Source organism: Dietzia sp. NPDC055343, assembly GCF_053645265.1.
Genome location: NZ_JBSHMJ010000016.1, coordinates 1 through 56,375, shown reverse-complemented (window position 1 = coordinate 56,375; position 56,375 = coordinate 1). Strand labels below are relative to the sequence as shown.

At 67.8% G+C, this 56,375-nt stretch carries 54 protein-coding genes (1 of these 54 running past the window's edge); 40 read left to right on the top strand and 14 right to left on the bottom strand.

The genetic code is table 11. From position 1 onward, the window contains the following. On the bottom strand, positions 1–655 hold the 5' portion of the coding sequence (locus ACWIE7_RS09700; protein WP_454069171.1) for an IclR family transcriptional regulator. 41 nt of this gene lie to the left of the window's left edge; the window shows 655 of its 696 coding nt (coding positions 1–655); its start codon is at positions 653–655; the stop codon falls past the left edge of the window. A gap of 157 nt (positions 656–812) precedes the next feature. Here ACWIE7_RS09700 and ACWIE7_RS09695 point away from each other — a divergent pair, with 157 nt between their 5' ends. The 21 genes from ACWIE7_RS09695 (at position 813) to ACWIE7_RS09595 (ending at position 23,934) form a co-directional block, all read left to right on the top strand. After that, the gene (locus tag ACWIE7_RS09695) at positions 813–1,571 is read left to right on the top strand and encodes a class II aldolase/adducin family protein (protein ID WP_325769481.1); all 759 of its coding nucleotides are present in this window, start codon (positions 813–815) and stop codon (positions 1,569–1,571) included. A gap of 65 nt (positions 1,572–1,636) precedes the next feature. Further along, positions 1,637–2,518 carry an NAD(P)-dependent oxidoreductase gene (locus ACWIE7_RS09690; RefSeq protein ID WP_454069147.1) on the top strand — a complete coding sequence of 294 codons (882 nt, stop codon included), beginning with the start codon at positions 1,637–1,639 and terminating at the stop codon, positions 2,516–2,518. A gap of 56 nt (positions 2,519–2,574) precedes the next feature. Continuing rightward, positions 2,575–3,753, top strand: a complete 1,179-nt coding sequence (locus tag ACWIE7_RS09685; RefSeq protein WP_325769477.1) for an acyl-CoA dehydrogenase family protein — start codon at positions 2,575–2,577, stop codon at positions 3,751–3,753. Between the two features lie 39 nt (positions 3,754–3,792). Continuing rightward, the gene (locus tag ACWIE7_RS09680; RefSeq protein ID WP_454069146.1) at positions 3,793–4,944 is read left to right on the top strand and encodes an acyl-CoA dehydrogenase family protein; all 1,152 of its coding nucleotides are present in this window, start codon (positions 3,793–3,795) and stop codon (positions 4,942–4,944) included. Then, complete coding sequence (locus ACWIE7_RS09675; protein ID WP_454069145.1) at positions 4,937–6,160, top strand: CaiB/BaiF CoA transferase family protein; 1,224 nt, start codon at positions 4,937–4,939, stop codon at positions 6,158–6,160. The genes ACWIE7_RS09680 and ACWIE7_RS09675 overlap by 8 nt, the downstream gene beginning before the upstream one ends. After that, positions 6,157–7,428: a CaiB/BaiF CoA transferase family protein gene (locus ACWIE7_RS09670; protein ID WP_454069144.1), complete on the top strand. Its 1,272-nt coding sequence runs from the start codon at positions 6,157–6,159 to the stop codon at positions 7,426–7,428. The genes ACWIE7_RS09675 and ACWIE7_RS09670 overlap by 4 nt, the downstream gene beginning before the upstream one ends. Before the next feature lie 61 nt (positions 7,429–7,489). Continuing rightward, entirely contained in the window at positions 7,490–7,996 is a 507-nt protein-coding gene (locus ACWIE7_RS09665; protein ID WP_454069143.1) for an FAS1-like dehydratase domain-containing protein, read from the top strand. 29 nt (positions 7,997–8,025) lie between these two features. Further along, a complete protein-coding gene (locus ACWIE7_RS09660; RefSeq protein WP_325769470.1) occupies positions 8,026–8,469 on the top strand; it encodes a MaoC/PaaZ C-terminal domain-containing protein in 444 nt (147 codons plus the stop codon). Beyond that, a complete protein-coding gene (locus tag ACWIE7_RS09655; protein ID WP_454069142.1) occupies positions 8,466–9,668 on the top strand; it encodes a thiolase family protein in 1,203 nt (400 codons plus the stop codon). Before ACWIE7_RS09660 ends, ACWIE7_RS09655 begins: the two co-directional genes overlap by 4 nt. A gap of 2 nt (positions 9,669–9,670) precedes the next feature. Further along, on the top strand, positions 9,671–10,117 hold the full coding sequence (locus tag ACWIE7_RS09650; RefSeq protein ID WP_454069141.1) for a Zn-ribbon domain-containing OB-fold protein: 447 nt from the start codon (positions 9,671–9,673) through the stop codon (positions 10,115–10,117). Then, positions 10,114–10,905 carry a mycofactocin-coupled SDR family oxidoreductase gene (locus tag ACWIE7_RS09645; protein WP_325769467.1) on the top strand — a complete coding sequence of 264 codons (792 nt, stop codon included), beginning with the start codon at positions 10,114–10,116 and terminating at the stop codon, positions 10,903–10,905. Before ACWIE7_RS09650 ends, ACWIE7_RS09645 begins: the two co-directional genes overlap by 4 nt. Next, positions 10,902–11,642 (top strand): SDR family NAD(P)-dependent oxidoreductase, encoded by a 741-nt coding sequence (locus ACWIE7_RS09640; protein ID WP_325769466.1) that lies wholly within the window; start codon positions 10,902–10,904, stop codon positions 11,640–11,642. Before ACWIE7_RS09645 ends, ACWIE7_RS09640 begins: the two co-directional genes overlap by 4 nt. A gap of 53 nt (positions 11,643–11,695) precedes the next feature. Then, positions 11,696–13,300, top strand: coding sequence for a flavin-containing monooxygenase (locus ACWIE7_RS09635; RefSeq protein WP_325769754.1), 1,605 nt, complete (start codon positions 11,696–11,698; stop codon positions 13,298–13,300). 100 nt (positions 13,301–13,400) lie between these two features. After that, positions 13,401–15,005 (top strand): long-chain-fatty-acid--CoA ligase, encoded by a 1,605-nt coding sequence (locus tag ACWIE7_RS09630; protein WP_454069140.1) that lies wholly within the window; start codon positions 13,401–13,403, stop codon positions 15,003–15,005. 176 nt (positions 15,006–15,181) lie between these two features. Next, positions 15,182–16,786, top strand: coding sequence for an ABC transporter substrate-binding protein (locus ACWIE7_RS09625; protein ID WP_454069139.1), 1,605 nt, complete (start codon positions 15,182–15,184; stop codon positions 16,784–16,786). A 131-nt stretch (positions 16,787–16,917) separates the two neighbouring features. Beyond that, positions 16,918–18,462 carry an amidohydrolase gene (locus ACWIE7_RS09620; protein WP_454069138.1) on the top strand — a complete coding sequence of 515 codons (1,545 nt, stop codon included), beginning with the start codon at positions 16,918–16,920 and terminating at the stop codon, positions 18,460–18,462. 379 nt (positions 18,463–18,841) lie between these two features. Beyond that, entirely contained in the window at positions 18,842–19,024 is a 183-nt protein-coding gene (locus ACWIE7_RS09615) for a hypothetical protein (protein ID WP_325769462.1), read from the top strand. 189 nt (positions 19,025–19,213) lie between these two features. Continuing rightward, a complete protein-coding gene (locus ACWIE7_RS09610) occupies positions 19,214–20,356 on the top strand; it encodes an acyl-CoA dehydrogenase family protein (RefSeq protein WP_419763320.1) in 1,143 nt (380 codons plus the stop codon). 30 nt (positions 20,357–20,386) lie between these two features. Continuing rightward, positions 20,387–21,526, top strand: coding sequence for a CaiB/BaiF CoA transferase family protein (locus ACWIE7_RS09605; protein ID WP_454069137.1), 1,140 nt, complete (start codon positions 20,387–20,389; stop codon positions 21,524–21,526). Between the two features lie 45 nt (positions 21,527–21,571). After that, a complete protein-coding gene (locus tag ACWIE7_RS09600) occupies positions 21,572–22,402 on the top strand; it encodes an SDR family NAD(P)-dependent oxidoreductase (RefSeq protein WP_454069136.1) in 831 nt (276 codons plus the stop codon). 14 nt (positions 22,403–22,416) lie between these two features. Further along, positions 22,417–23,934 (top strand): class I adenylate-forming enzyme family protein, encoded by a 1,518-nt coding sequence (locus ACWIE7_RS09595; protein ID WP_454069135.1) that lies wholly within the window; start codon positions 22,417–22,419, stop codon positions 23,932–23,934. A gap of 37 nt (positions 23,935–23,971) precedes the next feature. On the opposite strand, the gene ACWIE7_RS09590 is transcribed toward ACWIE7_RS09595, so the two are convergent. Continuing rightward, positions 23,972–24,979, bottom strand: coding sequence for an AraC family transcriptional regulator (locus ACWIE7_RS09590; RefSeq protein WP_454069134.1), 1,008 nt, complete (start codon positions 24,977–24,979; stop codon positions 23,972–23,974). Between the two features lie 126 nt (positions 24,980–25,105). On the opposite strand from ACWIE7_RS09590, the gene ACWIE7_RS09585 reads away from it, so the two are divergent. The 3 genes from ACWIE7_RS09585 (at position 25,106) to ACWIE7_RS09575 (ending at position 28,347) form a co-directional block, all read left to right on the top strand. Next, complete coding sequence (locus ACWIE7_RS09585) at positions 25,106–25,960, top strand: MaoC/PaaZ C-terminal domain-containing protein (protein WP_454069133.1); 855 nt, start codon at positions 25,106–25,108, stop codon at positions 25,958–25,960. Positions 25,961–26,014: 54 nt separating this feature from the next. Beyond that, positions 26,015–27,214: a lipid-transfer protein gene (locus tag ACWIE7_RS09580; protein WP_454069132.1), complete on the top strand. Its 1,200-nt coding sequence runs from the start codon at positions 26,015–26,017 to the stop codon at positions 27,212–27,214. Between the two features lie 77 nt (positions 27,215–27,291). Next, positions 27,292–28,347, top strand: a complete 1,056-nt coding sequence (locus ACWIE7_RS09575; protein ID WP_454069131.1) for an esterase/lipase family protein — start codon at positions 27,292–27,294, stop codon at positions 28,345–28,347. A gap of 330 nt (positions 28,348–28,677) precedes the next feature. Here the strand turns inward: ACWIE7_RS09575 and ACWIE7_RS09570 are convergent, their stop codons facing one another. Then, entirely contained in the window at positions 28,678–29,967 is a 1,290-nt protein-coding gene (locus tag ACWIE7_RS09570) for an acyl-CoA dehydrogenase family protein (RefSeq protein ID WP_454069130.1), read from the bottom strand. Positions 29,968–30,085: 118 nt separating this feature from the next. Between ACWIE7_RS09570 and ACWIE7_RS09565 the strand changes: the two genes are divergently transcribed. Then, the gene (locus ACWIE7_RS09565; protein ID WP_454069129.1) at positions 30,086–31,054 is read left to right on the top strand and encodes a TIGR03620 family F420-dependent LLM class oxidoreductase; all 969 of its coding nucleotides are present in this window, start codon (positions 30,086–30,088) and stop codon (positions 31,052–31,054) included. A 43-nt stretch (positions 31,055–31,097) separates the two neighbouring features. Here the strand turns inward: ACWIE7_RS09565 and ACWIE7_RS09560 are convergent, their stop codons facing one another. Beyond that, positions 31,098–31,622 (bottom strand): hypothetical protein, encoded by a 525-nt coding sequence (locus ACWIE7_RS09560; protein ID WP_454069128.1) that lies wholly within the window; start codon positions 31,620–31,622, stop codon positions 31,098–31,100. 140 nt (positions 31,623–31,762) lie between these two features. Here ACWIE7_RS09560 and ACWIE7_RS09555 point away from each other — a divergent pair, with 140 nt between their 5' ends. After that, on the top strand, positions 31,763–33,184 hold the full coding sequence (locus tag ACWIE7_RS09555; protein ID WP_454069127.1) for an MFS transporter: 1,422 nt from the start codon (positions 31,763–31,765) through the stop codon (positions 33,182–33,184). 7 nt (positions 33,185–33,191) lie between these two features. Here the strand turns inward: ACWIE7_RS09555 and ACWIE7_RS09550 are convergent, their stop codons facing one another. From ACWIE7_RS09550 to ACWIE7_RS09535, 4 genes are all read right to left on the bottom strand, one after another. Beyond that, positions 33,192–34,190 carry an IS481 family transposase gene (locus ACWIE7_RS09550; RefSeq protein WP_454069126.1) on the bottom strand — a complete coding sequence of 333 codons (999 nt, stop codon included), beginning with the start codon at positions 34,188–34,190 and terminating at the stop codon, positions 33,192–33,194. A gap of 117 nt (positions 34,191–34,307) precedes the next feature. Then, positions 34,308–35,117 (bottom strand): alpha/beta fold hydrolase, encoded by an 810-nt coding sequence (locus ACWIE7_RS09545; protein WP_454069170.1) that lies wholly within the window; start codon positions 35,115–35,117, stop codon positions 34,308–34,310. Between the two features lie 37 nt (positions 35,118–35,154). Further along, positions 35,155–35,682 (bottom strand): SRPBCC family protein, encoded by a 528-nt coding sequence (locus ACWIE7_RS09540; RefSeq protein ID WP_454069125.1) that lies wholly within the window; start codon positions 35,680–35,682, stop codon positions 35,155–35,157. 44 nt (positions 35,683–35,726) lie between these two features. Beyond that, positions 35,727–37,979 carry a catalase gene (locus ACWIE7_RS09535; protein WP_454069124.1) on the bottom strand — a complete coding sequence of 751 codons (2,253 nt, stop codon included), beginning with the start codon at positions 37,977–37,979 and terminating at the stop codon, positions 35,727–35,729. A gap of 209 nt (positions 37,980–38,188) precedes the next feature. Here ACWIE7_RS09535 and ACWIE7_RS09530 point away from each other — a divergent pair, with 209 nt between their 5' ends. From ACWIE7_RS09530 to ACWIE7_RS09505, 6 genes are all read left to right on the top strand, one after another. After that, complete coding sequence (locus tag ACWIE7_RS09530) at positions 38,189–38,950, top strand: phosphatase PAP2 family protein (protein ID WP_454069123.1); 762 nt, start codon at positions 38,189–38,191, stop codon at positions 38,948–38,950. Beyond that, entirely contained in the window at positions 38,947–40,308 is a 1,362-nt protein-coding gene (locus ACWIE7_RS09525; protein WP_454057434.1) for an alpha/beta hydrolase, read from the top strand. The genes ACWIE7_RS09530 and ACWIE7_RS09525 overlap by 4 nt, the downstream gene beginning before the upstream one ends. 23 nt (positions 40,309–40,331) lie before the next feature. Further along, positions 40,332–41,552, top strand: a complete 1,221-nt coding sequence (locus ACWIE7_RS09520) for an AI-2E family transporter (protein ID WP_452100508.1) — start codon at positions 40,332–40,334, stop codon at positions 41,550–41,552. Between the two features lie 23 nt (positions 41,553–41,575). Next, positions 41,576–42,037, top strand: coding sequence for a hypothetical protein (locus ACWIE7_RS09515; protein WP_452100507.1), 462 nt, complete (start codon positions 41,576–41,578; stop codon positions 42,035–42,037). A gap of 227 nt (positions 42,038–42,264) precedes the next feature. Continuing rightward, the gene (locus ACWIE7_RS09510; protein ID WP_454057431.1) at positions 42,265–43,164 is read left to right on the top strand and encodes an alpha/beta fold hydrolase; all 900 of its coding nucleotides are present in this window, start codon (positions 42,265–42,267) and stop codon (positions 43,162–43,164) included. Between the two features lie 209 nt (positions 43,165–43,373). Then, complete coding sequence (locus ACWIE7_RS09505; RefSeq protein ID WP_452100505.1) at positions 43,374–44,426, top strand: hypothetical protein; 1,053 nt, start codon at positions 43,374–43,376, stop codon at positions 44,424–44,426. Positions 44,427–44,503: 77 nt separating this feature from the next. Here the strand turns inward: ACWIE7_RS09505 and ACWIE7_RS09500 are convergent, their stop codons facing one another. After that, complete coding sequence (locus tag ACWIE7_RS09500) at positions 44,504–45,001, bottom strand: hypothetical protein (protein ID WP_452100504.1); 498 nt, start codon at positions 44,999–45,001, stop codon at positions 44,504–44,506. A gap of 230 nt (positions 45,002–45,231) precedes the next feature. Between ACWIE7_RS09500 and ACWIE7_RS09495 the strand changes: the two genes are divergently transcribed. Then, positions 45,232–45,825, top strand: coding sequence for a maltokinase N-terminal cap-like domain-containing protein (locus tag ACWIE7_RS09495; RefSeq protein WP_452100503.1), 594 nt, complete (start codon positions 45,232–45,234; stop codon positions 45,823–45,825). 155 nt (positions 45,826–45,980) lie between these two features. Here the strand turns inward: ACWIE7_RS09495 and ACWIE7_RS09490 are convergent, their stop codons facing one another. The 4 genes from ACWIE7_RS09490 to ACWIE7_RS09475 form a co-directional block, all read right to left on the bottom strand. Then, on the bottom strand, positions 45,981–46,532 hold the full coding sequence (locus tag ACWIE7_RS09490; protein WP_454069122.1) for a YceI family protein: 552 nt from the start codon (positions 46,530–46,532) through the stop codon (positions 45,981–45,983). A 143-nt stretch (positions 46,533–46,675) separates the two neighbouring features. Then, positions 46,676–47,617, bottom strand: a complete 942-nt coding sequence (locus ACWIE7_RS09485) for an alpha/beta hydrolase (RefSeq protein WP_454069121.1) — start codon at positions 47,615–47,617, stop codon at positions 46,676–46,678. Further along, a complete protein-coding gene (locus tag ACWIE7_RS09480) occupies positions 47,614–48,285 on the bottom strand; it encodes a TetR/AcrR family transcriptional regulator (RefSeq protein ID WP_454069120.1) in 672 nt (223 codons plus the stop codon). Before ACWIE7_RS09480 ends, ACWIE7_RS09485 begins: the two co-directional genes overlap by 4 nt. After that, positions 48,282–49,667 (bottom strand): flavin-containing monooxygenase, encoded by a 1,386-nt coding sequence (locus ACWIE7_RS09475; protein ID WP_454069119.1) that lies wholly within the window; start codon positions 49,665–49,667, stop codon positions 48,282–48,284. The genes ACWIE7_RS09480 and ACWIE7_RS09475 overlap by 4 nt, the downstream gene beginning before the upstream one ends. Before the next feature lie 209 nt (positions 49,668–49,876). Between ACWIE7_RS09475 and ACWIE7_RS09470 the strand changes: the two genes are divergently transcribed. Genes ACWIE7_RS09470 through ACWIE7_RS09460 form a run of 3 tightly spaced genes read left to right on the top strand, consistent with a single transcriptional unit; the run spans position 49,877 to position 51,918 of the window. After that, positions 49,877–51,064, top strand: a complete 1,188-nt coding sequence (locus ACWIE7_RS09470; RefSeq protein ID WP_454069118.1) for an LLM class flavin-dependent oxidoreductase — start codon at positions 49,877–49,879, stop codon at positions 51,062–51,064. An 18-nt stretch (positions 51,065–51,082) separates the two neighbouring features. Beyond that, positions 51,083–51,448: an MTH1187 family thiamine-binding protein gene (locus ACWIE7_RS09465; protein ID WP_454057424.1), complete on the top strand. Its 366-nt coding sequence runs from the start codon at positions 51,083–51,085 to the stop codon at positions 51,446–51,448. Continuing rightward, positions 51,445–51,918: a hypothetical protein gene (locus ACWIE7_RS09460; protein WP_454069117.1), complete on the top strand. Its 474-nt coding sequence runs from the start codon at positions 51,445–51,447 to the stop codon at positions 51,916–51,918. Before ACWIE7_RS09465 ends, ACWIE7_RS09460 begins: the two co-directional genes overlap by 4 nt. Positions 51,919–51,961: 43 nt before the next feature. Here ACWIE7_RS09460 and ACWIE7_RS09455 read toward each other — a convergent pair whose 3' ends face one another. Next, positions 51,962–52,939, bottom strand: a complete 978-nt coding sequence (locus tag ACWIE7_RS09455; protein ID WP_454069116.1) for an esterase/lipase family protein — start codon at positions 52,937–52,939, stop codon at positions 51,962–51,964. 241 nt (positions 52,940–53,180) lie between these two features. Here ACWIE7_RS09455 and ACWIE7_RS09450 point away from each other — a divergent pair, with 241 nt between their 5' ends. The 4 genes from ACWIE7_RS09450 to ACWIE7_RS09435 are packed head-to-tail and all read left to right on the top strand — an operon-like array spanning position 53,181 to position 56,204. After that, positions 53,181–53,702 carry an RNA polymerase sigma factor gene (locus ACWIE7_RS09450; protein ID WP_454069115.1) on the top strand — a complete coding sequence of 174 codons (522 nt, stop codon included), beginning with the start codon at positions 53,181–53,183 and terminating at the stop codon, positions 53,700–53,702. After that, positions 53,699–54,343: a methylated-DNA--[protein]-cysteine S-methyltransferase gene (locus tag ACWIE7_RS09445; protein WP_454057420.1), complete on the top strand. Its 645-nt coding sequence runs from the start codon at positions 53,699–53,701 to the stop codon at positions 54,341–54,343. Before ACWIE7_RS09450 ends, ACWIE7_RS09445 begins: the two co-directional genes overlap by 4 nt. After that, a complete protein-coding gene (locus ACWIE7_RS09440) occupies positions 54,340–54,996 on the top strand; it encodes a LysE family translocator (protein WP_454057419.1) in 657 nt (218 codons plus the stop codon). Before ACWIE7_RS09445 ends, ACWIE7_RS09440 begins: the two co-directional genes overlap by 4 nt. 26 nt (positions 54,997–55,022) lie before the next feature. Further along, a complete protein-coding gene (locus ACWIE7_RS09435) occupies positions 55,023–56,204 on the top strand; it encodes an MFS transporter (RefSeq protein WP_454069114.1) in 1,182 nt (393 codons plus the stop codon). Positions 56,205–56,375: the final 171 nt, after the last annotated feature.

Below are 56,375 nucleotides of genomic sequence, written 5' to 3'. Positions count from 1 at the left end.
CGTCTCCGTACTCCGCGCACTTGGCCTCCGGAAGGCGGGTCGCCGGCGCGCTGATGACGATCGCCCCTACCGGGGCTCCGTCGAGATCGAGCACTGCTGCGCCGACACTGTTCGACCCCTGCAAGACCGCGCCCGTGTTTGAGGCCCACCCGAGTTGACGGATCTCCTCGAATTCGACGTCGGGGAGAAGCTTGTCTGGTGAGGCGGCTCGCTCCCGCCGTTCGGCCGGGGACAGGTGCGACATGATCACTCTGCCCGCAGCGCTGGTCTCAAGAGGGTGAATCTGGCCAATCGGCAGCGCCGTGCGCACGATCTGAGAACTCTCGGCCACATCGGCGACGACAAGGGTCGGACCATCCAGGAGTGAGAGATGAACGGTCTCCCCCGTCGCATCTCTGAGGGGGCCGAGCAGTTCACGCGCCCGGGAGGCGATCGATGCCGACTTCCGAACGCGGCCAAGCATGACGAGCGGTTTGGTTGCGAGTTCCCATTGCGGGGTGGCCGCCCCCACCCGGTGAATCCACCCGGCCTCGTTCAATGTCGCAAGTGTGCGTTGCAGCGCGCTCTTGTCTTCGCCTGTCGCAGCGCACAAAGCAGTGAGTCCGACGGGCTGATGTTCGGCGATGGCCTCGAGAACGTGCAGGCCACGAGTCAGGCTGCGGATCGTCTTGACTGTGATGCGGATCTCCCCCTAAACTCAATCTAGTGATACTCGGTATCACTAGACGATATCACTGAGTAGCTCGTTTGGCACGTTCTAGCCGTTACTCCCTCCAATCTTCCGACTCGACGCCATCAACCGAGGAGTTCCCATGGTCTTCATCCCCACGAAAGACAAGCTGATCCCGGACTTGACACCCCGTGAGGAGATCGTTCTTCTGGCCAGGGCTCTGTGGAAGGGCGGGTACAGCGACAACCTCGCAGGCCACATCACCTACAACTGCGGAGACGGCACCCTGCTGTGTAACCCGTGGTACCTGACCTGGGAAGAGTTCAACCCGGAGGACGTGCTCCGCATCGATCTGGAGGGCAACCTCCTGGAGGGCGATTGGCCGGTTCCGCTCGGAATTCCTCTTCATCTGGCCCTGCACCGAGCTCGGCCGGACGTCACCTATGCGCTGCACAATCACTCGGAGTACGGCACCGTCTGGGCGGACATCAAAGAGATTCCGCCGATGCACGATCAGAGCTCAAGCCTCGGTGGTGGAGGCGACCTCGTTCTGGTCGATGAGTACGGCGGGGGAGTTGACCAGTCGGATGCAGCTGATGCCGCGATCGCCGCATTCGGTGATGCGGAGGTCGCCATCCTCGGTGGCCACGGGGTCTTCGTCACGGGTAGTTCTGCGCCGGCGGTGTACCTGCGCGCAGCCTCGCTGGAGACGCGATGCAAGAACGCATGGATGACCCGGGTCGCGAACGGCCCCGAGAAGACTTCCCTCCCGGACTGGTGGGTTGATCAGATGACACGCAGCGACGGCACCGGTTACACCGGGTTCTGGGAGTCCGCCGTGCGAGCGGCACTTCGTGATGAGCCGCAGCTGCTCGCCAAGATCGCCTCGGTGTCGAGTTGACCCGCGCCCGGGCGTCTAGTCGGCAGACGGCCGATCACGCGGATCGCGTTCCTGTGGTGATCGTGGTGCCCGACGATCACGGCCGCGAGGCACTGGGGGATATCACCGGCACCGAGGTCGTTGTCTGGGATCTGACAGCCCCCATCCCTGACGCCGCCAGAAGCGCTCATGTGCTGGTGACACGGGTGATGGAGCCAGTGCAGGTGGTGCATCAGCTGGACCAGCTGCCTCAGTTGCGGGTGATCCAACTCTTCAGTGCCGGCCGCGATGCCTGGCTTGGTGTCGCACCGGCTGGAGTGGAGGTTTCCGGTGCTGACGACGTCCACGGAGGCACTGTTGCGGAGTGGGTGGTGGCCCAACTGCTGGCTCATTACCGAGACCTGGGGGGTTATCGGGCCCGTCAGAGCTCGCACATCTGGGAGAGGCACTCCACGGGAACACTGGCCGGAACGCGGGTCCTCGTACTGGGCGCCGGTGATATCGGCGGCAACGTGACCAGCCGACTTGAGCCGTTTGGTGCCGCGGTCACCGTGGCGGCCCGGTCGGCGCGAGATGGGGTCGTCGACCTCGCCCAGGCGCGGGCGTCACTGTCCTCGTTCGACGTGGTGGTGTTGGCTCTTCCGCTCACCGCTGAAACCGAGAACCTCGTGGACGCGTCATTCCTCGCTGACATGAAGGACCACAGTGTGCTGGTCAACGTGGGCCGCGGCCCGCTGGTCGACACCGATGCTCTCCTCGAGGAACTCACCGCAAGGCGGTTGCACGCGATTCTCGACGTGACCAACCCGGAGCCGCTGCCTTCAGACCACCCCCTCTGGGATGCCCCGGGTGCGGTGATCACCCCCCACAGTGCCGCGATCACCGACGACACACTTGACCGCTGTTGGAGAGCGATCGCCCGGAAGGTCCGCGCCTTCGTACAGGCTGACCGCCCGGCATCGGACTGAACTGTCCAGGCACCGCCATCAGCATTTCCCGTCCGATTAATCAAAGGCTGTGAGGAATGGACTTCCAACTGGACCCCGACCAGGAACGCTGGCTCGAGGAGATCCGCGCCTTTCTGCGCGAGAACGTCACCCCCGAACTCCGGGCCGAGATGGCCGAGCACGACATCGAATTCCTCGGCGGCGAGGTGACCAAATTCCGTAAGAAGATCGGTGACAAGGGGTGGTTTGGACTCAATTGGCCGGTGGAATTCGGGGGGCTCGCACTGGGCGCCGTGTACCAGCACCTTCTCGTCAGCGAGTTCGAGTACTGGGGAGTCCCCGGGCCGGACCTGACCGTTACATCGGTGGCGCCGATGATCATGCGCCACGGAACCGAGCGTAATCGCCAGGAATTCCTTCCTCCGATAGCGCGTGGAGAGATGACCTGCGCCGTCGGCTATTCCGAGCCCGACGCCGGCACGGACCTGGCCAGTCTGCGCACGAGCGCCGTGCTCGATGGCGATGAGTGGGTCATCAACGGCTCCAAGATCTGGAACAGCATGGCTCAGCGGGTCACCCATGAGTGGCTCTGTGTGCGGACGGACAAGGATGCTCCCAAGCACAAGGGAATCTCCGTCATCATCGTGCCCATCGATGCCCCCGGCGTCACGATCCGCCCCATCATGGCGTGGTCGGACTACCGAACCAACGAGACATTCTTCGACAACGTTCGCGTGCCCGCCACCAACCTGATCGGGGAGGTCAATCAGGGTTGGCGATACATCACCGGCGCCCTTGATCTCGAGCGCGGCGCCCTGACCAATGTGGGGGATCTACGCCGATCGGTTGATGACCTGCTCGCTGCGGCTGTACGCGAACGAGAAGACGGCACACGCCCGGTCGACGACCCGCTACTGCGCCGTGCGATCGCCCAACTCGACGCCGACGTCGAAGCGGCACGCCTGATGGGCTTCGAAGCGTCCTCGCTCCTCCAGGAGGGCACCATTCCATCGGTACTGGTCGCTTCCGAGAAAGTCTTCTCCAGCGAGTTGCGCCAACGCATCGCAGACCTGGGCACCCAGGTGTTCGGCATGGCCGGCGCGCTCGCCGTCGGAACCGACGGCGCCCCCTTAGACGGGAAGTTCGAGCGCCTGTACCGGGCGGCACCCTTGCTGCGATTCGGTGCCGGAACCAACGAGGTGCTGCGCGACGTCATCGCGCAGCGCGGACACGCACTACCTCGCGGGGGGCGTTGACACCGTGCTCGCCCCAATCACGATCCACAGGAGGTCGTCATGAGACTCATCCCATCACCGGAGCAGTCCGAGCTCCGATCGGTCCTCCGGTCAGTATTCGACAAGGAATGCCCCACTGGGCTGGTACGACGGTGGAAGATCCGCGACAATACCGAGAACACGCCAGCATTCCCCGATGCGCTGTGGGGGGCGCTGTCCGATCTTGGGGTCTTCGGAATGACGATCGATGAGTCCTTCGGCGGCTCCGGGGCGTCTCTCTTCGAACTGGGCATCGTGTACTCGGAAGCCGGGCGAGCCCTGTGCCCCTCGGTTGTGTACAGCACGGTGTCGCTGGGTATCGCCCTCGATCGCCTGGCCTGCGGGGATGTACGTGAGCGCTACCTTTCACGTATCGCGACCGGCGACCTCAAAGGAACCGTCGCATTGTGGAACCCATCGAACGCCCATGACCTTCGCCCGACGCTCACCGCAACCAGAACAGACGGGGGATGGTCGGTCAGCGGGGCACTGCCGTTCGTGGAGAACGCAGACCTGGCTGAGCTGTTGCTCACCACGGCCACAACGTCGGACTTCGCCGAGCCCGCGAGAACAATCGGAGTCCTCATCGAACCCGGCGGCACCGGGTGGAACAGCGCCCCGCAGCCCACCATCGCGGGCGAACACCTAAGCCGCGTGAAGCTCGACTGTGTGTTCGTCCCCGACGAGCACGTCCTTAGCGGAGCTGCGGGATCGGGACTGAGCACGACAGACCTTCGCTGGCTCAGCGATGCGGCGATCGCGCTGCAATGCATGGAGATGGCCGGGGGCGGAGCCGCCGTCCTGGAGCGCACCGTTGACTACGTGCGCGAGCGCCACCAGTTCGGACACCCGATCGGAAGCTTCCAGGCAGTGCAGCACATCATCGCCGACATCCATATCTCCCTGGACGCCGCGAGGCTCACCGCCGCCTCGGCAGTGTGGTGGCTTTCCCGAGGAGAACGAGCCGGCAGGCAGGTTGCGATCGCGAAGATGCAGGCCAACGAGGCCTACAAGTGGGCCACGCTCAACGCCCACCAGGTCCACGGCGGAATGGGCTACGTCCGCGAGACCGATCTGCACCTGTGGTCCGAGCAGGCCAAGGTATCCGAACTGCGGGGCGGGACCACGGATGTGGCCGCGCGGTGGCTTGAGGAGGAGATCGCCCTTGCGTGACAGCCGATCCGATATCACTTCCGAGCCCCAAGCCCTATCGGGCCTGCGCGTTCTGGACCTGTCCCGCTGGGTAGCGGGTGAGTACGCGACCAAACTGTTCGCGGACTTCGGTGCCGACGTCATCAAAGTCGAAAGGCCCGCCGAAGGCAGCCTGACGCGACAGTGGGGCCCGTTTCCCGATGGCCAACCCGACCTCGAGACAAGCGCCCTATTTCTCCACCTCAATACCAACAAGCGCTCAATCGCCTTGAATCTGAAGGACCCGGAAGACCGAGAATTCCTCCTGCGTCTAGTCGAGACATCCGATGCGGTGGTGGAATCGTTCCGGCCTGGTCATCTGGAAGCCCTGGGGTTAGGGCCAGAGGTGCTCCATGCGCGCAATCCCAGCCTCGTGCTCACCCGCATCAGCGCTTTCGGACAGAACGGCCCCTACCGCGACCGCGAGGCCACCGGCATCGTTCTCCAAGCCGCCGGCGGCCCGATGAACGCCACCGGCTCAGCGGACCGGGCGCCCCTGCGCAAACCCGGCCTGCTCGAGCACTACACGATCGGTCGAAGCGCAGGGCAGGCCACCATGGCCGGCGTCTTCGCCGCCCGGCAGGGTGCCGGTTCGGTCATCGACGTCTCCGGGCAGGAAGTGCTGCTCGCAGGGGCGGACCGGCGAGCGTCGTATCTACTATCTGCCTCGTACTCCGGCATGACGGCCCCCCGCGGCGTCCGCAGCCCCCACCGCCATGGAGCAACCTTCACCGGCCCATTTCGGACCAGCGACGGCTTCGTCATGATCTACGTGACCAACCAGGCGTTCTGGAACCGGCTCATCGACCTCGCTGGAGCCGACGATCCACAGTTCCACCTGCGCTTCTACGGCAAGCAGACCGTATCCGGCCGCGACCGCGACGAGTTCATGGAGTACATCTCGGCCTGGTGTCTTGCCCACACCAAAGTCGATCTCATGGAACGGTGCGAGAACGCCCGCATCCCGGTCACCGCCTACCTCGCAGTGTCAGAGCTTCTATCGCACAACCACTTTCGCGAGCGCGACGCGTTCGCAACCATCGACCACCCCGTCGCCGGACCTTTGACCTACACAGGAGCGCCCTGGCGGATGCGCCACGGCTATCAACTGCGATCCGCGGCCCCCTTGCTGGACCAACACGGCGAAGACATCCGGCAGCATCACGCTGCCCGTCCACAGGAAGCGGGAAAGCCATGACCTACCCACTCGACGGTATACGTGTAGTGGATCTGACGGTTGTCTGGTCCGGTCCTGGGGCGACCGCACTACTCGGGGACCTCGGTGCAGAGGTCATCCGATTGGAAGGCAACAACCGGACCAGCCGACAGGTCTCGGCGAAGACCACCAAAGAACTCATCGCCGCTACCGGCTATCACGGAGGAACGTACCCGGACAAGGATCCCGGGGAGCGGCCCTATGACAGGTCGGCCCTGTTCAACTGGCACGCGCGCAACAAGCTGGCCGCGTGCGCGAACCTGGAGACCCCCGAAGGCCACGAGGCCGCGCTGGCTCTGCTGGCGATCAGCGACGTACTGGTGGAGAACAATTCCAACGGCACCCTCGAGAAGCTCGGTCTCGGTCACGACGCACTGCTTCAACTCAACCCGAGGCTGATCGTCGTGCGGATGCCCCCGCTGGGAATGACCGGACAGATGAGCAACTATCTGGGGTACGGCCCCAACTTCAACTCGCTCGTCGGTATCGCCGCGATGGATGGCTACGAGGGTGAGGAACCTGACTCCGCCGGCGAGAACTACCACATGGACGAGGCAGCCCCGGCCGGGGTCGCCTTCGCAGTAATGGCGGCGCTCTGGGATCGCGAACGCACCGGGGTCGGGGGACTCATCGAGTTCGCTCAGGCAGAGACCGTCATGGCCGAGGTCGGCGAGTTCGTCCTCGACTACCAGATGAACAACCGTGACCCGCAGGTGCTCGGTAACACCGACCCCCACATCCTGCAGGACGTGTTCGCCACCCGTGAACCTGAGCGCTGGGTCGCGGTATCGGTGCGCGACGACCGCGACTGGCACGCCCTCTCGACTGTGGTCCGCGCGCACGGACTGGCAGGACTGGGAGATGCCGCGGAGCTGCGGCGACGTCACTCCGCAGAAATCCGCTCCGTCCTGGCCGAGTGGTGTCGCGCCAGGACGGCAGACCAGATCGTGGAGGAGCTGCAAAGGGTCGGCGTACCCGCTGGCGAGGTCATGAGCGAAAACCGACTGTTAGCGGACCCTCACCTGAGCGCCCGTGGCTGGTTCCGCGAGCGCAGCCACCCCTCCGTGGGTACCCACTGCTATCCCGGCCATCCATGGCGCGCAGACGGCTTCGACCTCGCCTACGGTCGCCCACTGCCCGGCTTCGGCGAGGACAACGAGTACGTCTACCGGCACCTTCTCGGCTATTCCGAGCAACGGTACGCGGACCTGGTCGACCGCGGGCTGGTGACCGACCACCAGATCGCCTGAACGCGACCAGAAATCAGGCAATGGGAGAACGACGATGACACAACAGACAGGCGATCGGACAATGCAGACAGACCAACGCTCCCTCATCCCGGACGAGGCTGCAGCCACCGTGGGCACCATCGTCGCGATCGCGTCGGGCGCTGTGACCGCTCGCGACTGGCAGCGGTGGGCGGTGTCGGTGGGGGAGACCAACCCGCTGTATTTCGATGCGGACATCGCCCGGGCGCACGGGTACGCAGATGTGATCTGCCCCCCGCTCTATGTGCAGTACTCGATTCTAGGGGTGACCGCGCTGGGGGATCTGCGAGAAGACGGGTCCTCTGGAGCGTCGTCAGGCAATCTCCAGTTCCCTGATGCCCCCAAGCGGATGGCCGGCGGCGAGACCACCACGTTCCACCGGCCTTGTTACGACGGTGACGTCATCACCTCCGAGCGGCGCGTCGAGTCGATCGTCGAGAAGCAGGGCCGCTCAGGTCGCTTCGTACTCGTCACCTGGAAGACCGACTACATCAACCAGCGTCGAGAGCTGGTCGCCCAGGCGACCACCTCGATGATTGCCCGGCCATGACGCGGCCACTTGAGACGAAAGGGAACGCGATGGCGCATCAGGTGTACTTCGAAGACATCGAGGTGGGTGACCACATCACTCCGCTGAGCACCTCGGTGGATGAGACGCAGATGTTCTTGTTCAGTGCCGCGACGTACAACGCCCACCGCATCCACTACGACAAGACTTGGGCGACCGAAGTCGAGGGTTACCAGGGGCCCTTGGTCCAGGGCCCGCTACAGGCGGCGCTGCTGGCCCGGGCGGTGACCGATTGGATCGGAGGATCCGGGCGCCTGGTCACCTTCTCGGCGCAGAACAGGGCGGTCGCGTTCGCCGGCGACCGGCTGGACTTCCGCGGCACGGTGACCTCCAAGCGAGCTGACGGCGGGCAGTTCCTCGTCGACCTGGAGATCCGTGGAGAGCGAGACGGAGAGCTCCTCATGCCGGGAACCGCCACCGTCTCGCTGCCCAGTTCCGCAGAGGTCGAATCATGAGTGGCCTGCGAGGGGAGGCGGCGATCGTGGGCTTCTGCGAGCTCCCCGCCGAGCGGAAGCAGACGCGCCCCGAGCAGTTCACCATCGAACAATGGGCGAGCCTGTCCAAATTGGTGCTCGAGGACGCCGGGCTCTCCGCCTCGCAGATCGATGGCCTGGTTGCACACGGATTGGCGGAGTCGGACATGTTCGTGCCAGCCACTCTGGCCGAATACCTGGGTGTGCCGTTGAACTTCGGCGAGAGAGTCGACCTGGGTGGGGCAACCGCCGCCGGAATGGTCTGGCGCGCGGCGGCAGCTGTGGAGCTGGGGATCGCCGAGGCAGTACTCGTCATCATTCCCGGCTCGTACATGCTTCCCCGATCAGCAAAGCGGCCGGCCAAGGACCCGGGTTACTTCGGCGCGTCGAGTAACAACTTCGGCTCCCCCCAGGCCGAATTCGAGATCCCCTACGGCAACCTCGGACAGAACGCCCCCTATGCCCAGATAGCACGACGGTATGCCTCGGAGTTCGGCTATGACCCGCGCGCGACGGCCAAGATCGCCGTGGACCAGCGCCAGAACGCCCTTGCCACCCCCGGCGCCGTCTTTCACGGCAAGCCGATCACCATAGACGATGTTCTGACCAGCCCTGTCATCGCCGACCCCATCCGCATGCTCGATGTGGTCATGCGGGTACAGGGTGGCGCTGGTGTCATCGTCGCAAGCGCGGATCTCGCCCGCCGATCCAAGAACAGACCGGTGTGGATCAAGGGATTCGGTGAGCGAATCTCGTTCAAGACCCCGACCTACGCCGAGGACATGGTGCGCACCCCCATCGCCCAGGCCGCCGACACAGCGTTTGCGATGGCCGGAATCCAGCGATCGGACATCGACGTGGCGTCGATCTACGACTGCTACACGATCACCGTGCTTATGAGCCTGGAGGATGCCGGATTCTGCGAGAAGGGCACAGGTATGGAGTGGGTCAGGCAGCGCGACCTGACATACCGCGGCGACTTTCCCCTCAACACCGCTGGTGGCCAGCTGTCCTATGGGCAAGCCGGCATGGCCGGCGGAATGCACCACGTATGTGACGGTGTCCGGCAAGTGATGGGACGAGCCGGAGACGCCCAGGTCAAGGACTGCAATACGGCGTTCGTCACCGGCAACGGCGGCATCATGAGCGAGCAGGTCGCCTTGATCCTGCAGGGAGAATGACGATGAGTAGTACAGAGAAACCGTTCCCCGAGCCCACTCCGGTCACCGCGCCGTTCTGGGAAGCGTTGCGCGAGCATCGGATCCGCATCCAGTACTCACCTTCATCTGACCGGTATGTCTTCTATCCGCGGACGCTGACGCCGGGCACGCTGGCTGACGATCTGGAATGGCGGGAGATCGACGGACAGGGCACGCTTTACACCTACACAGTAACGGAACGACCCACTGCGCCACCGTGGGCGGACTCGCTTCCCCAGATTCTGGCCGTCGTCCAATGGGATGAGGGCCCACGGTTGAGTACCGAGCTCGTCGACGTCGATCCGGACGACCTGCACATCGGCATGCGTGTCGAACCGGTGTTTTGCGACTACCCCGACCACGACATCACCCTCCTGCGCTACCGGCCCGCCGGGCAGATGCGAGGAAGGCCTCTCACATGCCCCGAATGACAGGCAAGGTCGCCCTCATCACCGGTGCAGGCAGCGGTATGGGACGCACCCATGCAATCCGACTTGCCCAGGAAGGCGCGGTCATTATCGCGCTCGACCTGAATGAAGACGCGCTGGCCGAGACCGCAACGCAGGTCGCAGACCAGGGGAGTCGCATTCACACCGCCGTTGCAGACGTGCGGGATCTGGCAGCGGTGAACGCCGCCGTCGTGGCCGGGGTCGCTGAACTGGGCCGCCTGGACACCATCGTCGCCAACGCCGGGATCACCGAGAACATCGGACCCTCCTGGACGATCGGTGAGGTGGCATGGGACCGCTGCGTAGGGGTCAACCTCACCGGTGTCTGGAACACGGTGCGGGCGGGTGCGTCGGCACTGGACGACTCGGGCGGGTCGATCATCATCATCAGCTCCACCGCAGGGTTGAGCCCCGCGCCCGGTGCCTCGCACTACGGTGCAGCCAAACATGCAGTGGTAGGTCTGGCCAAGACGCTCGCTACCGAGCTCGGGCCTCGGATGATCCGCGTGAACACGGTGCACCCGGGCGCTGTGGGGACCGCGATGACACTCAACGCGGCTACGTTCGCCCGGCTACGACCGGACCTGGCAGAACCGCAGGCAGAGGACGCCGCCGAGGTCCTGTCCGCGAGACACCTCCTGCCGGTTCCGTGGGTGGACCCCGAGGACGTCAGCAATGCGGTGCTCTTCCTGGCTTCCGACGAAGCCAGGTATATCACCGGCACCGCGCTTATCGTCGACGCCGGACTCACGGGAAGGCTTGCATCATGAGCACCCGTGAGCGGGCGCGCAGCCGTGCGGCTCTCATCATCGGCACCGACACGCGTCTTCACCCCGAGCTGGCACTTCGGCTAGCCCAGGACGGCGTTGACCTTCTGGTCATCGATCTGCTCGCGGGCAGTTCTCTACCCGGGACCGACCTCCATTCCTGCACGGCGGCCCCGGTGCTGGAGCGGATCGCTGAGTCGGGCCGACGTGTGGTGACGGCCGCGGTCGATGCTCGCGATCGTTCGGCAATCGAACTCGCGCTATCGGACGGGATCGACGAGCTCGGCGGTCTCGAGATTGTGTGTGTATCAGCCGGAGGGGTGGTGACCACCGGGGAATCGACCCCTCCACCGGGTTCGACGATCCTGGATCGCGCGCCCGACGAGTGGCAGGAGATGGTCACGCTCGGCCTCACCGCCGTGTGGAAGAACTGCGCGATCGCCATCCCACACATGCTGAAGGGGGCGCCGGACGGCGGAGCGATCGTGTTGATCACGCCGCAAGCCGACCCGCGCTCTGGGCCCGACCGCCACGCGGTGACAACGCACGGCGTCGTAGGACTCATGCGCACACTCTCAGTCGAGTTGGCCCCGCATGGCGTCCGAATCAATGCGGCCACACCCGCCGCCGAAGTCCAGACGAACGCCGTGGCCGACATCGGCGCATACCTCGTCTCCGACCGGGCACGTCACCTGACGGGTGTGGCACTACCGGTTCCCCAGGTTCTCGCGGCGACGTGACCAAGTCTTCGCCGTCCCCTCTGAAGGTCTTACTAGAGAAAGTTGGTATCGACATGCTTCCTGACACTGCGGACGTCGTCGTCGTCGGAGCGGGGCTCGCCGGGCTCTATGCGGTCCACAAGTTCCGTAGCTGCGGCCTGAGCGTCCAGGGTTTTGAAGCAGCATCCGGCGTAGGCGGCACCTGGTATTTCAACCGGTATCCGGGCGCACGGTGCGACGTCGAGAGCGTGGACTACTCCTACTCCTTCGACGATGACCTTCAAGAAGAGTGGAACTGGTCAGAGCGCTATGCCACCCAGCCGGAGATCCTTGCCTACCTCGAGCATGTGGCCGATCGGTTCGACCTGCGCAGTGCTTACGCCTTTGACACTCGCGTGGTGTCCGCGGAGTTCGACGATGACAACCACACCTGGCAGGTCCGGACCGACCAGGGGCACGAGGTGACCGCCCGCTACTGCGTCATGGCCACCGGTGCCCTGTCTGCGACCAACCTGCCGGACATCCCGGGCCGCGACACCTTCGCCGGCCGGATCCTGCACACCGGAGACTGGCCCCACGGCGGTGTGGACTTCACCGGCCAACGAGTCGGGGTGATCGGCACCGGCTCGTCCGGCATCCAGTCCATCCCTCTTATCGCGGAGCAGGCCTCGACTCTGCACGTGTTCCAGCGCACCCCCAACTTTTCGGTCCCTGCGTGCAACCGCCCCCTCACCGATCGGGAACGACAGGAGTTGAAAGCCGACTATCAGGAGCGCCGACGAAAGTCGTGGGCCAGTGGGGGAGGCTCGCCGTTCGTCTCCAACCCGAAGAGCGCTCTGGAGGTCACTGCTGAGGAACGCGAGCAGGAATTCGAGCACTATTGGACCAAGGGCGGGGTGCTGTTCGGTAAGACCTTCGCTGATCAGATGTCGAATCTGCAGGCCAACGACCTGGCGCGTGACTTCGCCGAACGAAAGATCCGCGCGGTCATCGACGACCCGGAGGTGGCCGATGCGCTCATCCCGACAGACCATCCGATCGGCACCAAGAGAATCGTCACCGACTCCGGGTACTTCGAGACCTACAACCGGGACAACGTCTCTCTGGTGAACCTGCGCGAGACCCCGATCGTGGCCATCGACGAGACGGGCATCGCCACAGCGGACGCCCGCTATGACCTCGATGTCCTCGTTTTCGCCACCGGCTTCGATGCGATCACCGGCGCACTCAGTCGGATCGACATTCGAGGCAGCCAGGGGCGGTGCCTGAACCAGGCGTGGGAGTCGGGACCGCAGACTCTCTATGGCCTCGCCGTGGCTGGTTTCCCCAACATGTTCCTGGTCACAGGGCCCGGAAGCCCCGGTGTGCTGGCGAACATGGTCCTGGGTTCCGAGCAGCACATCAATTGGATTGCAGACGCCATCGCATACCTGGACACACATGGCTACACGCGAATGGAGGCCGAAGAGAAGGCGGCCGCTGACTGGATGGCGCAGTGCTTCGACATCGCATCCAGGACCTTATTTCTCAAGGCCGACTCCTGGTACGTAGGGGCGAACATCGAGGGCAAACCCCGAGTGTTCATGCTCTACGCCGGCGGGTTCGGAAACTACGGTCAGGTCATCGCCGAGGCCGCTGCAGCCGGGTACCAGGGATTCACGCTGGCCACGGCCCCCTGAACGTCACACGAATCGGCACGCACAGCACCGCGCTTCCTGCGTGCCGCCCCCTCACACAGTCACACCAGCCGGTACCGGCCTGACCCGAAGGAAGAAATCAATGTCATACGAAGCGCCTATGGAGACCAGTCGACTCGAATCGGTCCTGACCCTGCGCGACCTCCTGCTGGCTAGGGCCGAAGACAACTCGACTGCCGTCGTCATGGACGACCAGAAGTGGAGTTGGGCCGAGGTGGTCAGAGAGTCGCTCATCCGATCCGCCGCTCTGGACAGCTACATGGACCCCGATCAGCCACCTCACGTCGGCGTACTGATGGAGAACACGCCCGAGTATGTCTTCCTTCTCGGCGCCGCAGCCCTGTCCGGCAAGGTCATCGTGGGTCTCAACCCCACACGCCGAGGCGCAGCGCTGGGCGCCGACATCGAGCACAGTGACTGCCAGGTGGTCCTTGTCGATGACGCCCACGTCGACCAGCTCCAGGAAACGGGCACCTCGGTACCCACGCTGCGCAGTACGGGGGAGAAGTGGCTGGAGGCACTCTGGTCTGAGATGGCGCACGGCGCTCCCGAGGCTGCGGTGACCGGAGATTCGCTGTTCATGCTGATCTTCACCTCCGGTACCACGGGAGCCCCCAAGGCGGTGAAGGTCACGCACGAGAAGGTCGCCGGCCCCTCGCTGTACCTCACCACTCGATTCGGACTGAGCAACGAGACGATCGGTTATCTCTCGATGCCCATGTTCCACTCCAACGGCATCATGGCCGGGTGGGCACCCATGTTGGCGGTCGGAGGAACAATGGCCCTGGCCAACCGGTTCAGTGCGTCCCGCTTCCTGTCTGATGTACGCAAGTACGGCGCGACCTACGCGAACTATGTGGGTAAGCCACTGTCCTACATCATGGCCACCCCGGCCCAGCCGGACGACGCCGACAACCCGCTCACCCTCGTCTTCGGTAACGAGGCCAATGACAAGGACATCGATCTGTTCGCCGAGCGTTTCGGTTGTGATGTGGTCGACACCTACTCCTCCACGGAGGGGGCCGTCATCGTCTCTCGCGTGCCCGACATGCCCAAGGGCAGTCTCGGACTGCCCTTCGACGACACCAAGGTGCTCAACCCGGCGACCGGGGAGGAGACGCCAGACGCCGAGTTCGACGAGACAGGCGCTCTGATCAATCCGGAGGAGGCCATCGGTGAGTTCGCCAACATCACAGGAGCCGGTTCCTTCGTCGGGTACTACAAGAACCCGGAGGCCGAACAGGAGCGGATGCGCGACGGAAAATACTGGAGTGGTGATCTGGCCTACCGCGACGCCCAGGGCTACGTCTACTTCGCCGGGCGCACGTCAGACTGGCTGCGCGTGGACGGAGAGAACATCGCCGCCGCCCCCATCGAACGCATTCTTCTACGCAATCCCGCCATCGCAGAAGCGGCGGTATACGCCGTTCCCGACAAGTCCGCTGGCGACCAAATTGCCGTGGCGCTCGTACTCCACGGACGTCTCGATCCCGCGGCCTTCGGCGACTTCCTCGCGGAGCAATCCGATCTCGGGACCAAGCAGTGGCCTCGCTACGTGCACGTCGTGGACACGATGCCCCGCACCGCCACCAACAAGATCCTCAAGCGTGAACTGAAGGAAAAGGGCGCGGACGGTGAGAAGTGGGAACGCCAAGAGCGGGGCCGGGCCTATTCCGTCTCCGAGTGACGCGCTGCGGATCTCGCGATAAGGACAGAACCAGCCCCGAGAAGAGGGCGAGGTTCAGCCCTTCCCTGCACCCCGACCGGGGACAACCCCACCGATTCCCGTACACAGATCGACCCCTGACAGAACACCGTCACACTCGTGCTCACGGCCGAGTGACTACCCCTCATGGAGTCCCGATGAATCGCACCACTGTTGCTGCCGCCGTCCTCACGGCCACAGCACTCTCCCTCACAGCTTGCGGCGGCACCGACGGCGAATCCACGACTGCATCCGACACCACCCTTCGCACACCGACAGATGCGGGACGATGCACAGACGACAAAGTCGGCGGCACCATCACCATGGGCGAATTCGCCATGCTGCCCACGTTTGCCCCCGGGCAGGGTCACTACGGAGTACGCGGCGCCGCCGAGTCCGCAGCACTCTACGACCGGCTCATGCGCTGGAATGCCGAAGCTGGCCAGTTCGAGCCCCAGCTCGCCGAGTCTCTTGAGGCCAATGACGACAACACCGTCTGGACCCTTACACTGCGTGAGGGGGTGAGGTTCTCCAACGGGGACCCGGTCACCGCAACCGACGTGGCCTTCACTGTCGATCTGCACAAAGACCCGGCCACACGCTCCGCTGCCCTCACTGATGCACTGCAGGTCGGATCGAGCAGAGTCGTCGACGATACGACGGTCGAGTTCACTCTCACCGAACCCTGGTCCGGATTCCCCATCCTGCTTTCCGGTGCCGCGGGAGAGGTCATTCCGCAGCAGGCCTACGAGGCCGCCGGCCCTGAGCAGTGGGCGCGCAACCCGATCGGCGCCGGCGCCTTCACCCTGGGCAGCTATATCCCGGATCAAGAGGTCGTGCTCGAACCGAATCCGACATACTACGGCGGACCGGTCTGTCCGACCCTGCGCTTCATCCGCATCCCCGGTGGTCAGGCAACCCTCGATTCCATGCAAAGCGGCGAGATCGAAGTGGGCTTCCTCCGCGGGGCCAAGTTCGTAGCGGCCGCACGTGATGCAGATCAACAGGGTTTCTACGAGGTCATCAGCTCGGGCTCGACGGTCAACATGAACTCCGGTGCCGCCGGCTATGACGGAATCCTCACTGACGTACGCGCCCGCGCCGCGATCGCACACGCCATCGACCGCACCTTAGCCGACCAGCGACTCACGGGCGGCTTGGGCCAGCCCACATCCGCACTGCTAGCCGACTCCTCTCGCTTCTATGGCGGTCAGGAGGGGCCACAGTACGACCCGGGGAAGGCTCAGCAGCTGGTAGAGGAGCTCAAGGCGGACAAGCCCGAGTGGAGGGGAGAGCTGACCCTGCTCGTGGCCGACGCTCCCGAGCAGACCGAGGCGGGTGTCATCCTCAAGGCCATGCTGGACGCGGCAGGATTTAGCGTGCAGATGGAGAACGCCCCGGTCTCTCAAGTGATTGCTCGCCAGTTCACGGGTGACTACGAGATCGTCATTGGTGGGCTCGCTACATCAGACGCTGATCCCGTCTCAGCATTCGGGAGCGGCCTGACCCCTAATGGTGCAACCAACCTGACCGGGATCAACGATCCGAGGCTCACCGCCGCGATCGCCGAGATCAAGGCCGCACGGTCACTCGAGGACCAGAAGGCCGCCTACAACACTCTTCAAGAGGTCCACAACACGGTCATTCCCTTCACCGTGATCGCCAACGCCGAGGAGTACGTCATCGTGGACGAGGCGGTCAAGGGCGTGAAGCCCACCCTGTCATCGACGATGCTCTTCGACGGCGCATATGTCGAGGAATGACCCGACTTCGATGGTCCCGAACTGCTCGCACATCAACGACATCGGAGCACATAATGAGTGATCGAACCGCTCTCGGAGCTACCGACCACCGGCCCCCCGACAGTGTCTATCTGGGGGGCATCGTCCGGACCATGACCGGAACCACGGCGTCTGCCCTGGCATGCCGCGATGGCCTCTTCACGGCGGTCGGGTCGGACGCAGAAGTTCGAGCACAAATTGGCCCTGACACCACGGTAGTGAACCTCAGGGGAGCGACCATCCTTCCCGGATTCATTGAGACCCATCTCCATCCGTTCATGATGGGAATGAACTCTGTGTACGTCGATGTCGGCCCCGACGCGTGTCCGGACATCCACTCAGTTGTGCGGGCTCTCTCTGCTCGAGCCGCCGAGAGCGGGGCTGGGGAGTCGGTCGTGGGAACAGGCTTCGATGACAGCCTGGTCGCCGACGACCGCGGTTTGACAACCGTCGATCTCGACCGGGTGTCGACCACCCGACCTGTGATCGTCCGGCACTTGTCTGGACACGGGCTGTACACCAACAGTGCAGCTCTGGAGTCTGCCGGCATCGACGCCTCGACCCCGGAGCCTGTGGGCGGCTCCATCGTCCGTAATACGGACGGAACACCGACCGGAGAGCTGCTGGAAGTGCCGGCGATGCAGCTTCTGGGCGAGGTGGGAACCCTCTTCCCGGCTAGCGATCTTGACGAGGCACTTCGACTCGCCCTACGGCGGATGGCTTCAGTCGGCGTCACGAGCTTTCATGACCTGTTCGTCACAACCGACATGCTCGAGTCCTACCGGCGCGTAGACGAAGCCGGAGAGCTGACTCTGCGCGCCAAGGCCTACCTCGGGTTAGCGGCTGCGGAGGAACTGGACGCGTCGGGCAGGACACCCCATCGCAGCGACATGTTCGCCGTCGCTGGCGTCAAGCTCATTTCTGATGGCTCGCTGCAACTGCACACGGGAGCTCTCACTGAGCCGTACCACGATCTGGGCGGATGCCACTGTGGGGAAATGGCCATCCCACCCGGCGATCTGACAACCATGGTCGGCGCCTGTGACGCAGCCGGTCGCCAGGTCGCCATCCACACCAACGGGGACCGCGCGATCGACATTGCTCTCGACGCGATAGAAGCGGCTAGGACCGAGTCCGACAGAACGATCTCTCACCGTCTCGAACACGTCCAAACCCTTCGTGAGGATCAGATCCGACGGATGCGGTTCTTGGGTGTCAACGCGTCGGTATTCGTCAACCACGTCTACTACTGGGGAGACCGACATCGCGACCGATTCCTTGGTCCCGAACGTGGAAGTCGAATTAGTCCTCTGGCCTCCATCACAGCAGCAGGTATCCCGTTCGCGTTGCACTGCGACTGTCCCGTGACACCAGTCAGTCCTCTGTTCACGATCGACACCGCAGTCAACAGACTCACCCGTGAAGGACACGTCCTAGGGCCTGAGCAGCGAATCGATCCCGCCACAGCCGTCGCGGGGTACACCTCCTCCGCCGCCACAATCGCGGGAGAGGACACCATCAAAGGCACGATTTCGCCGGGCAAACTCGCCGACTTCGTCGTGCTCGCCGATGATCCTCACACCTGCCCTACCGCAGACATCAAGGACATCGACGTGCTCGCCACGGTCGTAGGCGGGCGCGAGATCTACTCGAAGTGACCAGCGATAGTCAGCGGTGCCCCCATGACCACCTGGCCCAGCTGGCGGAGATCGCCGCACACACCCATGTCATAGAGCTGCCTGCGCCTGTCACGGGACGAACTGAGCGGCACCAAGAGCGTCGGAGCCGAAATGCCAGCCGCAGTGCTGGTCGACTCACTTACTGTCCGCGACCGCCCACGGTCTGGCCCCCATGGTTCGATGGCGATCCTCGAGAACGAGTCTGATACTGAGATTGCGACGTCGCCCGGTTCCTTGTTCAGGCTGTGTTGACCTGGCCTTGGTAGAGCATCGTCCACGGCCATCTTCAGGTCGACAACTACGAGGCGGCAGTGGAGATGTTGGCGAGCCCGTGTCAGACACCTCTGGAGGTCGGGCGGTGGCGGCTGCAGAACGTCGGGACATAACCAGAGTAGCGGCGCAGGAGGGCTACGACAGGGCTGCGGAGGACTGCGACGCGGCTATCGAGAATGTGCTCACTGTGTGCGTCGCCGCGTTCGACGCACCGGTGTTGTCCCCCGAGCTTCCCGGGGTCGCGCTGAGGGGCACCTCGGTTGGCTGAGCGTGAATCGCTTACGGGGGGTCTCGAGCCCCGCTGTGGTCTGGCCCGCTATGCGAGCCTGCGCAGAGACGCACTGGTGGACGCGCCGGAAGCGGTCACGATATGCGCTCGTCTGGGTCATGGGGGACTCGCGCCGCCGGACGTAGCGTGAGCCGCATCACTTCATCATGCAAAGAGGGGATGCTCATCGTGGCACATCAGCCGCTCTGGATGGACAGCGATCTGGCCGCGCTGCAGGACATGGCGCGAGGCTTCTTCGTCAAGGAATGCGCGCCCCGGGAGGAGGAATGGGCGCATCAGCAGTGCGTCGACCGGCACACCTGGCGCCGTGCCGGCGAACAGGGCTTATTGTGCCTCAGTATCCCCGAACAGTACGGCGGTGGTGGGGGCAGCTTCGCGCACGAGGCCGTGGTGGCCCAGGCGCAGGCCCACAGCCTCACACCGAGCATCGGCATCGGCGTCCACAGCGTGATCGTCGCGCACTACATCCTGGCGTACGGAACGGAAGACCAAAAGCACACCTGGCTTCCCAGAATGGCCAGCGGTGAGGTGATCGGTGCTGTCGCGATGACCGAGCCGGGCACCGGGTCCGACCTGCAAGCCATCAAGACCAAAGCCGTCGTGGACGGGGACGACTACGTCATCGATGGCGCCAAGACATTCATCTCCAACGGATTCAATGCCGACATCGTTCTGACCGTGTGCCAGACCGACAAGAGCGCCGGGGCCAGAGGGTTCTCCCTGATCATCGTCGAGACAGGTCGTGCGGGGTTCTCGCGTGGCCGCAACCTGAAGAAGATGGGGCTCCACGGCCAGGACACCTGCGAACTGTCGTTCAGTGGCGTCCGGGTCCCCCGGGCCAACCTCCTCGGCGTCGCTGAAGGGCAGGGCTTCGCCCAATTGATGCAGCAGCTTCCGCAGGAACGTCTCATCCTGGGCGTCAGCGCCGTGGCCACGATGGAGAAGGCCGTCGAGTTGACCGTCGCGTACACGAAGGAACGTAAGGCGTTCGGCAAGACCGTCTTCGATTTCCAGAACACCCGCTTCACGCTCGCGGAATGCGCGACCGTGGTGAGGGTCGCCCGCAGTTTCCTCGATGAGTGCGTGGGGCTGCATCTGGCCGGAGAGCTGGATGCCGACACGGCGGCGATGGCGAAATGGTGGCTGACCGAACAGCAGAACATCATCGCCGACCGGTGTCTGCAGCTCTTCGGAGGCTACGGGTACATGGACGAGTACCCGATCTCAAAGATTTTCGCGGACTCGCGAATCCAGAAGATCTACGGCGGAACGAACGAAATTATGAAGGAAATCATCTCCCGGTCGTTGTGAGACCGCAGACGGCACTGGTGAGGACTGGACATGACGATGGGACCACTTAAGGGAATCCGGGTTGTCGAGCTGGCAAGCCTCGCACCTGCCCCGTTCGGCTGCATGATGCTCGCGGACATGGGAGCCGAGGTCATCCGGGTGGACCGCCTGGGAGGCAGCGCGGCGATCACGCCACCGGCGGGCCCGCTCGACCGCGGACGCAGCACGGTCGCGGTCAACCTGAAGACCACCGAGGGCGTCCGGGCGGTACACCGGCTGGCGGCCGACGCGGACGTCTTCGTGGAAGGGTTCCGGCCCGGCGTGGCAGAACGTCTTGGGGTGGGGCCGGACGCGCTCATCGAGGCGAACCCGAGGCTGGTCTACGCGCGGATGACGGGCTGGGGTCAGGACGGCCCGCTCCGGGACAGAGCCGGTCACGACATCAACTACCTCGCCCTGGCCGGGCTACTCGAGCCCCTGGCCAGGAATGGTGAGCGTCCGGCGGCACCGATGAACCTGCTCGCCGACTTCGCCGGCGGCGGAATGGTCATGGCTCTGGGCATCGTGGCCGCCCTCGTCGAGCGTCAACGATCGGGCAAGGGGCAGGTCGTCGATGCGGCGATGGTCGACGGCACCTCGCTCTACTCGGCGTTCCTGCGCGGAATGCACGCCCACGGGATGTGGAATGAGGTTCCGGGCACCAATATGCTCGACGGCGCCGCCCCGTTCTACGACACCTACCGCTGTGCGGACGACCGGTTCGTGGCAGTGGGGTGCGTGGAACCCCAGTTCTTCGCCGAGCTCGTCTCGACCCTCGGGATCGATGACCGGGACCTTCCCGGGCAGCACGACCCTGCAGGATGGGATGACTGGCGCAGCCTCCTCCAGGAGGTCTTCGCCGGGCAAACCCGCGATGAGTGGGCCGAGCTGTTCGCCGACTCCGACGCCTGCGTGACCCCGGTGCTGTCCCCGTGGGAGGCGCCGGAGCATCCACACCACAAGGCCCGCGGGTCCTTCATAGAACTCGGCGGTGTCGTCCAACCCGCCCCGGCGCCACGCTTCAGCAGATCCACTCCCGCCACCCCCGTGGCCGCGGACGATCGCGGGCGCGATGTGGCACAGACCCTGCAGCAGTGGGGGTTCTCCGAACCCGAGACCGCTCTGCTCCTCGCCTCCGCGACCGTCGCCTGACGGTTGCGCGACCTGCAGATCCGCTACAGAACAGGATGGAATGACATGGGAACACTCGACGGTAAGGCTGCAATCGTCTCCGGCTCGGGCCGCGGGATCGGCCGGGAAATCGCCATGAAGTTGGCCTCGGAGGGCGCCGGCGTCGTCGTCAACGACCTCGATGAGGGCCCGGCCCACGAGACGGTCGCCGCGATCACCGAGGCGGGCGGACGAGCAGTGGCATGTGTCGGCAGCGTCACCGACGAGGGATTCGCCGAACGGTTCGTGGGTACCGCCGTCGACGAACTCGGTGGACTCGACATTATCGTCAACAACGCCGGGTACACCTGGGACAGCGTCATCCAGAAGATGTCCGACGACCAGTGGGACGCGATCCTCGACGTCCACCTCAAGGCGCCGTTCCGGATCCTGCGCGCGGCCCAGCCGGTCATCGCGGCCTCGGTCAAGGCGGCGCGCGAACAGGGCGAGCCGGTCCCGTGCCGCAAGGTCGTCAACATCTCCTCCGTCGCCGGCCTGGGCGGCAACGCCGGACAGGCGAACTACTCCGCGGCCAAGGCCGGGATCACCGGCCTGACCAAGACGCTGGCCAAGGAGTGGGGCCGCTACAACGTCACCGTCAACACGGTCGCCTTCGGCATGATCAAGACCCGCCTGACCGAGGTCCCGGCCGACGGTGACGGAACCATCGACGTGGCCGGCCGCGAGATCAAGGTGGGGGTCAACCCGGACCTGCTCGCCGCGATGGAATCGATGATCCCCCTCGGCCGCGGTGGTACCCCCGAGGAAGCCGCCGGCGCGGTGTACATGTTCTGCACCCCCGACTCGAACTACGTCAGCGCGCAGACCCTGGTCTGCGGCGGCGGGTTCATGATCTGACGAGGACGACCGCCATGAAGACCATCCCAGGCACCCTCCGGGCCACAGCCCGGCGCGTCCCGGACAGTGTCGCGATCCGGTACGCGGACGTCCACTTCACCTACGCCGAGCTCGACGCCGAGGTCGACCGCACCGCCCACGCACTGTCCAGACTGGGGTTGGGGCGGGGCGACCGGTTCGCGCTCATGGGCACCAACTCCGACCGATTCATCGTGGCGTTCTACGCGGCGTCACGTGTCGGCGCGATCGTGGTCCCTATCAACCCGGCGTCGGCGCCCCCTGAACTGCAGTATCTCCTGGAGGACTCCGGGGCGAAAGTGCTGGCCTATGACCTGTCGCTGGCCTCCGCCGTCGACGGCGCCAGGCCACACTTCCCCTCCACGACCGCGCATACGGTCTCTCTGACGCCCGGCGGAACAGATCCCTCGTTGGCGGAGCTGGCCGGCCCGGAAACTGACGACCCGTTCGAGGATGTCCCGACCGAGGCCGACGACTCGCTGATCCTCTACACCTCGGGTACCACCGGCAAACCCAAGGGCGCACTGTTCGATCACCATCGGACCATCTGGGTGGGGGTGGGGTGTGCGGGCGTCACCGGTATGAGGGCGGGGGACAGGTTCCTGCACGTGGCTCCGCTGTACCACGCTGCAGAGCTGTGCATCATGCTCGTTCCCGGCACGCTCCTGGGAGTCACCCACGTGGTTCTGCCCGGGTTCGATCCTGGCCCGGTGCTCGATGCTCTGGAGACCGAGAAGATCACCATGATGTTTGGCGTCCCGACGATGTTCCAGTTCCTCATGCTCTCCGGAATGGCTGATCGGGACCTGTCATCGCTGCGCACGGCCCTGTTCGGGGCGGCCCCGATGCCGGCCAGCGCCGTGGAGTCGCTCACCCGGGCCCTGCCGCATGTGGACCTCATGCAGCTGTGCGGTCAGACCGAGGGCGGACCGGGCGGCATCTACGCCACCTGCGAGCAGGTCAAGGCGCGGCCCAGCGCGAGTGGCCGCCAGCCGACGATGTTCCTCGAGGCGAAGGTCGTGGATCCCGACGGTGACCCCGTGCCGGCGGGTGAGGTGGGGGAGCTGGTCCTGCGGGGCGAGACCATAATGAAGGGCTACTGGAACAAGCCCGAGCAGACCGCCGACACCATTCGCGACGGGTGGCTGCACACCGGGGACCTGGCCCAGGTCGACGCGGACGGGTACATGACGTTGGTGGACAGGCTCAAGGACCTCATCATCACCGGAGGACGGAACGTCTACTCGGTGGAGGTCGAATCGGCAGTCGCCGCGCATCCCGACGTGGTGGACGTGGCGGTGGTCGCCCGCCCGCACGAGACCTACGGCGAGAGCATCGTCGCCCAGGTCACTCTGCGCGACGGGGCGACATTGACACTCGCCGAGCTCCAGGACTTCTGTACTGACAAGATTTCCCACTACAAGATCCCCCACGACCTCATCGTCGGGGAGATCCCTCGTAACGCGTCGGGCAAGATCCTCAAGCACAAACTGCGGGCTGCTTTGCAGGGATGACCGGGCGGAGGCAGCTGCCCCCGCCGGCCCCCGGCTCTTACTCGTCCGATCCCGGACGGTAGGAGCCGGGGGCGTTTCCGGTCCACCGCTTGAACGCCCGGTAGAAGGCGGACGGTTCGGAGAACCCGAGCCGGTAGGACAATGCGGTGATGGACTCGTCGCCGCGCACGAGGCTGGCGATCGCCGCATCACGCAGCAGCTCCTCTTTGAGCTTGGACATCGACGTCCCTTCGTCGCGCAGGACGCGCCGTAGGTGCTGGGTGCTCATGGTCAGTCTCCTGGCCACCTCGTCGGCGTCCATCCACTGGCCATGCAGTCCTCTCTCGAGCAGATGCCGGACCTGGCCGGCCACGGACAGGTCGTGCTCCCGGGAGGTGAGCAGGTCCCGTGGGGACTGTCGCAACCACTGCTCGACGGCTTCCTCATCTCGCACCGTCGGCAGACTGAGCATCGTGCTCCGTAGGACGAACGCCGCGGTGGGTTGGTCGAAGTGGACATTGGGCCCGAAGATGATCTCGTAGTCCTGCGGATGCTCCGGCGTGGGGTACGGCAGCATGACCTGGTCAAAGACGAGGCGCCGGCCGATGAGCCAGCCCAGGAACCGCACCGTCACCGCGAGACTGATGTCGACCATGAAGTGGGTCGGATCGCGCTCGGGGTCGATCTCGATCTCCACCCGGACGTCATCGTCGCTGTGGTGCAGGGACATCTCGGAGAGCCCCGGGATGACCCTGCTGAACTGGCTCCACCTCTCGAGGACCGCGCCCAGATCTGGTGCGCTCAGCACCGCCAGGCTCAGCATCCGGAAAGTACCGCGGGGGGCCTTGCGCGGCCCGAGGCCGAACAGCTCGTCCCCGGTCAGCGCCCACAGTTCCCGGATCATCGCCGAGGCCTGGTCGATGGTGATCCTGGACCGGTCGTCGAACAGGAGACTGGGGTCCACGCCGAGGGTGCGCAGCCAGGAATCGAGATCGTACCCGCGCAGCTCGACGGTTCTGGACGCGGCTCTCAGGAACCTCGCCGGCAACGTGCGTGGCGTGGCCACCATGTCTCCTGCAGTCGGACCGTTTCGGTCAGTGATTTCGCGAACGGAGGTCATTCGCACTGATCCACATCCTACGTAACGTCCCCGTCGACAACAGGATGCGCAGTACAGACGAGAGGCTTTGCGGTGACCGATTCTGATCACGAGTTCCGGTTCGACCTGCTCGAGCAGTGGAGCGACACCGTGGTCTTCCACGCCACCCGCGAGCACATCGCGGCCTTCGCGGCGGCGACCAATGACGACCACCCCGCACATGCCTCGGGGGATGTCGCTCCGCCGGTGTACGCCGTGGTGCCGGTGTTCCAGACGATGGCTCGGACGACCATGGAGGCGGTGCCCGGCGAGCTGCAGATGAAGATCCTGCATGGCGAGCAGGAGATGCGCTACACCCGCCAGATCACCGCCGGCGACGAGCTGCACTGCCGCGCGAAGGTCGTGGGCATCCATGGACGCTCGTCGGGGGTCGTGGTGACCACCTATGTGGAGACCACCGACCCGGCCGGCGCTCTGGTCAACGAGCAGTACTTCTCCGGGTTCTTCCGTGGAGGCCGCCTCTCGGGCGGCCACGGTGTGGAGGCGCCGCAGCATCAGCTGGACCCTGCGCTCCGCGACCGGGCCTGCGACGCCGAGGTGGTCCAGACCTTCGACGAGGACCAGACCTACCGGTATGCGGAGGCGTCCGGCGATACGATGCCTATCCATACGGACGCGGAGTTCGCGAAATCCGTCGGATTGCCGGGGATCATCATCCACGGACTGTGCACGATGGCGTTCGTCTCGCGGGCCGCGGTGCAGGCGGCGTGCCCGGACGATCCTTCCCGCCTCACGCGACTGGCTGTGCGGTTCAGCGCCCCCGCCTTCCCGGGCAGCACGATAACGACTCGCCTGTGGAGGGCGGGCGACGGTTCTTGGGCCTTCGAGACCGCCGCCCAGGACGGGTCCGTCGTGATCAAGGACGGGGCGGCCGAGGTCGCCCACTGACCCGCCCCGCCCGACATCTCCCCTCATCAACGCAGAAGGAACTCGAGGAGCGCTATGAGCAACAAGGTTTACGTCGTCGGTGTCGGACTGACGAAGTTCGAGAAGCCGGGCCGCCGCCAGGGCTGGGACTACCCGGACATGGCACGCGAATCGGGCACTGCCGCACTTCAGGACGCCGGGATCGAGTACGACCGCATCCAGCAGGCCTACGCCGGCTACTGTTTCGGCGACTCCTGCTCGGGCCACCGCGCGGTCTACGAGCTCGGACTGACCGGGGTACCGGTGTTTAACGTCAACAGCAATTGCTCGACCGGCTCCTCGGCCCTGTTCCTCGCGGCCCAGGCCATCCGCGGCGGGCTCGCGGACTGCACTCTGGCGCTTGGGTTCGAGAAGATGCAGTCGGGTTCGTTGTCCATGGGGTCCGATGATCGGGCGGCGCCCATGGGGCGGCACCTCGAGGCGATGGCGGAGCTGCGTGAGATGGCGTTCCCGCCCGCGCCGTGGATGTTCGGCGCCGCCGGCCTGGAGCACAACGACAAATACGGTTCCTCGCCGGAGCACTTCGTGAAGATCGCCGAGAAGAACCATCGTCATTCGGTCAACAACCCGTACGCGCAGTTCCAGGACGCACTGAGTGTCGATCAGATCCAGAACGACAAAATGATCTACGCCGAGGCAGGCCTCACGCGTTCCCAGTGTTCGCCGACATCGGACGGATCCGGCGCGGCCGTGCTGGCCAGTGAGCGGTTCGTCGAGGAGCATTCGCTGGGGGATCAGGCGGTCGAGATCGTCGGGCAGGCGCTGGTCAGTGACCTGCCGTCGACGTTCGCTGATCGCAGCATGATCAGTCTGGTGGGTGCCGATATGAGCAGGACCGCCGCCCGGCAGGTCTACGAGCAGTCAGGGCTCACCCCTGATGATGTCGATGTCATCGAGTTGCACGACTGCTTCGCGCCTAACGAGCTGCTGACCTATGAGGCGCTCGGTCTCGCCGCGGAAGGGGAGGGTCATCACCTCGTCGACCGGGGTGAGACCACCTATGGGGGCCGTTGGGTGGTCAACCCGTCCGGCGGTCTGATCTCCAAGGGCCATCCGCTGGGGGCCACGGGGCTGGCGCAGTGCGCGGAACTGACGTGGCAGCTGCGTGGCACCGCGGATCAGCGTCAGGTGGAGGGTGCGCGGGTCGCACTTCAGCACAATATCGGCCTTGGCGGGTCTGCGGTCGTGACCGCCTACGCGCCGGCCAATCGGTAGTACCGTCCGAGACATAGTCGTCCGTGCAGGGCCGGGATGAGGTCCCGGGTCGGCGCGGAGCACAGTGAGGACAGTCAATGAAATCTTCTTCCCGCCGAGCCCGATCCGGGCCACCGGCTCGGTGGCTGACGGCCATCCTGTCGGTAGTCATCGCGGCGTCCGCCGCACCGGCAGCGTCAGCACAGGGGTCCGGGCCGCAGCCGTTCACCGGAAGCACGGGCAGCGTGGCCGCGCCGGAACTCGTCGCCTCGCTGCCCGACGGTCCGTTCCCCACCAACTTCTCGATAGTCGATGCCCTGGCCAACGCGGCGCTCAATCCGGATACCCCGCCACCAGGTGCCGACGACCCCGGCTGCGTCCTCACACCCGAGCATCCCCGGCCGGTGGTGCTGGTCCACGGCACGCTCGAGAATCGGACCTTCAACTGGTGGGCGCTGGCGCCGGTGCTGCGCAACGCCGGTCACTGCGTGTTCACCCTCAACTACGGGCAGGAGGTCGAGGCGTGGCGTCCGGGGGCACCGGGGTCGTTCAAGGTCGGCGGCACCGGGCCGGTGATGGAGTCCGCTCGGCAACTCGCCGACTTCGTCGACGGCGTCCTCGATCAGACCGGCGCCGAGAAGGTGGACATCATCGGCCACTCGCAGGGCGGGATGATGCCGCGCCTATACATCAAGTACCTGGAGGGGGCGGACAAGGTCGCGAACCTGGTCGGCTTGGCGCCCGACAATCACGGGACGTCGTTCTGGGGGCTGCTCACCACCCCGCCGTTCAACGAGGTCCTGTTCGCGGCGCTGGGTCCGGCGATCGCGGAGCAGAGGACCGACTCGGAGCTGATCCGCCGCCTCAACGAGGGTGGGGTCACGCCGGGCCCCAGCTACACGGTGATCGCCACCGACCGCGACTGGATCGTCACCCCGTGGGTCAGTGGTTTTCTGCCGGTCACCGACCCGTGGCTCCCATCGGGTCCAGACGTGACCAATATCCGCCTGCAGGACGCGTGCGCGACGAACTTCACGGAGCACTTGAGCATCCCGTTCAACCCCGCGGCGATAGCCCACGTGCTGCACGCCCTGGACCCGTCGTACGTGGTGGAGACCCCGTGCACGATGTCCTTCCCGGTGCTTGGCGGGTGAGGTGAGCCGGGTGGGATCTTTGGATGAAGTGTGCGAGGGGAGACCTGGGACCAATGATCGTGCGCGACGTGGACGCGACGGTTGTGCTGACCCGCAATGAGAGGGAGCTTGCCGCGCCCAGGTACAAACGCAGGCTCAGCTACCACTCGATCGGCGGCACCACTCGGCCTGACCTCGGTCGACCTGCGTACGTGGGCGGCAAAAAGATTCCCCAAGCGGAAACCCGGAGCGGCAGGTCGTAATTCTAAGACATAACTTTACATAAGGTCTGGTTATCGGTGTCGACGCGAGATTACGGTGAGGAAAAGCGCTCGACGGTAGCCGACGGTCTCACCGCGCCAGCAGCCCCTTGGCGATGTGGGTCACCTGGATCTCGTTGCTGCCCGCGTAGATCATCAGCGACTTGGCGTCGCGGGCCAGCTGCTCCACCCGGTACTCGGCCATGTAACCGTTGCCGCCGAACAGCTGCACGGCGTCCATCGCCACGTCCGTGGCCGCCTCGGACGAGTACAGTTTCATCGCCGACGCCTCCGCCAGCGACAGCGGCTTCCCTGCCCGGGCGCGCTCGATCGAGTGGAAGACCATGTTCTGGACGTTGATCCGCGCGATTTCCATCTTGGCGAGCTTGAGCTGGATGAGCTGGAATTTCCCGATCTCCTGGCCCCACAGCGTCCGCTCACGCGCGTAGTCGATGCACAGCCGGCGGCACTCTTCGATGATCCCGAGCGCCATGATCGCCACGCCCGTCCGCTCGGCGGTGAAGCTCGACCGCGCCGACTCGCGCCCGTCCCCGCCGCGGCCCTCCTCCGACTCGCCGAGCAGCCGGTCGCGGCCCAGGCGGACGTCGTTGAAGAACAGCTCGCCGGTGGGGGAACTGTGCAGTCCCATTTTGGCGAAAGGCGCACTCTGGGTCAGCCCTTCCATGCCCTTGTCCAGTACGAAGGTGAGGACCTTGCGATTGCGCTTGTCCTCAGCAGACGTGCCTCCGGACGAACCGCCCGCGGCGCCCTCGTCGAGCTTGGCGTAGACGATCATCACGTCCGCGTACGGGCCGTTGGTGATGAACGTCTTCTGGCCGTTGAGGATGTAGTCCTCGCCGTCGCGCCGCACGTAGGTCCGCATCCCGCCGAACGCGTCCGAGCCCGAGTCCGGCTCGGTGATGGCCCACGAGGCCACCTTCTCCATGGTCACGATCCCCGGCAGCCAGCGCTCCTTCTGTGCCAGCGTCCCCCGCGACATGATGGTCGTGGCCCCCAGCCCGAGACTCACCCCGAGCGCCGACACCAGTCCCATGCACACCCCGGCCAGCTCGCTGGTCACCACGGCCATCAGCGAGTCCTGCCCCTCGAAGGCACCGCCACCGCGCTCGGTGTCGGAGGTGCCGGCGGCGTTGTCGTCGTCGTCCTCACCGGAGGCCTTTGCCCGCTCCCGGGCCAGCATCTTCTCCACACCGTCGCGTGCCATGGCGTCGATTCCGAACTCGGCGAACAACTTCCGAATGGTCGGATACGGCGGGATCTCGCCGCTCTCCAACGCGTCGAGGTTCGGGCGGATCTCCTTGTCGATGAAGGCCCGCACGGCGTCGCGGATCATCAGGTCGGTCTCGGACCACTCGTACATCGGCGTCTCGTCTCCTCGGTGCTGTTCTGCAACACGTTCCCGGCCAGTCTGGACCGGCCCCGTGGTGGCCGCGGGCGTTTGGCCCAGACGGCCGTCCAAGTCCGGCACACTCTGGGATATGAGTGGCAACCTTGACCCGACCGCCAGCACCACCGCCAGCAGCGCGGGCCGTCCCGCCGGCCGCGGCCAGTTGGGTCGCGTCGGACTGTGGACCGGCTCCCTCGAGGGTCTGACGCCCGCGCAGCTCCCCGATGTCCTCGGCGAGCTCGATGACCAGGGCTGGGGCTCGCTCTGGTTCGGCGAGGCCGTGGGCCGGGAGGCGTTCACCGCCGCCCAGATGTATCTCGGCGCGACGCGACGCATGGTGATCGGCACCGGCATCGCCAACATCTACGGCCGCGACGCCTCCGCAGCCGGCGCGGCCGCCCGCACGCTCGAAGCGCTCCACCCGGGCCGGTTCGTGCTGGGTCTGGGCGTCTCGCACGCGCCGCTGGTCGAGCGGCATCGCGGGCACCTCTACGGCCGACCGCTCGCGGCGATGCGCGAGTACCTCGACGCACTCGACGGCACGCGCGCGCTCGCCGCGGGTGAGGACGTGATGCCGCCGGTCGTGCTCGCCGCGCTGGGCCCGAAGATGCTGGAGTTGGCGCGCGACCGCACCGCCGGCGCGCACCCGTACCTGACGTTGCCCGAGCACACCGCCCAGGCGCGCGAGATCCTCGGCGGGACCGCCGACGACGGCCCGGCCCTGGTCGTGGAGACCGCCGCGGTGGTGGCCGAGGGGGTCGACGATGACGACGAGCTCTGGCGGTCCCGCGCCCACGACCACCTGAACGTCTACACGGGTCTGCCGAACTATCGGAACTCGTGGACCCGGCAGGGGTTCGATGAGTCCGACTACGTGCGCGGGGGCAGCGACCGGCTCAGGGCGGCGCTGGTCACGCGCGGGCTGGAGGCCACGCGGGCGCGGGTGCAGGAGCATCTCGATGCCGGCGCCTCGACCGTGCTCGTGCAGGTGCTTGGCGAGAACGTGCTGGTCCCGCCGGTGGCGGACTGGCGTCTGGCCGGGCAGGCACTGCTCGGCTGATTCGCTGCGCCTGGAGCGGGCCGGTCGGGCCCGGCGGGTCGGATCAGCCGGTGTATGCCGGGGTGGTGATGGTGATCGGGCCCGCGACGGCGCCGCCGTCGGTGGTCAGGGTGTACTCGATCGGCCCGCCACCGGTGTTCATGATCGCCTCGTAGGGGTGGTTGATCGGGTCCGGGACGCCGCCGGAGATCCGCGGGGCCGGAACGTGGGCGGTCTTCTCGCCGGTGGCGCCCGTGTCCAGGTTCTTCCAGGACAAGGTCACCGTGAGATCGCAGGGCCCCACCCCGAGGACGCCGAACGCCCAGCCGACGGAAGCGGAGTTGGGGTAGGCGTCGGGATTTATCGAGGTGGAGACGGCACCGAAGCACTGTCCGGTGGGGGACCCGCCCAGGGCGACGAGGCGGTTCTGGGCGGGGAACAGCTCGGGGATGGCCGAGGAGTCCTGAGCATTCGCGTTGGCCGGGATCATGACGGCCGTGGCCAGGGCGACGGTCGCGGCGACGGCGAGGGGCCCCGCGGAAGCGGGACGCCGGCGGGTGGGGCGTCGGGTCATATCGGTGGTGGTCATCTCCGTGACCATGTCAGTGCGTCTCTGCTCGGACAAGCACGGACGGGTATCGGAACGGTCACCGTCCCCACGAATCAGGGATTAGAACGGATTCAACACCTGTCTGTAATGTCCGACGAAGGGCTTCGGAAGGACACGGGATGAGTGCACAGGTGCGCGGCGCGGATGCCGCCCGGCGAGACGACAACCGCCTCGTCGTGGTCCTGGCGTTCGGCGGGATCGTCGTCTCGCTCAGTCAGACGCTGGTCATCCCGCTGCTGGCCCTGCTGCCCTCGATCCTGAACACCAGCGCCGTCAACGCCTCGTGGGTCGTGACCATCACCCTGCTCGCCGGCGCGGTAGCGGGACCGGTCATGGGACGCCTCGGGGACCTCTACCCGAAGAAGTACGTCCTGATCGGTTGCACGGCGGTCATGGTGCTCGGCTCTGTGCTCTGCGCTCTCTCGGGATCACTATGGGCGATGCTCATCGGCCGCGCGCTGCAGGGCGTAGGGATCGGCGTGATCCCGATCGGTATCGCGGCCATGCGGGAGATCCTCCCGCCCGCGCGACTGGGACCCGCTATCGCGCTGATGAGTTCCTCGCTCGGGGTGGGCGGCGCGCTCGGGCTGCCGGCCGCCGCCGCGCTGGCCCAGTACGGGTCCTGGCAGTGGATGTTCTGGGGCTCGGCGATCATGGGCCTGGGGATCATGCTGCTGATGGCCGTCCGGCTCAAGACTCTTCCCGCGGCCAAGCCGGACGGCACGCTGGATCTGATCGGCGCGCTCGGCCTGGGAGTGGGGCTGGTCGCGCTGCTGCTGGCGGTGTCCAAGGGGGCGGACTGGGGCTGGGCCTCGCCGCTCACGCTGGGCCTGTTCCTGCTCGCCGCGGTCGCCTTCCCGGTCTGGGGTCTGTGGGTGCTGCGGCACCGCTCGCCGATCGTTGACCTGCGCGTGGCCGCCCGTCGCCCTGTGCTCATGACCAACATCGCCTCGGTCACCGTGGGGATGGGACTGTACGCGCAGCTGTTGATCCTGCCGCAGATCCTGCAGTTGCCGATCGCCACAGGGCACGGCCTGGGGCAGTCGATGGTCGCGATGGGCCTGTGGAGCGCCCCCGCCGGGCTGGCGATGATGGCGGTCTCCCCGATCAGCGGCCGACTCATCAACAACCGCGGCCCCAAGACCACCTTGATCCTGGGTGCGCTCGTCATCTCCGCCGGGTACTTCGCCGGACTGTTCCTCATGGGCTCCACGTGGGGTGTCATGACCACCGGCATCGTTATCAGCGCGGGCGTCGGTCTCGCGTACGGGGCGATGCCGGCGCTGATCATGGCATCGGTCCCGCGGACGGAGATGGGGTCGGCGAACAGCGTCAATACACTCATGCGGTCGATCGGCACCACCACCTCGGCGGCCGTACTCGGCGTGATCCTGACCCAGATGTCCACCGACTTCGAGGGCCTGTTCGTCCCCTCCGAGCTCGGGCTCCGCACAGGGCTGGTGTTCGGCGGGGCGATGGCCCTGCTGGCCGCGGCCGTGGCGGCCGCGATCCCGCCGCCGTGGGCATCCGACGACGACTGACGCGCGCCTAGATGTGATGTCCAGGGAGGTTGGTCAGTCGGGTGACCGGTGGCTGGCCTCCGAGGGCGGAGTGGGCTCGGTGGTGATTGTAGAAGTGCAGCCAGGACGGTAGTCGTGAGTTGCGGGCTTCGGTGGAGTCATAGAAGCGGGCGTAGGCCCAGCCGTCGCCGAGGGTGCGGTGGAATCGCTCGATCTTGCCGTTGGTCTGAGGCCGGTAGGGCCGGGTGCGCTTGTGGGTGATTCCTAGGTTCATGCAGGCCTTGCGCCAATCGTGAGAAATGTAGGCCGAGCCGTTGTCGGAGAGCACCCGCTCTACGGTGACGCCTCGGTCGGCGAACCAGGCCACCGCGCGTTCAAGGACGCCGACGGCCGTGGCGCCTTTTTCGTCGGTGTGGATCTCGGCGTAGGCCACGCGGGAGTAGTCGTCGATGACGGTGTGCACGTATGCGGTCCCGATTTTGGGCCTGTAGTGACGTCCTCGTTCGCCGGTGCGGTGGGCCGTGGCTCTGGCGTTCTTTCCGCCCTGTGGCCGGCCGACGAAGCGGTGGCCGCCACCGTCGGGGATGTTGGCGAACTTGGTGACATCGACATGGATCAGTGAGCCGGGCCGCTGGTGTTCGTAGCGGCGCAGGGGTTCACCGGTGACCCGGTCGATTCGCGAGAGTCGGTTGATCCGGCAGCGCACGAGTACCGCGTGCACGGTCGAGGCCGGGATGCCGAGCCGGCCGCCGATCTGGATCGGACCGAGTCGGTTTCGCCAGCGCAGTCGCACGATCTTGCGCACCATCTCAGGGCGGGTGCGGTTCGGACTCGTGCGGGGCTTGGAGCTGCGGTCGGCCATGCCAGCTGGGCCTTCGGACCGGTATCGGTCAGCCCATTTCTTAGCCGTGCGGGGCGCGACCATGAACATTTTTGCTGCCGCGGCGTAGGTCCATTTGTCGTCGACGATCAGCTTTGCCAACCGCAAACGGGTACGCGGGGTCAAGGTCGCGTTAGCGTGGGACACGAAGGCCTCCTGGTTTGTGAAGCGAAGAACTAGACAGCTCCACTTCACAACCGGAGGCCTTCACCTGTCAGCCGAACTCACCAACGCGAGTCGGGACAACCTCCCTGGACATCACACCTAGACCGCGTCGCGGGCGCGAGCGACGATCGCCTCCGCCAGCTCGACGGGCCGCTCGTCGGGGATCCAGTGGCTGACCCCGTTCATCTCGAGAAACCGGTAGTCGGCGTCCACGTACCGCTCGGTGAGTTCGGCGCCGCCGCGGCCGAGCGCCGCGTCGTTGTCGCTCCACACGAAGGTCGTGGGCACCCGCACCCGCGCGGTCGCGCCCCGGGGCGAGGCGAAGGGCAGTGCGCGGTACCAGCCCAGGCCGCCGCGGACGGCGCCGTCGGTGACCATCTCCGCGCGGTAGCGCTCGATCATCTCCCGGGTCATCCCCATCCCGGCCAGCGCCCGGGCGGGCAGCGGCCCGGCCGAGGTGAGGATCAGCTCCGGCAGCAGCGGCAGTTGGAAGAAGCCCATGTACCAGGACCGCAGCAGCTGGTCGGAGACCACCATCGCCTTGAGGAACGCCGCCGGGTGCGGGACCGAGACCGCGGTCAGCGACCGGACACGCTCGGGGTGGTTACCGGCGAGGCCCCACGCGACGGCGGCGCCCCAGTCGTGCCCCACCACGTGGGCGTCGGCCAGACCGGCGGTGTCGAGCAGGGCGATCACGTCGCCCACCAGCTCCGAGATCCGGTAGGCACGCCGCCCGCGGGGCCGGGCGGAGGCGCAGTAGCCGCGCTGGTCGAGCGCGATCGACCGCAGTCCGTCGGCATGCAGCAGCGGCGTGACACGATCCCAGCTGGAGGCGCGCTGCGGGAAGCCGTGCAGGAGCACGACCGGCTCGCCGTCCGCCGGGCCCGTGTCGACGGCGCGCAGTTCCATGCCGTCACGCTCGACGTAGATCTCTTGTGGTCGTGACTCAGCCACGGACGTACCCCCTCCGGACGGCCCGCTCGAGGATGCCGAGCGTGGCTTTGAGCGCCGAGGCGTCGAGCACCGGCAGGACGCCCGAGTCACGCCACTCCGGGTGCGCCTCGGACCAGTCGTAGTAGCTGATGACCTCGGTGGCGGAGCCCTCCTCGACCGGGGTGAGACGGTACCCGTACGTGTGGCCGATCGGGGGCTTGATGGCGCCGTCGATGGTCCAGGCGATCTCCGCGCCGGGATCGAAGCGGGTGATGATCACGGTGACGTCGTAGTGCCCGAGGTCGTAGTCGCCGAGCGACTCGCGGTCCATGTGGACCACGAACCGGTCGTCGACCGCCGTGACCTGCGCGCCCTCGGCCGACTGGAGCATCCCGGAGGAGTCGATCGCCACGTGTCCGTCGGGGTCGCACAGCACGGCGAACACCTCTTGCGGAGGAGCGGGGATGACCCGCCGGGCTTCGAGCCGGCGCCCGGGGGTCGCATCGCCGTCGGACTGGCCGTGCTTCTCACTGTCCGTCATGCGGGCGACGCTACCCCGGGCACCGGCCCGTTGGAGACCGTCCCTCAGACCCGCGCCGGGTCGGGCCGCTCCCACACACGGTGGGCGGCCAGCAGCGGCTTCAGTGCGGGCAGCACGTCGGCCGCCGCGTCCACTGCCACGACGCCCGGGGTGTCCGAGGCCAGGCCGAAGTCGACGTAGCGGTCGACCGGCACCAGGGTGGCCATCGCCTTCTTGTGGCGGAACATCTCACTGATGAGGATGTCCGTCCTCGGGTGGGCGGGGAGGTCCACGACGACGAGGGCGTCGAACTCGATGGACCGCTGCGTGAGATAGGTCCGCGAGACCGCGACCGTCGCGTCGGGCTCACCCTCGCCCAGCCGGCCGCCGACCGGGCCGATCACGAGCGGGACCATGTCGTCGCCGAACACGGCCTGCTCGAGCTCCTTGACCACGGCGGGGTCGGAGTTCTCCGTGACGAGTATGCCGATCTGGCGCCCGTCGGAGGGCCACTCTCTCCCGATTTGGGACAGCGCCGGGCTGGTAACGACCTCGGCGACGGGCACCTTCGCGGGCGCGGGAAGGCCCAGCCCGGCCGCGACGGTGACTGCCAGGTCGTGGTCGATGTGGGCGAGCTTCTCGACTTGCCGTACCTTGACGGCCTCCTCGTAGCATTTGCCCAGTTCGAAGGTGTACGCCTCGGCGACGTGCTCCTTCTCCACCTCGGTGAGACTGGTGTAGAACAGCGTGGCCTGCGAGAAGTGGTCGTCGAACGTCGCGGGAGACCGGCGCTCGATCTGCGCGTCGGCGATCTCCTGAGCCACCTCGACCAGAGCGCCATCGGTGGTGCCCGCCATGAAAGGGCAGCCTCCGTCGAGGGAGTTGGGCTGATACGGGGCCACTCCCACGTGGTCGGCCTGCTGATGGAAGCCGTCCCGGAGCATGTCATTGACCGGGGCGTGCGGGCGGTTGATGGGGATCTGCCCGAAGTTCGGCCCGGCCAGGCGGGTGAGCTGGGTGTCCAGGTAGGAGAACAACCGGCCCTGCAGGAGCGGGTCGTTGGTGACGTCGATGCCCGGCACGAGATGACCCGGGTGGAACGCGACCTGCTCGGTCTCGGCGAAGAAGTTCTTGACGTTGCCGTTGAGTTCCATGGTGCCTATGACCTGCACCGGTGCGAGCTCCTCCGGCACGATCTTGGTCGGGTCGAGCAGGTCGATGCCGTGAAACATCTCGCTGACGCCGTTCTCGTCGACGGTGTCGGGGAAGACCTGGATGCCGAGGTCCCACTTGGGGAAGGCACCGGCCTCGATGGCGTCGGCCAGGTCGCGGCGGTGGAAGTCCGGGTCCATGCCGCCGGTGATCTGGGCTTCTTCCCACACCTGCGAGTGGACGCCGAGGTGGGGCTTCCAGTGGAACTTCACCAGGTTCGTCTCACCGGCGTCGTTGATGAGCCGGAAGGTGTGGACGCCGAAGCCCTCCATCATCCGGTACGAGCGCGGGATGCCGCGGTCGGACATGTTCCACAGGGTGTGGTGCTGCGCCTCGGTGTGCAGGGAGACGAAGTCCCAGAAGGTGTCGTGCGCGCTCTGGGCCTGAGGGATCTCGCGGTCCGGGTGCGGCTTGGCGGCGTGGACGACGTCGGGGAACTTGATGGCGTCCTGGATGAAGAACACCGGGATGTTGTTGCCGACCAGGTCCCAGGTTCCCTCGTCGGTGTAGAACTTGGTCGCGAACCCGCGGGTGTCGCGGACGGTGTCGGCGGAGCCGCGGTTGCCCAGCACGGTGGAGAAACGGACGAAGACCTCGGTCTCCTTGCCCTCGGCGAATACGCCGGCCTTGCACACGCTGGCGGCGGCGCCGTTGGCGCGGAAGACGCCGTGCGCGCCGGCGCCGCGGGCGTGGACCACGCGCTCGGGGATGCGCTCGTGGTCGAAGTGCATGATCTTCTCGCGCAGGTGGTGGTCCTGCAGCAACACGGGTCCGCGGCGGCCGGCCTTGAGCGAGTGGTCGGTGTCGGACAACCGGGCGCCCTGGGCGGTGGTGAGGTACGCGCCCTGCTGACGCTGCGCGTCTTCGCTGTCCTTGGACGGCGCGCCTGTGGGGCTGTGCGGGGTGGCGCCCTTCTGGTCCGGCTTGGGCGGCAGGGGATCGGTGGGTTCGGTGGGCTCGTCGACGCTCGGCGGCTCCGAGCCGGGCGCGCCGGGGACGACGTCGCCGCCGGGCGAGAGGGCGTCGGTGAGGTCGTCGGCGACCTTCTCGGCCTTGTCGACGAGCTTCTCGGCGGCATTTCGGGGGTCGGGCTTCTTGGCGGACACGATGCTCCTTCGCTGAGCCGACCCGCTCGCGCGGCAGGGACGGTTCTCGTCGTGGTCGTGTGTATGCCGGGCCGGTGCAGGCCCGGTGGGGAGTCACTGTGCCACTCCTGCCGCGGCGCGCAACCAGTCGCGGACGTCGGGAGGCGTACGCTGCGCCGACCCCGCCGACACGCCCCCGGGGCCGGGCCGCTGGTAATAGGGTCGGTGAGGTGCCGACCCCGTCCCTGTCCGACCCGCATGGCTCACCCGCGGAACCCGCGCCGCCGCCCCGGTCCTGGCTGCATCTCGCGGCGGCGGGGCTGACGTTCCTGCTGCCCTTGCTGGTGTTCGTGAGCCTGGCCTCCGACGTGGTGACCTTCGGTGCGTTGCCCTACGACCGTTCGATCATGGTGTGGCTCAACGAGCGCGCGTCGCCGGTGGTGACGACGACGATGACAGCGGCCACCGAACTCGGCGGTCTCGTGGTGGTGCCGATCATCGCGGTCGTCTGGGCCGGGCTGCTGTGGTGGGGCGGACGTCGCCGGGATGCGGCCCTGCTCGCGGCCGCGGTCATCGGTTCGACCCTGCTCAACACGGCGTTGAAGGCGGTGTTCCAACGGGACCGACCGGACTTCTGGGAGCACCTGGTGGTGGAGCACTCGTACTCGTTCCCGAGCGGTCACGCCATGGCGTCGATGTCGCTCGCGGCGTCCCTCGTCGTGATTGCCTGGTCGACCCGGTGGCGGTGGACCGCGATCGTCGTGGGGGCGGTGTACGTGCTCGTGGTGGGTCTCTCGCGCATCTATCTGGGCGTGCATTTCCCGAGCGACATCCTCGCCGGCTGGTGCGTGGCGGTGCTGTGGGTGACGGTCGTCGTGATGGTGCTGGACGGTGCGTCCCGTCGGCGTAGGGCGGGCCGCACCGGGCCGTGGGTCGGGCCGGTCGGCGGGCCCTCCGAGGGAGTGGGCCCGGCCGGGGGCGCGGCGCCGTGACGTGGGTGCAGGCGGCCGCCGACCCCCCGCTCAGCGGCCCGCTCCTCGGGGTTCCCGGTCTCATCGCGGTGTGGGCGGCGCTCGTCGTGGGCGCGGTGGTGCTCGGCGCGCTCGGTTCGACGGGCGGCGGAGCCCGCCGGTGGTGGTCCCGGGTGCTGCCGCTGTCGGTCCTCGTCGCGGCCGCCGTCACGTTCGCGGGTGCGCTGCTCGTGGAGAAGGTGCTGCGGCCGTTCCCTGACGCGATCCCGCCCGGGGTCTACCTCTGGATCGGGGTGGGTCTGCTGGGTGTGCTGCTGGGGGCCGGCGGCGCCGCGGTGGAGGTACGGGCTCGCCGACCGTGGCGGGCGGTGGCCGCGGTCGTGGCCCTGCTGCTCGTCGTGATGGCGGCGGCCGGGCACGTCAACCGTGTCTACGCCGAGTTCTCCTCGGTCGGCATGCTGCTGGGCCTGCGGGAGTACCGGACCATGTCGCTCGAGCAGGTAACCGGCCGCACGGCGACGACGGTCGGCGGGGACCTCGAGCCGGGGGTCACGCTCGAGTCCGTGTGGACACCGCCGCCGGGGATGCCGGCGACCGGCGCGGTGGTCGAGACCCCGCTCCCGGGGACCGCCTCGGGATTCGAGGCCCGCCCGGCCCGGGTCTATCTGCCGCCCGCCTATTTCGCCGAGCCGCGGCCGCTCCTGCCGGTCCTGGTGCTCATGGCGGGGCAACCCGGCGGCCCCGAGGACTGGGTCCGTTCGGGGCGCCTGCCGGTGGTGGCCGATGAGTTCGCCGCCGACCACGCCGGGCTCGCCCCGGTGATCGTGGTGGCCGACCCTATCGGATCGCCGCTGGCCAACACACTGTGCGTGGACTCGCCGCGGGGTAACGCCCACACCTACCTCGCCCGGGACGTCCCCGACTGGATCCGCGCCTCCCTGCAGGTGGACGAGGGCCCGGGGGCGTGGGCGATCGGCGGGCTGTCCTTCGGCGGGACGTGTGCTCTCCAGCTCGCGCTCACCGAGCCGGAGGTCTACCCGAACTTCCTCGCCATGTCCGCCCAGGCGGAGCCGACCATCGGCAGTCGTGAGAAGACCATCGAGACGTTCTTCGGCGGCGACGCCGAGGCGTTCCGGGCCGCGAACCCCGCCGACCTGCTCGCGAGCCGGCCGTTCCCCGGCCTCGCCGGCGCGTTCGTCGTGGGCTCCGACGACGCCGAGTACGGGCCGGGCGTGCGCGCGCTCCACGACGCCACGATGCGGGCCGGTGCGGACGTCCGCTACGCCGAACTGCCCGGAGGGCACAGCTACGCCGTGTGGTCCGAAGGCCTGCGCCTGGAGCTGCCGTGGCTGGCGCGGCGAATGGGGCTCATCGCCTGAGCGCCCCGCCTAAGCTGCTCTTCATGACCACAGAGGCCCCCGTTCGCATCGCGCGTGACCACCTGCCGTACCCGGTCCGTCTGGCCGCGGCCTGGTCGGTGTGCCTGCTGCTCATCGCCGCCGGCGCGTGGCTCATCGGGGAGGGCATCGGCCGGCTGGCGTTGATCGTCGGCCCGGTGGCGATCGCGGTGCTGTTGGCCGCCATGCTCAGGCCCCTCGTCAATCGGATTCCGGACCGGGTGCCGCGGGTGATGGCAGCCGTCGTCGTCGTCGTCGGGGTCCTCGCCGCGGTGGTCACCGCGCTCGCCCTGGTCGCCTCCCAGCTCGCCTCGGGGGTCCCCCGGATGCGCGATCGGATCGCCTCCGGCACCGACCTGGCGATCCGGTGGCTCGAGGACGGGCCGCTCCATCTCACCGCCGACCGCCTCGAGCAGGCCGTGCATCAGGCCCGCGGCTGGCTCACCCACCACTCCGACCTGCTGGCCACGGGCGCGGTCCACGTCGGCCACACCGCGGTGGAGTCCGTCGCAAGCGCACTCATCTGCCTGGTCTCGCTGTTCTTCTTCCTCTATCAGGGAGAGAAGCTGTGGATGTTCTTCGTCCGCTGGATGCCGGCCGCGAGCCGTGAGCACTTCGACATCGCGTTCCGCCACGGCTGGACCAGTCTGGGCGCCTACACCCGCACGCAGCTCGCGGTGGCCGCGATCAACGCCGCCGGGGTGGGCATCGGCGCGGTGATCCTGCGGGTGCCGTTCGTCATCCCGATCGTCGTGGTGGTGTTCCTAGCCTCGTTCGTGCCGATCGTGGGCACCCTCGTCGGCGGGATGGTCCCCACGGTGCTGGCGCTGGTCGAGCGGGGGCTGGGCGTCGCACTGATCATGCTCGCGATCGTTGTGGTGGTGCACCTGACCGAGTCGCACGTGCTTCAGCCGCTGCTCATGGGTCACGCGGTGGCGTTGCACCCGCTCGCGGTGATCCTCGTGGTGGCGGGCGGTACGTACCTGTTCGGCATCCTCGGTGCGTTGTTCGCGGTGCCCATCACCGCGATGGCCAACTCGATCGTCAGGTACCTGGCCAACCGGGACACCGGGCCGGGTGTGTTGCCGTCGTTGGGGGACCTGTCCGGGCCCGATCACCCGCACGACCACGAGCACGAGCACGACGACGACGAGGCCCCCACCCCCGGCACGGACACCGGGGCGGATTCGGGTGCGGATTCGGGCCCGGGGCCCGCGGGCCGCTGACGGGGCGGGCCGGGGTGCGGGCCGTGGAGGTGGTGCGCTCGAGCGTCGTCGATGCCCCACGGGAGCAGGTGTGGGCCCGGGTCGTCACGGTGGCCGGCGTGGCCCACGAGTTCGGCCCGCTGCTGACCATGCGTTTCCCGGCGGCGCTCGAGGGCCGGTCGATCGCGGACGTGCCCTTGGGCCGGCCGCTCGGGCGGGCGTGGATCCGGCTGGCCGGGCTGCTGCCGGTGGAGTTCGACGATCTGGTGATCGTCGAACTCGAGGAGCCGTGGTTCTTCCGTGAGCGCTCCCGCCTGGGCTCGTGCCGGGTGTGGGAGCACCATCGTGCACTCGAGGAACTCCCGGGCGGCTCGACCCGCGTCACCGACACCCTGCGGGCCGAGCCCCGCGCGCTGCTGCCCGGGCCGGTCGTGCGCGCGATCGTGGGCGCGTTGTTCTCACACCGGCATCGCCGGCTGGTTCGGGCGTTCGGTCCGACGGCCTGATCCTGCGCCACCTATCCGATCGCGCGCCGCCTATGGGACCCGATAGGCGGCGTGACATCCGATAGGTGACGCTGCATGGTGCTGACCTGCGGGAACTTCTCAGCTCGACCAGGCCCGGAGTGTGATGGGGAGAACTGCATGGCGGCCCGCGAACGGGGCAGAATGGGTTCCAGGCAGTCCTTGCGACGAGATACGGCGCGGAGTGCCTCCCTCAAGGGAGTGTGACCATGCAGACCACGATGATTCACGGCCGAGAACTGGCTTATCGAGAGGCGGGCGCCGGTGAGGGCAAGCCGACGGTGCTGCTCATCCACGGGATGGCCGGAAGCTCGAACACCTGGCGGGAGATGATTCCCCGCCTCGAACACCACTTCCATGTCATCGCCCCGGACCTGCCGGGCCACGGTGAGAGCTCGCTCGAGTTCGACGACTACTCGCTCGGCTCCATGGCCTCGGCGCTGCGGGACCTGCTGGTGGTCAAGGGCGTCACCCGGTGCACGATCATCGGACAGTCGCTCGGTGGCGGTGTCGCCCTGCAGTTCGTCTACCAGTACCCGGAGTTCTGTGAGCGGATCGCGCTGATCGACAGCGGCGGCCTGGGCAAGGAGGTCAGCTGGATCCTGCGGATGCTGGCCGTGCCCGGTGCCGGATTCCTGCTCTCCGGCGCCGCGGCGCCGGTGTTCGTCAACGCCGGCAAGTCCGTACGCCGCTTCCTCCAGGACAAGGGCGTCCGCGCCGCCGCGATGGACGAGTCGTGGGCGGCGTTCGAGTCCCTGGGCCGGCCCGGGCACCGGCGGGCGTTCTTCAAGACGCTGCGCGCGGTGGTCGACAACACGGGCCAGGCCGTGTCCGCCGCCAACCGGTTCCACCTGGCCGGGCAGCTACCGGTCCAGCTGATCTGGGGCGACCGCGACCCGATCATCCCCGTCTCCCACGGGCACGCCACGCACGAGGCGATCCCGGGCAGCCGCCTGGCGATCATCCCCGGCGTCGGCCACTACCCGCACGTCGAGGACCCGGCAGCGGTCGAGCGGGTTCTCCTGGACTTCATGACCTCCACCGAGCCCGGATACATCGGCCACGAGGCGCTCGGAAAGCTGGTCTCGGCGGGCGCGCCACGAGGCTGAGCCCGGCCCACCTCCGCCCGCCCGGCCCCGCCCACCGGCGGTCCTCCGACCGGCCGGGGTGCGCGTCCTCTTTGCCGGGGAATCGTTGACTTACGCGCCCTCTATGGACCAGGAACGGCGCGTAACCGTGTGATGCATGGTGTCGGACTGGTGTCGGAGGTCGGGGATACTCTCATGTTGAGTCCGTGACAACTGGAGGATGCTGGCAGATGGCTAAGGGATCGTCGAAGGCCGCGCGAGTGGACGACAGTGGCGGTGAGGTCGGTGGCTCGTCGGATTCCCGCAGCCGACCCCAACAGGTCAGCGACCTGAATCGGCGCTATCAGGCGTGGACGGTCCCCAAGTGGAACGATGTACCGCTCGATCGCGCACGCAACGAGCTGGAGATGCTCCTGACCGCCGAGATCAAGGAGAACCTCGACACCAACCAAGCCCGGCTCGACGAGCTCGTAGCGATCAGGGATATCGACGACCACAGGGTATCGAGCCCCGCCCGGTGGTTCGAACTCCCCGGAGAGCGTGATGACCGGCTGAAGCGGTGGGTGAAGGCCGGGCGTCGTGAACGTCGCCTGCGCCGACTGAAGGTCGTCTCGGCGATGCTGCTGTTAATCGCTTACTGCGTCGGGATCGTAGCCGCAGGAATCCTGCTCCCGATTCCTGCGGAGCTCGTGTTGATCGGGCTCGCAGCCCCGGTGGTGATCGTCGTGCTGGCGGTGGCCCAGCGGTTCCTGCTGCCAGGGCCCCCGCCTCCGCGGGTTGAGCTCGAGCCTCTGACGCCCGAGGCGCTCATGATGCAGCGGTTCCTCGACCTCGCCGACGGGATCTCCGCGACAGAGGCCTGGCGATCTGATGTCGCAGGCAGGTTGGATCTGGACCTCGAGCAGCATGACATCGGCGACCAGCTCCGTCAGATGGAGGAACTGGGCACGTCGATCGCGAGTCTCACGGGGAGCGAGGACAAAATTCTGGCCCACGCGCTGACCACGCAACGGGCCAGGCTCAGCTCGGTGAGGATGTCGATGGTGGACCGGCTCGCAGTGCTGGACCGCTACAGGATGTCGCTTGAGCAGGTCGACATTGACACTGAACGAGCCGCGAAGTTCGGCAGGGTCGACGAGATCAGCAGCGCGATGGACATGCTGGAGGTCGGCAGGGCCTCCTCCGAGTTTTCGATCGGCCACACCACCCGGGTATCGGATCAGTTGGACCAGTCCATCCGTATTTCCCGCCAGATGCTCGAGGAACTCCGCGGGCACCACTGAGCCCCGGCAGCCGTGAACTCACGCCTGCCGGGGCTCAATGAGAGATCCGCCGGGCGGCGATCACCTCACCGAAGAGGTCAGGCCACCGGCTCGGCGTCGCCCGCGTCGTCACCCTCGGGGGCGCCGCTCAGCGAGTCGAACCCGTCCAGGAGGCCGGCCGAGCCGGTGTCGACGGCGTCGTCGGGCAGCTCGGCCTCGATGCCGCGCAGGATATCGAGCGCGCCACCGATGTCACCGCTCATCGCGGCCTCGATCGCAGCGTCGGCGTTGGCCTCGCACTCCTCGCCCTCGAGGCCGGGGACGAAGCTACCCGCCGAGCCGAGGAAGTCGTAGGCCGAGATGGTGCCGCAGAGCTGCATGGCGATGTCGGAGACCTCCTCGGGGGTGTCGACCTCGTCGTCGTTCCCGTTCTCTCCGTCACCGGGCTCGTCGTCGTTCTGGGTCGTCTCGACCTGCACGCCCTGGGGGGCGCCGGTGTCGTCATCGAGAGTGTCGACGTCCTGGGCGGCGGCCAGGCCCGCACCGGCGAAGGACAGGGCGGCGGCGGAGCCGATCACGGCAATGGTCTTCTTCATCGTGCGTTACCTTCCGTCGGGGCCACCAGGGAGCATCCCCGGGGGTATGGCGGCGACCGTATCGGCCATCGCGCCGCGGTGCAGTGACCGTACTCACATCCGAGGCGGCCCTGACCGGGCGTGCAGCGGCCGTGGACAGCGCGAATGCCCGCCCGGGGAATTCTTCTTCACCGACCCACCCGGCGGCCCATCTGTTTGCCGGACCGCGCATCGTGGGGGATTCTTAGCGCATGAGTGGAACCGCCGAGATCTATGACGCCGTCCTCGACCCGGGCAAGCTCGACCTGCTCCGGTCGTGGGTTCGCCACCAGTCGTGGTTCGACGGTGACCCGGAGCGCCTCGAGCAGGTGACCGCGTACCGGTTCGTCGACCCGGCCGGCGAGGTCGGCATGGAGTCGTTCCTGCTGTCCGACGGCGAGAACACCTTCCATGTCCCCGTGACCTACCGCGGTGCCGAGCTGGACGGTGCCGCCGACTCCCTGGTCGGCACGATGGAGCATTCGGTCCTCGGTCGTCGCTGGGTGTACGACGCGCCCGCCGACCCCGTCTACAAGACCGAGGTGCGCCGGGTGATCAGTCACCGCGACACCGCTGCCGACCACGTGCAGATGGAGGACGGCGCGATCACCCCGTCGCCGGTCAACATCCGCGGCGGTGGCGACGGCCCGGCCGAGGGCGTGGACGCCCCGCAGGTCATCCGTGTGATCTCCGAGGAGAACAACGCCGAGGCGGACCGCCCGCTCATCGGTTCGCCCGGCACGCTCAGCGGGACCTGGCAGGACGTGGACGGTTCCCATACGGCGGTCCTCGTCGTCGTCGACTGATCGGCGACTCCTCGCGCGGCGCCGCACCGCTCGGACCGGGCCGCGCCGCCAGGCCACGCCGCGCGCAATGAAGAACACCGCCCACCCGCGTTCTGCGGGTGGGCGGTGTCGTCCGGCTCTGGGCCGGGGTGCGGTGCGAGCCGCGAATAGGCAGGTCAGGCGCTCTTGATGGCCGAGATCTCGATCTCGAGGGTGACCTTCTCCGAGACCAGCACGCCGCCGGTCTCGAGCGCGGCGTTCCAGCTCAGGCCGAAGTCGCTGCGCTGGATGACGGTCGAGCCCTCGAAGCCGGCGCGCTGGTTGCCGAACGGGTCGGTGGCGGTGCCCTCGTAGGTGAAGGGAACCGTGACGGACTTGGTGGTGTCCTTGATGGTGAGGTCGCCGGTCACGTCGACGCCGCCGTCGCCGTTCGGGGCGATCTTGGTGGAGGTGAAGGTGATCTCCGGGTAGGTCTCCATGTCGAAGAAGTCGTTCGACTTGAGGTGGCCGTCGCGGTCGGCGTTGCGGGTGTCGATCGAGGAGGCGTTGATCGTGACCTTGGCCTCGGCGCCGCTGATGCCGCTCTCCGGCACGGTGACGGTGCCCGTGAAGTCGTTGAACGAGCCGCGCACCTTGGTGATCATCGCGTGGCGGGTGACGAAGCCCAGACGGGTGTGGGTGTCGTCGAGGGTCCAGGTGCCGGTGAGGTCGTTGAGCTGAGCGGTCATGGTGACTCCTTGTGGGGTTGACCCCGGCTGTGGAGCCGGGCAACTTCTTGTTGTTGTGTCACCAACAGTAGGACTGATTGGGTGACGTGTCAACAAGTGGAGTTGTGGTGTGCCTCACACCGTACGCGCGCCGGGTCCCGGTCTCAGCCCACGTGCCGCCGCAGGAAGTGGACGGCGTGCCGCACCGCGCGGTCGTGGCAGGGGCGCCCGGCGAACAGGTCGAAGTGGTCGCCCGGGTAGTGCCGCACCTCGGCGCGCGCGGCGAACGCGGCCGTCGCGGCGGCGTGCGGTGGGGCGCTCCGGTCCAGGTCGGCGATCTGGACGAGCAGGGGGACGACGACGAGGTCGTCCGCATGCCGGGCGGGCCGGAACGAGCCCAGCTCGGTGCCGATCGAGGCGCCCACCTCGTTGCGCCAGGTCGGGCCCGCGACGGACGTGTAGGCCTCCTCGTAGCCCTCGAGGGAGAGCAGCGCGGTCGAGCCGGGCGGGCCGGCCAGCGGGACCATGGGTTCGGGGCGGCCCGTCGCGGCGACGGCCTTCGCGGCGAGCGCGGTGCCCGTGGCCCGCAGGAGGGCGGCGGGCTTGTGTTGCTTCGCGGCCGCCATGGCCGCGGCACGGCCGTCGACCAGCGGGATCATGGAGATCACGGCGGCGATGTCCTCGCGTCCGCGGGCCACCTCGAGGACGTGCCCGCCGGCCAGCGAGCAGCCCCACAGTACGATCCGCTCCGGGTCCACGCCGGGCTGGGCGGCCGCCGCGGCGATCGCGGCGCGGTAGTCCTCCTGCTGGCGCGCGGGCGAGACGACCTGGCGGGGCCCGCCGTCCGAGCGACCGAAGCCGCGGTAGTCAAAGGCGAGGGCGGCGTACCCGGCGGCGGCGAACGCCTCGGCGAACGGCATCAGCCCCGAGTCGGCGGTGCCGCCCAGGCCGTGGGCCAGCACGACGCAGGGGCGCGGGCCGTCGCCGGGTTCGGGCCCGTCGTCGACCCTGCCGGCCGGAACGGCGGCGGGCAGGAACCAGCCGCGGCAGTCCGCGGCCGCGCGGCCGGTCCCGGACCGGAACGTGACATCGACGGGGCTGGTCATTCGGCGCTCCCTGCGGTCAAGGCGGCATCCGTCGCGCCGGCGGGGTCGACGGCCGGGTCGATACGGCCGTAGACGGTGCGAACCCACATGTCCGTGGTGATGGCCAGGAGCGGATCGCTGGGCGCCTCCGGCTCGTAGACGACGCGCTCGAGGATCTGCTGGTTGAGCTGCATCAGGCCCTCGGCCAGGCTCTGGGCATCGGCACCTTCGGGGGCGCGGCCGGCTGCGCGTTCGGCGCGGATGAAGTCGGCGACCGGCTCGGCGTTATAGCGGCGACCGGCGTCCCACATCTCGCGCGTCGGCTCGTGCTTGGTGCGCGCGGTGAGCAGGGCGCGGTAGATGTGGTCGACCTCCAGCACGCGGTCGATGAGCCGGGTGAGCCCGGCGGTCACGCGTCGGCGGAAGTCGCCCTCGCCGCCCACGATGATGTCGATGGCCTCGCCGGCCTCCTTGTTCACCACCACCAGCAGCATGGACACCGCCGCGGCCTTGGAGTCGAAGTAGAAGTAGAACGCCGATCGGGTGATGCCCGCCGCTTCGGTGAGGTCGGCCACCGAGATGTCGTCGAGCGCGGTGGTCTTCAGGCGCTCGTCGAGGGCGGAGAGGATGTCCTCCCTGCGTCGATCGCCGCGGGGCGAGGTGGTGCCCGACGGGGCCGCGGGGCTCATGCCGTCACCCGCGCCGAGTCGGTGGCGCCGCGTGTCCGCGCGCGCTCGAGGCCGCGGGGGATCTCCGTGGTGCGCATGTCGTGTTCGTACAGGAAGTAGTCGACCTGCTGCTGGTGTCGGGGGGTGTCCAGCATGTGTCCGATGTACTTCTTCTCGTCCTCCACGATCACGCGGCGCATCTCCTCGATATCCGGGGTGGCGTACAGGCCGGCGGCCCACGCGGCCACCAGTCTGGCCTGCGCCTCGACGAACGGGAACAGGGTGGGCGTCGACTGGGCGAAGCCCACGAATACGAGGTCGTCGATGCCGGGGGAGAACATCCGCTTGTACAGCGGGATGTGGTTGTGGGCGTCCGCGCTGAGGAACTCGCGATCGAAGAACGGGAGCGTGGTGTTGTAGCCGGTGGCCTGGATCATCACGTCGAACTCTCCGCTGGTGCCGTCGGCGAAGTGCACGGTCCGGCCGTCCAGGCGTGCGATGTCCCCCTTGGCGGCGACGTCCCCCGAGCCCAGGCGCAGAGGTAGCTCGACCGACTGCGTGGGGTGCGCCTCGAAGAACTTGTGGTTGGGCTTGGGCAGGCCGTACGACTCCGGGGTGCCCGCCGACATGGGCTGCATCGCCTGGATGACCTTGCGCTGCCACGAGTACGGGATGTACGGCAGCGTGGCGAAGTACTTGTCGGCCGGCTTCCCGGCGATGTACTTCGGCACGATCCACGCGCTCGAGCGGGTGGACAGCACCACCTCGTTGCGCATGACCTTGGACGAGAGCTCCACCGCGATGTCCGCCGCGCTGTTGCCGATCCCCACCACGAGGATCTTCTTGTCCATCAGGGGCAGCGGGTCCCACGGGTCGATATAGGCGTGCGAGTGGATCGTCTCACCGGTGAACTCGCCCGGGAAGTCGGCGAAGCGCGGATCCCAGTGGTGCCCGTTGCCCACCACCAACAGGTCGAACCGGCGGGTGTGGCGGCCACCGGCCTCGCCCGCGGCGGATCCGGTGCGCTCGAGCGTGAGCTCCCAGCCGCCGTCGGCCAGGCGCTCGGCGTGCGCGACGCGGGTCTCGAACTCGATCGAGCCCAGCAGGTCGAACGCGTCCGCGTAGTCGTCCAGATACTGCTTGATCTGGGTGTGGTGCGGGAAGTCCGGGAACTCCTCCGGCATCGGGAAATCACGGAAGCTCAGCTGGTGCTTGGAGGTGTCGATGTGCAGCGACCGGTAAGCGCTGGAGCTGCCGTTGGGGTTGTCGAAGGCCCAGTTGCCGCCGATCCGGTCCGACGCCTCGAAGCACACGGCCTCGATCCCGTAATCCTCGAGCATCTTCAGCGAGGTCAGCCCGCTGATGCCCGCACCGATCACGGCGACGGAAGGGGTGGATGTCATAGAAAACCTCTTCGGCAGGGACGCCCGAGCGCGAACAGTTGCCCGGAAACTATGGCATGTGTCACATTATTGCCGTTGTTGACGAGCGTCAACAACTTACATTCTGCACGGGAACGGCCTGAGGGTGCGGCTGAAGCGCAGGTATCGACACCATGCGACGGGCGGGCCGGCGGCATCAATCTGATTGACGCGTCATCTATAGTGGCGGTATGAACGCCTCCGCCCACGGTTCCACCGGGACCACCTCGTCGTCGTCATCGTCGTCGTCATCGTCGTCGTCCGCCTCGGCCCCAGTGCCCCCCGCACACGGCGTCGCCCCGGGGCACGTCGCCTTCGGTCTCGACACCTTCGGCGACATCACCGTCGACTCGGACGGTCGCCCCGTCCACCACGCGCAGGTCCTGCGCGACGTCGTGGAGCAGGGCGTCCTCGCCGACCGGGTGGGCGTCGACGCGTTCGGGATCGGCGAACACCACCGGCCCGACTTCGCCGTCTCCGCCCCCGACGTGGTGCTGGCCGGCATCGCCACCCGCACCGAGCGCATCACCCTCGGCTCCGCCGTGACCGTGCTGTCCAGCGACGACCCCATCCGCGTCTTTCAGCGCTTCTCCACCATCGACGCGCTCTCGAACGGCCGCGCCGAGGTGGTGCTGGGCCGCGGCTCGTTCACCGAGTCGTTCCCGCTCTTCGGTCTCGACCTGCAGCAGTACGAGCAGCTGTTCAGCGAGAAGCTCGACCTGTTCTCGGCGCTGCTGCCGGAGGAACCCGTCACGTGGTCCGGTGAACTGCGGCCGCCGCTCGTGCAGCAGCGCGTCTACCCCGAGACCAAGGGTGGGCTGGCGTCCTGGATCGCGGTGGGCGGCAGTCCCGAGTCCGTGGTGCGCGCGGCCCGCTACCGGCAGCCGCTCATGCTGGCGATCATCGGCGGGCCCGCCGGCCGGTTCGCGCCGTTCGCCGACCTCTATCGCGAGGCGAACACCCAGCTCGCCGGCGCCGACGCGCCGCGGTTGCCGATCGCCGTGCACTCGCCCGGCTTCGTCGCCGAGACGGACGCCAGGGCCGCCGAACTCGCGATGCCGCACTGGCTGACCAACCGCAACCAGATCGGTCGCGAGCGCGGCTGGGGTGACGCCGGCGAGGCCGACTTCCACCGCGAGGCCCGCTCCGGCGCCATGTACGTCGGCTCGCCCGAGACGGTGGCGCAGAAGATCGCCACCACCGTGCGCACCCTCGGCCTGGACCGCTTCGACCTCAAATACGCCTCCGGCCCCACCCCGCACGAGGACCTCATGGCCTCCATTGACCTCTACGGACGTAAAGTCATCCCGCGTGTCCGGGAGCTTTTGACTGAGGCCGGGTTCACACCCGGGGTACCCCAGGCCGTGTCGAGGCTCTGACGGGTTTACGGTGTGCGCATGCTGTTCGCGTTCTCCGTAGCCCCTACCACGACCGCTGACGAGACCGCCTCCATGAGTGAGGCGGTCGCCGAAGCCGTGCGCGTCGTGCGCGACTCGGGCCTGCCCCACGAGACCACCTCGATGTTCACCACCATCGAAGGTGAGTGGGACGAGGTCATGCCGGTGATCCGCGCCGCGACCGACGCCGTCCTGGCCGTCTCGCCGCGGGTGAGCCTCGTTCTCAAGGCGGACCTGCGGCCGGGGCGCAGCGGGGAAATCGCGGGCAAGGTCGAGAGGGTCGAGCGTCGGCTCGCGGGCTCGGACGACGCCTCCGGGGGTGGCGGGGCTCCCGGTTCCGACGACGACGAGGCAGCCCGCCGATGACCTCCGGTGGCTCCGCCGAGCAGTCGCCCCACTCTGCTGACCGGCCCGCTGTGGGGGAGGTCGCGACCGAGACGGGTGCGCGGCGCAGGCGGAGCGGGCAGACCCTCGCGTACACGGTGACCACGCTGGCCGGCGGGATAGGTGCGCTGGTCGTGCTCGGTGGCTCGGTGTTCTCGGAGGACGCGTCCGTGGTCGATTTCCTGCTGTGGGGTGCGCTCGCGGCGTTGCTCTTCGCCTCGGCCGCCCACCAGTGGTGGTTCGCCGGTGCCGCCGAAGATCGTTCGCAGCGCATCGTCGCCGGCATATCGTCCGCGGAGGTGGAGGCCACCGCGCAGCAGGCGGCAGGAGAAGTCGACACCGTCCGCCGGCTGCGGGTGGCGCATCCGGGACTGGGCCTGCGTGACGCCTACGAGCTCATGCAGGCGCACAAACGGGGAGACAAGCAGGAGCAGCCGCGCGATAACGCCTGATCCGCCGGGTCAACTGCAGCACTCGGCGAGCGGCCCTGGGCCGTCAGCAGCCGCCCGCCCCACCGAGCGCCTGTGACACCAGCGCGTGCGTGCGCGGGTCCACCGACATCCCGGCATGGCTCGTCGGCCCGCCGCCGCACGCGTCCTCGGAGACAACGGTCCGGACGCCCGGTCCCGCGACGAAGCTGCGCTCGGGTGGCAGCAGCTCGTCGCCGCGCGTCGCGATGATCGTGTAATCGACCCCCGGCAGATACGGGCTGCCCTCGAGGCCGTTCCACGCCACGAGCATCGGGCTGTGCGGCGCCAGCTCGGCGAGTCCGCGCAGGTTGGCGGCCCACAGTCCGGCGACGGCGGCCTCGGACGGGAGGCCATCGGGGACGAGCCCGCCATGGTTGCCACCCCAGAACCCGCCGACCGACACCACGCGCCCGACAGCACCCGGTCGTAGCATCTTGGTCGTGTAGCCGGCGATCGCCGCGCCCTGCGAGTAACCCACCAGGTCGACCTGCTCGGCACCGGTCACCGCCCGGACGTGGTCGATCACCCCGGCGAGCTGCGGGCCAGAGGCCCCGACGATCGAGTCGAGCCCGCCCCGCTCCGGCTTGGCGGCGTAGGCGCCGAGCGTCGGGGCGATCACGCAGAAGCCCTGCTGCTGCAGCGGCACGCCGAAACGCGGCATGGTGTTGGGGCCGTTGTCGAAGGTGCCGTGCACGAGGATGACCGGCCGCGGATGCGCGGGCGTCGGCCGACAGTTGACCGGCGTGTCCACGACGGCGGGCGGGCCCGGCGCGCCGAGCGGGCCGTTGGCGCCGTTGAGGGCAGCGGTCACGTGGTGGCCGAACTCCTCGGACTCCTCGAGCGCGCGTACTTGCTCCCCGATCGCCCCCTCCTCCAACGACTGCGCGGCCGCGGCGCCCACCCCCGGCCCGGCCACGAGCGGGATCGCGAGCGCGGCGGCGGTGATCAGACCGGCCAGCTGGGACCGAGAGGGAAGCGAGGCACTACGGCGGGGGAAGAACATGACGGCTCCGAGGGGGAGAAGTGAGGCTGATCACAGTATGCGAGCCGCTCGCGCGAAAGTGAACAGGCGCGGCCTGAGAATCTGCCCCGGTCGAGCGGCCACCCGTCGCTTCCCGTCGCGCCTGCTCTCCCTTCGGACATCCCGCCATCTCACGCCGCCACCTCACGGAAATGCCGCCGGACGCGACTACCTCCTAAACGGCCCCGCGCGGGCCGCCGGACGGGGAGGGGAGAATCGGACCATGAGGTCAGCCTTCGACGCGGCGGTACAGCGCCACGGACCCACCGTCCTGCGGGTCTGCCGCGCGGTGCTGGGCCCCGGCGCCGACGCCGACGACGCCTGGTCCGAGACCTTCCTCTCGGCATTGCGCGCGTGGCCGGACCTGCCGGAGGACACGAACGTCGAGGCCTGGCTGGTCCGGGTCGCGCACCGACGGGCCGTGGATGTCGTCCGCGCATCCGCGCGCGCGGATGCCCCCGGCGGGGGCGCCGACGACCTCGCGCTCCTCGACGCGCGTGGCGTGGGAGGAAATGACGGCGACGACGACAACCCCGCCGTCACCGTCGACGATCACGAGATCTGGACCATGGTCTCGGCCCTGCCGGCCCGGCAGCGGGTCTGTGTGGCCTACCGGTACCTGGGCGGTCTCCGGTATTCCGAGATAGCGGCATTGACGGGGGGTTCGGAGGCGGCGGCCAGGCGCGCCGCGTCGGACGGGGTGGCCGCCCTGCGCAGGACGATGGTGAAGGAGCAGGAATCATGACCGATCACGACACCGAGCGGACGGCCGACCGCACGGTCGAGCGCCTGCGGGGCGCCCCCGCCGACATCGCCGGCCTGCGCGATCGACTGGCCGCCGAGGCCGTACGCGGTGACCTGGTGGATGTGGCCTACCGGGTGGTCGACTCGCCGATCGGCGGGCTCCTCCTGGCGGCGACCACTGACGGTCTGGTCTACGTGGCGTTCGAGGTTGAGAACACCGCCCACGTCCTCGACATGCTCGCGACCCGCGTCGGCCCCCGCGTGCTGCGTGCCGACGGGCCGGGCGCTGCCGGCATCCCGGCGGTCCTCGACGCGGCCGCCGGCCAGCTCGACGAGTACCTCACCGGCGACCGCCGCGACTTCGACCTGCCGCTCGACACCCGCCTGGCGACCGGCTTCCGCGGGCAGGTGCAGCGTCACCTCGCCGACGTCGCCTATGGCCGAACCGCCACCTACAAGCAGCTCGCAGCGGAACTCGACCGGCCCGGTGCCGTCCGGGCGGTGGGCACCGCGTGCGCCACCAATCCGCTCCCGCTGGTGTGGCCGTGCCACCGGATCCTGCGCTCCGACGGCGGGCTCGGCGGGTACCGCGGCGGCGTCGAGGCGAAGCAGCGGCTCCTCGCGATGGAATCGGCCGCGTGACCGCTGCCGCCGTGACCGCGCTGTTCGCGGTGTGGGTGGTGGCCGTCATCTCGCCGGGGCCCGACGTCGTCGTCGTCCTCCAGCGATCCCTCGCCGGGCGGCGACAGGGGGTGGCCACCGCGGTGGGCATCGTCGCCGGACTGTCGGTGTGGCTCGTGGCCGCGTTCGCCGGCGTCGCGGCGCTCGTCCGCGTGTACCCGCAGGTCATGGTTGTGCTCCAGGTCGCCGGCGGACTGCTGCTGGCCACCCTCGGTGTGCTCGGACTGCGCGGCTGGTGGCGATCTCGCGCGACCCCGCCCGCCTCGGCCCAGCCCGCCCCGCCCGCGCCGCCCGCGCCGCCCGCGCACGATCTGCTGCCGCGGGCCGATTTCATGCGCGGACTGCTCACCAACCTCGCCAACCCCAAGGCGCTCGTGTTCTTCGGCGCCGTGCTCACGCCGTTCTTGAGTGGCGAGGTCTCGGTGGTGGCGTCGGTGGGGATCGTCGCGGGGCTGATCGCCGTCGCGCTGGCCTGGTTCGGCGGGCTCGCGCTGGTCGCGTCGCACCGGGTGGTCAACGAGCGTGTCGGCCGACTGCTGCCGTGGGTCGACCTCGTGGCCAGCGCGGTGTTCGTCGGCGTGGGGGTGGCCTTCGTCGTCGCCGCGCTCGCCTGACCGGGTGGCGGGCTAAGTTCTCCTGCATGGATTCTCACGTTGACCACCGCAGCTGGCTGCGCGCAGCCCTCGCGGTGTTCGCCGTGGGGTGGGGCGCCAACCAGTTCGCGCCGCTGCTGTTCCTGTACCGCACCGACCAGGGGCTCTCACAGTCCGACGTCACCGCGATGTTCAGCGTGTACATCGTCGGACTGCTGCCCACGCTGCTGGTGGCGGGCCGCTGGTCGGACCGTAACGGGCGGCGCGTGCTCATGCGTCCGGTGCTGGTGCTGTCGCTGGTCGCGACCGTCTGCATGTTCTTCGGGCCCCAGGACCCGCTGTGGCTCTATGCCGGCCGGTTCCTGGCCGGGCTCGCCTCCGGCGCCGCGTTCGGGGCAGGCAGTGCCTGGGTGCGCGAGCTCTCCGCCGGGGACCCGCCGGGCACGGGCGCGCGGCGGGCCGCCATCGCCCTGACGGGCGGGTTCGGGCTCGGCGGATTGGTCGCCGGGCTGATCGGCCAGTGGGCGCCCGCGCCGATGATTTCGCCGTACGTGCCGCACCTCGTCCTGGGCGCCCTCGCGCTGGTGGCGGCGTGGAACGCGGCCGACCCGTACCAGCCCTCGGGGCAGACCGCGCCGTCGCCGCTCCTCCCCGCCAGCGCCGGCAGGCGCCGCTTCCTGCTGGGCGTGGCGCCGTGGGCGTGGCTGGTGTTCGGCTGCGCGAGCATGTCGTTCGCGGTGCTGGCGGACCTGCTCGGCGGCGACGCCTGGGGCATGCCCACCGCGTACGCGGGCGTGATGGTGGGCGTGACGCTGGGGTCCGGCGTGCTGATCCAGCCGGTGATCCGCCGACTCGCCGAGACCGCGCCCGCGTCCCGCCCGCCGATCGTCGGGCTCGCGGCCGCCTCGCTCGGCATGGCTGCCGGCGCGATCCTGGCCGCCGCCTCGGGCCTGCCGGGCCGTGCGCTGTGGCTGCTGCCCGTCGCGGTGCTGCTGGGCATCGGGTACGGAACGCTACTGGTCGCAGGCCTGGTGGAGGTCGAACTGCAGGCCGGCCCGCGCTATCACGCCGGGCTCGTGGCCGTGTTCTACGTGATCGCCTACCTGGGGATGGCCACCCCGTACGTGGTCGCCGAGCTCTCGCGCTTCGGCGGGCCGGTGCCGTGGATCGCCGCGATCGCGGTGGTGTGCGCGCTGCTGATCCCGCTGACGGCCCGCCAACTCCGCTGACCGCCGGTCCCGGTGCACCCCGCCGTCTCGCCGCCCCGCCACCTCATTGATAAGAGCGTTCGGCGCAGGTGCTTCTGGGTGGTCTCAGGGAGCTAGTGCAACACCCTGGCTGGATCGGGGTATGTGGTGGCGAAGGAGCTGGACTGGCGGCTGCGGGCGAGGCTGGTGTGC

Excerpts from the sequence above, each read along its gene's own strand:
- ACWIE7_RS09695 (WP_325769481.1), top strand. The coding sequence starts at position 813 with ATGGTCTTCATCCCCACGAAAGACAAGCTGATCCCGGACTTGACACCC.
- ACWIE7_RS09685 (WP_325769477.1), top strand. The coding sequence starts at position 2,575 with ATGGACTTCCAACTGGACCCCGACCAGGAACGCTGGCTCGAGGAGATC.
- ACWIE7_RS09680 (WP_454069146.1), top strand. The coding sequence starts at position 3,793 with ATGAGACTCATCCCATCACCGGAGCAGTCCGAGCTCCGATCGGTCCTC.
- ACWIE7_RS09670 (WP_454069144.1), top strand. The coding sequence starts at position 6,157 with ATGACCTACCCACTCGACGGTATACGTGTAGTGGATCTGACGGTTGTC.
- ACWIE7_RS09665 (WP_454069143.1), top strand. The coding sequence starts at position 7,490 with ATGCAGACAGACCAACGCTCCCTCATCCCGGACGAGGCTGCAGCCACC.
- ACWIE7_RS09660 (WP_325769470.1), top strand. The coding sequence starts at position 8,026 with ATGGCGCATCAGGTGTACTTCGAAGACATCGAGGTGGGTGACCACATC.
- ACWIE7_RS09655 (WP_454069142.1), top strand. The coding sequence starts at position 8,466 with ATGAGTGGCCTGCGAGGGGAGGCGGCGATCGTGGGCTTCTGCGAGCTC.
- ACWIE7_RS09650 (WP_454069141.1), top strand. The coding sequence starts at position 9,671 with ATGAGTAGTACAGAGAAACCGTTCCCCGAGCCCACTCCGGTCACCGCG.
- ACWIE7_RS09645 (WP_325769467.1), top strand. The coding sequence starts at position 10,114 with ATGACAGGCAAGGTCGCCCTCATCACCGGTGCAGGCAGCGGTATGGGA.
- ACWIE7_RS09640 (WP_325769466.1), top strand. The coding sequence starts at position 10,902 with ATGAGCACCCGTGAGCGGGCGCGCAGCCGTGCGGCTCTCATCATCGGC.
- ACWIE7_RS09635 (WP_325769754.1), top strand. The coding sequence starts at position 11,696 with ATGCTTCCTGACACTGCGGACGTCGTCGTCGTCGGAGCGGGGCTCGCC.
- ACWIE7_RS09630 (WP_454069140.1), top strand. The coding sequence starts at position 13,401 with ATGTCATACGAAGCGCCTATGGAGACCAGTCGACTCGAATCGGTCCTG.
- ACWIE7_RS09625 (WP_454069139.1), top strand. The coding sequence starts at position 15,182 with ATGAATCGCACCACTGTTGCTGCCGCCGTCCTCACGGCCACAGCACTC.
- ACWIE7_RS09620 (WP_454069138.1), top strand. The coding sequence starts at position 16,918 with ATGACCGGAACCACGGCGTCTGCCCTGGCATGCCGCGATGGCCTCTTC.
- ACWIE7_RS09605 (WP_454069137.1), top strand. The coding sequence starts at position 20,387 with ATGACGATGGGACCACTTAAGGGAATCCGGGTTGTCGAGCTGGCAAGC.
- ACWIE7_RS09600 (WP_454069136.1), top strand. The coding sequence starts at position 21,572 with ATGGGAACACTCGACGGTAAGGCTGCAATCGTCTCCGGCTCGGGCCGC.
- ACWIE7_RS09595 (WP_454069135.1), top strand. The coding sequence starts at position 22,417 with ATGAAGACCATCCCAGGCACCCTCCGGGCCACAGCCCGGCGCGTCCCG.
- ACWIE7_RS09580 (WP_454069132.1), top strand. The coding sequence starts at position 26,015 with ATGAGCAACAAGGTTTACGTCGTCGGTGTCGGACTGACGAAGTTCGAG.
- ACWIE7_RS09575 (WP_454069131.1), top strand. The coding sequence starts at position 27,292 with ATGAAATCTTCTTCCCGCCGAGCCCGATCCGGGCCACCGGCTCGGTGG.
- ACWIE7_RS09570 (WP_454069130.1), bottom strand. The coding sequence starts at position 29,967 with ATGTACGAGTGGTCCGAGACCGACCTGATGATCCGCGACGCCGTGCGG.
- ACWIE7_RS09565 (WP_454069129.1), top strand. The coding sequence starts at position 30,086 with ATGAGTGGCAACCTTGACCCGACCGCCAGCACCACCGCCAGCAGCGCG.
- ACWIE7_RS09560 (WP_454069128.1), bottom strand. The coding sequence starts at position 31,622 with ATGACCACCACCGATATGACCCGACGCCCCACCCGCCGGCGTCCCGCT.
- ACWIE7_RS09555 (WP_454069127.1), top strand. The coding sequence starts at position 31,763 with ATGAGTGCACAGGTGCGCGGCGCGGATGCCGCCCGGCGAGACGACAAC.
- ACWIE7_RS09545 (WP_454069170.1), bottom strand. The coding sequence starts at position 35,117 with ATGGAACTGCGCGCCGTCGACACGGGCCCGGCGGACGGCGAGCCGGTC.
- ACWIE7_RS09540 (WP_454069125.1), bottom strand. The coding sequence starts at position 35,682 with ATGACGGACAGTGAGAAGCACGGCCAGTCCGACGGCGATGCGACCCCC.
- ACWIE7_RS09520 (WP_452100508.1), top strand. The coding sequence starts at position 40,332 with ATGACCACAGAGGCCCCCGTTCGCATCGCGCGTGACCACCTGCCGTAC.
- ACWIE7_RS09510 (WP_454057431.1), top strand. The coding sequence starts at position 42,265 with ATGCAGACCACGATGATTCACGGCCGAGAACTGGCTTATCGAGAGGCG.
- ACWIE7_RS09505 (WP_452100505.1), top strand. The coding sequence starts at position 43,374 with ATGGCTAAGGGATCGTCGAAGGCCGCGCGAGTGGACGACAGTGGCGGT.
- ACWIE7_RS09500 (WP_452100504.1), bottom strand. The coding sequence starts at position 45,001 with ATGAAGAAGACCATTGCCGTGATCGGCTCCGCCGCCGCCCTGTCCTTC.
- ACWIE7_RS09495 (WP_452100503.1), top strand. The coding sequence starts at position 45,232 with ATGAGTGGAACCGCCGAGATCTATGACGCCGTCCTCGACCCGGGCAAG.
- ACWIE7_RS09490 (WP_454069122.1), bottom strand. The coding sequence starts at position 46,532 with ATGACCGCTCAGCTCAACGACCTCACCGGCACCTGGACCCTCGACGAC.
- ACWIE7_RS09485 (WP_454069121.1), bottom strand. The coding sequence starts at position 47,617 with ATGACCAGCCCCGTCGATGTCACGTTCCGGTCCGGGACCGGCCGCGCG.
- ACWIE7_RS09480 (WP_454069120.1), bottom strand. The coding sequence starts at position 48,285 with ATGAGCCCCGCGGCCCCGTCGGGCACCACCTCGCCCCGCGGCGATCGA.
- ACWIE7_RS09475 (WP_454069119.1), bottom strand. The coding sequence starts at position 49,667 with ATGACATCCACCCCTTCCGTCGCCGTGATCGGTGCGGGCATCAGCGGG.
- ACWIE7_RS09470 (WP_454069118.1), top strand. The coding sequence starts at position 49,877 with ATGAACGCCTCCGCCCACGGTTCCACCGGGACCACCTCGTCGTCGTCA.
- ACWIE7_RS09465 (WP_454057424.1), top strand. The coding sequence starts at position 51,083 with ATGCTGTTCGCGTTCTCCGTAGCCCCTACCACGACCGCTGACGAGACC.
- ACWIE7_RS09460 (WP_454069117.1), top strand. The coding sequence starts at position 51,445 with ATGACCTCCGGTGGCTCCGCCGAGCAGTCGCCCCACTCTGCTGACCGG.
- ACWIE7_RS09455 (WP_454069116.1), bottom strand. The coding sequence starts at position 52,939 with ATGTTCTTCCCCCGCCGTAGTGCCTCGCTTCCCTCTCGGTCCCAGCTG.
- ACWIE7_RS09450 (WP_454069115.1), top strand. The coding sequence starts at position 53,181 with ATGAGGTCAGCCTTCGACGCGGCGGTACAGCGCCACGGACCCACCGTC.
- ACWIE7_RS09445 (WP_454057420.1), top strand. The coding sequence starts at position 53,699 with ATGACCGATCACGACACCGAGCGGACGGCCGACCGCACGGTCGAGCGC.
- ACWIE7_RS09435 (WP_454069114.1), top strand. The coding sequence starts at position 55,023 with ATGGATTCTCACGTTGACCACCGCAGCTGGCTGCGCGCAGCCCTCGCG.